The sequence below is a fragment of the Burkholderia sp. BCC0506 genome (assembly GCF_902833145.1).
In the GTDB taxonomy this organism is placed as follows: domain Bacteria; phylum Pseudomonadota; class Gammaproteobacteria; order Burkholderiales; family Burkholderiaceae; genus Burkholderia.
Map to the genome: position 1 here is coordinate 226,540 of NZ_CADFEN010000001.1, position 57,671 is coordinate 284,210.

At 67.4% G+C, this 57,671-nt stretch carries 38 protein-coding genes (2 of these 38 only partly in view); 21 read left to right on the forward strand and 17 right to left on the reverse strand.

Going from position 1 to position 57,671, the window contains the following annotated elements:
- Window positions 1-1,175 carry the 5' portion of a fatty acyl-AMP ligase gene (locus HWX62_RS00995; RefSeq protein WP_244135912.1) on the reverse strand. It extends 589 nt beyond the left edge of the window, so only the first 1,175 of its 1,764 coding nucleotides appear in the window; the start codon lies at window positions 1,173-1,175; its stop codon lies off the left edge, out of view.
- Window positions 1,176-1,592: 417 nt separating this feature from the next.
- Between HWX62_RS00995 and HWX62_RS01000 the strand changes: the two genes are divergently transcribed.
- From HWX62_RS01000 to HWX62_RS01015, 4 genes are all read left to right on the forward strand, one after another.
- On the forward strand, window positions 1,593-2,540 hold the full coding sequence (locus HWX62_RS01000; RefSeq protein WP_175931412.1) for a fatty acid desaturase: 948 nt from the start codon (window positions 1,593-1,595) through the stop codon (window positions 2,538-2,540).
- 29 nt (window positions 2,541-2,569) lie between these two features.
- Window positions 2,570-3,430 (forward strand): ferritin-like domain-containing protein, encoded by an 861-nt coding sequence (locus HWX62_RS01005; RefSeq protein WP_175985093.1) that lies wholly within the window; start codon window positions 2,570-2,572, stop codon window positions 3,428-3,430.
- Window positions 3,431-4,048: 618 nt separating this feature from the next.
- Window positions 4,049-5,041 carry a LysR substrate-binding domain-containing protein gene (locus HWX62_RS01010; RefSeq protein WP_175930855.1) on the forward strand — a complete coding sequence of 331 codons (993 nt, stop codon included), beginning with the start codon at window positions 4,049-4,051 and terminating at the stop codon, window positions 5,039-5,041.
- A 153-nt stretch (window positions 5,042-5,194) separates the two neighbouring features.
- On the forward strand, window positions 5,195-6,019 hold the full coding sequence (locus tag HWX62_RS01015) for an alpha/beta fold hydrolase (RefSeq protein WP_175930854.1): 825 nt from the start codon (window positions 5,195-5,197) through the stop codon (window positions 6,017-6,019).
- Window positions 6,020-6,073: 54 nt separating this feature from the next.
- On the opposite strand, the gene proP is transcribed toward HWX62_RS01015, so the two are convergent.
- Complete coding sequence (proP, locus tag HWX62_RS01020; protein WP_175930853.1) at window positions 6,074-7,543, reverse strand: glycine betaine/L-proline transporter ProP; 1,470 nt, start codon at window positions 7,541-7,543, stop codon at window positions 6,074-6,076.
- Between the two features lie 271 nt (window positions 7,544-7,814).
- Complete coding sequence (locus HWX62_RS01025) at window positions 7,815-8,843, reverse strand: DNA topoisomerase IB (protein ID WP_175930868.1); 1,029 nt, start codon at window positions 8,841-8,843, stop codon at window positions 7,815-7,817.
- A 375-nt stretch (window positions 8,844-9,218) separates the two neighbouring features.
- Here HWX62_RS01025 and HWX62_RS01030 point away from each other — a divergent pair, with 375 nt between their 5' ends.
- The 5 genes from HWX62_RS01030 to HWX62_RS01050 are packed head-to-tail and all read left to right on the forward strand — an operon-like array spanning window position 9,219 to window position 14,201.
- Complete coding sequence (locus HWX62_RS01030) at window positions 9,219-10,181, forward strand: ABC transporter substrate-binding protein (protein ID WP_175930852.1); 963 nt, start codon at window positions 9,219-9,221, stop codon at window positions 10,179-10,181.
- A 60-nt stretch (window positions 10,182-10,241) separates the two neighbouring features.
- Window positions 10,242-11,756 carry a sugar ABC transporter ATP-binding protein gene (locus tag HWX62_RS01035; protein WP_175930851.1) on the forward strand — a complete coding sequence of 505 codons (1,515 nt, stop codon included), beginning with the start codon at window positions 10,242-10,244 and terminating at the stop codon, window positions 11,754-11,756.
- Window positions 11,753-12,796 carry an ABC transporter permease gene (locus HWX62_RS01040; protein ID WP_175930850.1) on the forward strand — a complete coding sequence of 348 codons (1,044 nt, stop codon included), beginning with the start codon at window positions 11,753-11,755 and terminating at the stop codon, window positions 12,794-12,796. The genes HWX62_RS01035 and HWX62_RS01040 overlap by 4 nt, the downstream gene beginning before the upstream one ends.
- A complete protein-coding gene (yjfF, locus tag HWX62_RS01045; protein ID WP_175930849.1) occupies window positions 12,793-13,881 on the forward strand; it encodes a galactofuranose ABC transporter, permease protein YjfF in 1,089 nt (362 codons plus the stop codon). The genes HWX62_RS01040 and yjfF overlap by 4 nt, the downstream gene beginning before the upstream one ends.
- Window positions 13,882-13,913: 32 nt before the next feature.
- Window positions 13,914-14,201 (forward strand): hypothetical protein, encoded by a 288-nt coding sequence (locus HWX62_RS01050; protein ID WP_175930848.1) that lies wholly within the window; start codon window positions 13,914-13,916, stop codon window positions 14,199-14,201.
- 36 nt (window positions 14,202-14,237) lie between these two features.
- On the opposite strand, the gene HWX62_RS01055 is transcribed toward HWX62_RS01050, so the two are convergent.
- Both HWX62_RS01055 and HWX62_RS01060 read right to left on the reverse strand, forming a co-directional pair.
- Window positions 14,238-16,580, reverse strand: coding sequence for a sensor histidine kinase (locus tag HWX62_RS01055; protein ID WP_175930847.1), 2,343 nt, complete (start codon window positions 16,578-16,580; stop codon window positions 14,238-14,240).
- A complete protein-coding gene (locus HWX62_RS01060) occupies window positions 16,573-17,406 on the reverse strand; it encodes a response regulator (RefSeq protein WP_175930846.1) in 834 nt (277 codons plus the stop codon). The genes HWX62_RS01055 and HWX62_RS01060 overlap by 8 nt, the downstream gene beginning before the upstream one ends.
- A 1,463-nt stretch (window positions 17,407-18,869) precedes the next feature.
- Here HWX62_RS01060 and HWX62_RS01065 point away from each other — a divergent pair.
- Both HWX62_RS01065 and HWX62_RS01070 read left to right on the forward strand, forming a co-directional pair.
- Window positions 18,870-23,477: a YadA-like family protein gene (locus HWX62_RS01065; protein WP_175985064.1), complete on the forward strand. Its 4,608-nt coding sequence runs from the start codon at window positions 18,870-18,872 to the stop codon at window positions 23,475-23,477.
- Between the two features lie 115 nt (window positions 23,478-23,592).
- Entirely contained in the window at window positions 23,593-24,255 is a 663-nt protein-coding gene (locus tag HWX62_RS01070; protein ID WP_175930844.1) for an OmpA family protein, read from the forward strand.
- An 80-nt stretch (window positions 24,256-24,335) separates the two neighbouring features.
- Here the strand turns inward: HWX62_RS01070 and HWX62_RS01075 are convergent, their stop codons facing one another.
- Complete coding sequence (locus HWX62_RS01075) at window positions 24,336-24,524, reverse strand: hypothetical protein (RefSeq protein WP_175930843.1); 189 nt, start codon at window positions 24,522-24,524, stop codon at window positions 24,336-24,338.
- A 188-nt stretch (window positions 24,525-24,712) separates the two neighbouring features.
- On the opposite strand from HWX62_RS01075, the gene HWX62_RS01080 reads away from it, so the two are divergent.
- From HWX62_RS01080 to uvrA, 5 genes are all read left to right on the forward strand, one after another.
- A complete protein-coding gene (locus tag HWX62_RS01080; RefSeq protein ID WP_175930842.1) occupies window positions 24,713-24,928 on the forward strand; it encodes a DUF3820 family protein in 216 nt (71 codons plus the stop codon).
- Between the two features lie 84 nt (window positions 24,929-25,012).
- Window positions 25,013-25,927 carry a LysR substrate-binding domain-containing protein gene (locus HWX62_RS01085; RefSeq protein ID WP_175930841.1) on the forward strand — a complete coding sequence of 305 codons (915 nt, stop codon included), beginning with the start codon at window positions 25,013-25,015 and terminating at the stop codon, window positions 25,925-25,927.
- A 184-nt stretch (window positions 25,928-26,111) separates the two neighbouring features.
- Window positions 26,112-27,386 (forward strand): dicarboxylate/amino acid:cation symporter, encoded by a 1,275-nt coding sequence (locus HWX62_RS01090; protein ID WP_175930840.1) that lies wholly within the window; start codon window positions 26,112-26,114, stop codon window positions 27,384-27,386.
- Window positions 27,386-28,843, forward strand: coding sequence for an amino acid racemase (locus HWX62_RS01095; RefSeq protein WP_175930867.1), 1,458 nt, complete (start codon window positions 27,386-27,388; stop codon window positions 28,841-28,843). Before HWX62_RS01090 ends, HWX62_RS01095 begins: the two co-directional genes overlap by 1 nt.
- Before the next feature lie 166 nt (window positions 28,844-29,009).
- Window positions 29,010-34,904, forward strand: coding sequence for an excinuclease ABC subunit UvrA (gene uvrA, locus HWX62_RS01100; protein WP_175930839.1), 5,895 nt, complete (start codon window positions 29,010-29,012; stop codon window positions 34,902-34,904).
- Window positions 34,905-34,984: 80 nt separating this feature from the next.
- On the opposite strand, the gene HWX62_RS01105 is transcribed toward uvrA, so the two are convergent.
- The 7 genes from HWX62_RS01105 to HWX62_RS01135 form a co-directional block, all read right to left on the reverse strand.
- Window positions 34,985-35,926 (reverse strand): amino acid ABC transporter substrate-binding protein, encoded by a 942-nt coding sequence (locus tag HWX62_RS01105; protein ID WP_175930838.1) that lies wholly within the window; start codon window positions 35,924-35,926, stop codon window positions 34,985-34,987.
- A gap of 13 nt (window positions 35,927-35,939) precedes the next feature.
- Complete coding sequence (locus HWX62_RS01110; RefSeq protein ID WP_175930837.1) at window positions 35,940-37,247, reverse strand: dicarboxylate/amino acid:cation symporter; 1,308 nt, start codon at window positions 37,245-37,247, stop codon at window positions 35,940-35,942.
- Between the two features lie 418 nt (window positions 37,248-37,665).
- A complete protein-coding gene (locus HWX62_RS01115) occupies window positions 37,666-38,487 on the reverse strand; it encodes an OmpA family protein (protein ID WP_175930836.1) in 822 nt (273 codons plus the stop codon).
- A gap of 16 nt (window positions 38,488-38,503) precedes the next feature.
- Window positions 38,504-42,988 carry a YadA family autotransporter adhesin gene (locus HWX62_RS33180; RefSeq protein ID WP_244136165.1) on the reverse strand — a complete coding sequence of 1,495 codons (4,485 nt, stop codon included), beginning with the start codon at window positions 42,986-42,988 and terminating at the stop codon, window positions 38,504-38,506.
- 583 nt (window positions 42,989-43,571) lie between these two features.
- Window positions 43,572-45,935 (reverse strand): CHASE2 domain-containing protein, encoded by a 2,364-nt coding sequence (locus HWX62_RS01125; protein ID WP_175930866.1) that lies wholly within the window; start codon window positions 45,933-45,935, stop codon window positions 43,572-43,574.
- Between the two features lie 39 nt (window positions 45,936-45,974).
- Complete coding sequence (locus HWX62_RS01130; RefSeq protein WP_175930834.1) at window positions 45,975-46,757, reverse strand: response regulator transcription factor; 783 nt, start codon at window positions 46,755-46,757, stop codon at window positions 45,975-45,977.
- Window positions 46,758-47,410: 653 nt separating this feature from the next.
- Window positions 47,411-48,145 carry a transporter substrate-binding domain-containing protein gene (locus HWX62_RS01135; protein WP_175930833.1) on the reverse strand — a complete coding sequence of 245 codons (735 nt, stop codon included), beginning with the start codon at window positions 48,143-48,145 and terminating at the stop codon, window positions 47,411-47,413.
- A gap of 284 nt (window positions 48,146-48,429) precedes the next feature.
- Between HWX62_RS01135 and HWX62_RS01140 the strand changes: the two genes are divergently transcribed.
- The 3 genes from HWX62_RS01140 to HWX62_RS01150 are packed head-to-tail and all read left to right on the forward strand — an operon-like array spanning window position 48,430 to window position 51,060.
- Window positions 48,430-49,392: a chromate resistance protein ChrB domain-containing protein gene (locus tag HWX62_RS01140; protein WP_175930865.1), complete on the forward strand. Its 963-nt coding sequence runs from the start codon at window positions 48,430-48,432 to the stop codon at window positions 49,390-49,392.
- Window positions 49,393-49,411: 19 nt separating this feature from the next.
- Entirely contained in the window at window positions 49,412-50,584 is a 1,173-nt protein-coding gene (locus HWX62_RS01145; protein ID WP_175930832.1) for a chromate transporter, read from the forward strand.
- 14 nt (window positions 50,585-50,598) lie between these two features.
- Window positions 50,599-51,060: a chromate resistance protein ChrB domain-containing protein gene (locus HWX62_RS01150; RefSeq protein WP_175930831.1), complete on the forward strand. Its 462-nt coding sequence runs from the start codon at window positions 50,599-50,601 to the stop codon at window positions 51,058-51,060.
- Window positions 51,061-51,376: 316 nt separating this feature from the next.
- On the opposite strand, the gene HWX62_RS01155 is transcribed toward HWX62_RS01150, so the two are convergent.
- Window positions 51,377-52,534: a DUF4382 domain-containing protein gene (locus HWX62_RS01155; RefSeq protein WP_175930830.1), complete on the reverse strand. Its 1,158-nt coding sequence runs from the start codon at window positions 52,532-52,534 to the stop codon at window positions 51,377-51,379.
- Between the two features lie 396 nt (window positions 52,535-52,930).
- Between HWX62_RS01155 and HWX62_RS01160 the strand changes: the two genes are divergently transcribed.
- A complete protein-coding gene (locus HWX62_RS01160; protein WP_175930829.1) occupies window positions 52,931-53,530 on the forward strand; it encodes a DJ-1/PfpI family protein in 600 nt (199 codons plus the stop codon).
- A gap of 135 nt (window positions 53,531-53,665) precedes the next feature.
- On the opposite strand, the gene HWX62_RS01165 is transcribed toward HWX62_RS01160, so the two are convergent.
- Both HWX62_RS01165 and HWX62_RS01170 read right to left on the reverse strand, forming a co-directional pair.
- The gene (locus tag HWX62_RS01165; protein WP_175930828.1) at window positions 53,666-54,562 is read right to left on the reverse strand and encodes an oxidoreductase; all 897 of its coding nucleotides are present in this window, start codon (window positions 54,560-54,562) and stop codon (window positions 53,666-53,668) included.
- Window positions 54,563-54,567: 5 nt separating this feature from the next.
- On the reverse strand, window positions 54,568-55,779 hold the full coding sequence (locus tag HWX62_RS01170) for an MFS transporter (RefSeq protein WP_175930864.1): 1,212 nt from the start codon (window positions 55,777-55,779) through the stop codon (window positions 54,568-54,570).
- Window positions 55,780-55,917: 138 nt separating this feature from the next.
- Between HWX62_RS01170 and gcvA the strand changes: the two genes are divergently transcribed.
- Window positions 55,918-56,889 carry a transcriptional regulator GcvA gene (gene gcvA, locus HWX62_RS01175; RefSeq protein ID WP_175930827.1) on the forward strand — a complete coding sequence of 324 codons (972 nt, stop codon included), beginning with the start codon at window positions 55,918-55,920 and terminating at the stop codon, window positions 56,887-56,889.
- A 33-nt stretch (window positions 56,890-56,922) separates the two neighbouring features.
- Here gcvA and HWX62_RS01180 read toward each other — a convergent pair whose 3' ends face one another.
- Window positions 56,923-57,671: the 3' portion of a porin gene (locus HWX62_RS01180; protein ID WP_175930826.1), read on the reverse strand. The gene runs 418 nt beyond the window's last position; 749 of the gene's 1,167 nt are visible here — the last part of the coding sequence; its start codon lies beyond the right edge, outside the window; its stop codon occupies window positions 56,923-56,925.

Consider the following 57,671-nt stretch of genomic DNA (forward strand, 5'->3'; position numbering starts at 1 on the left):
ATCCCGTCGATCGGCGTGCCCATCGCGAGCACCGTCTCGGTCTCCGTATCGAGGCCGTCGTTCGCGGCGGCCGGCTGCGCGTCGCGGCGCTCGATCAGCGCGCGCCGGTCGAGCGTATCGGCGATCACGTACGGCGCGCCGTCGACCGTGCCTTCGTGCCACGCGCGATGCATCGATACCGCGAGCGTCGATTCGGCCATCCCGTAGCATGGCTGCAGCGCCGACGCCGCGAGGCCGTACGGCGCAAACGTCGCGGCGAAATCGCGCAGCGTCGCGTCGTCGACGCGTTCGCCGCCGATGAAGATGTTGCGGCACGCGGACAGATCGACGCCGTCCATCGCGGCGGCATTGAAGCGGCGCACGCAGTAACGCAGCGCGAAGGTCGGCACCGACGTCGTCGTCGCGCGTGCCGACGCGATGCGTTTCAGCCAGCCGAGCGGGTTACGGATGAAACTGTTCGGCTGCATCATCAGCAGCGGCGCGCGGTAATGCAGGTTCGACAGCAGCGTGAGCAGCCCCATGTCGTGATAGAGCGGTAGCCACGACGCGGTGCCGTCGCCGGCCGCGATATCGAAGCGCACCGACCCGCCGATGCCGAGTACGTTCGCGATCACGTTCTCGTGGCTGAGCACGGCAGCCTTCGGATGCGACGTCGACCCCGACGTGAGCTGCACGTGATGCGGATCGCGGCCGCTCTTCGCGCTGATCAGTGCGCGCGTGCCGGCATCCGCGGCGCTCGACAGCGTCGCGAGATCGACGACGCGCGTGGCGGCGGCGGGAAACGCGTCGTCGCGCCAGGTCGCGGCCTGCGCGTCCGCGGCGATGACGAGGCGCGGCCGGTACAACTCGCACGCGACGTCCGCCACCTGTCGCCCGGCCGCGGCACGCCGCGCGGGAACGGGCACGGTACACGGCAGCGCGCCGGTCATCACGCAGGCCATCATCGCGGCCGCATGCTCGACCGACGCGGGCAGCGCGAGCATCACCAGATCGTTCTCGCGCACCCCGAGCTCGCGCAATGCGCCGGCCTGGCGAAACACCTCTTCCGCGAAGTGCCGGTACGTGATGCCCGCTTCGCGGCCCGCGTCGTCGACGAACGTCATGCGATGCATGGCGCCCGCCACGTCTTCGAGCGATTCGATCAGGCGATGAATGGTGGATGCGCACTTCGTCACGAGGATTCTCCCCTTGAGGAACACGGCCGCTCGCGCCACGGTGCCGGCGGCGCCGTTCGTCGAGTGAGGAGGATTCTTGCCGGATCGATACGCGGCGACAAACGGAATCTATGCAGGCTATGCATGAGCGGAGCGCATCCACCCGGGCCTGCGCAAGCCGCTATTCATGTGACCGAGCGCCAGGTGACCGGTCGGTCTCATTCGACCGGTCGTCTAGTTCACGATGTGGTGCGCTCATGCGCGGGCGTCATGCAATGCGTTCGGAAAATTCGTTTGTCCGAAACATCGACTCACAGAAGAATTGCAACCCGGCAGCGCGCCAGCGTCGCCGCGTCATCGTGCCGGGCAGCCCGGCCCAAGGAGAGCGTCTTGTCCGTCACCTCATCGCTTGTCGCCCGCCCGAAACCCGTTACAGACATGAAGAGCCGCCCGAGCGGCGTGGTCTTCTCGCTGAAGCTGGTCGTATACGTCGCGCTCATCGCGCACGGGATGATGTTCGCGCTGTCGGCGCTCGTGATCCTGAAGGTGGCCGGCATCCTGCTGATCGGCGCGATGTATGCGCACGGCGTCGAGCTGCAGCACCAGGCGCTGCATTACCAGGGGTTCCGCAGCAAGCGCCTGAACATGGTGTTCGGCGTGCTGCTCGGCATGCCGATGCTCGTGTCGTTCCATGCGTACCAGGACAGCCACCTGCGTCATCACCGGCTGCTCGGCACACCGGAGAACAAGGAGTTCTTCGACTACGGCGACCAGTACGGCGCGAGCCCCGTCGTCCATGTCGGGCTGTGGGTGTGGCGCCTGTCGATGGCCGCGCACTATATCCAGTTCGCGAAGAACGTCGCGAAGCTCGTCGTGCCGGGCGCGCGCTTCGGCGACAACGCGCTCGTGTCGCGCGCGATCCGCCGCGACTACCTGCTGATGGCGGCGGCGATCGCGCTGCTGGCCGCGCTGTCGTTCGCGTTGCACACGTGGTTCGTCGTGTGGGTGTGGATCGTGCCGCTCGTGTTCGTCGCGGCGCCCGTGCATGCACTGGTCGAGATGCCCGAGCACTACCGTTGCGACCTGACGAGCACCGACCCGTTCCGCAACACGCGGACGATCGAGAGCAACGCGTTCATGACGTGGTTCACGAACGGCAACAACTATCACGTCGAGCATCACATGATGCCGAACCTGCCGATCGAGCGGCTGCACGACCTGCACGGCGCGATCGCCCCGCGCATCCGCTATTACCACCGCACGTATCGGCAGTTCTACTACGCGTTGCTGCGCGGCCGGCTGTCGCCGCGTTCGGTGGACGACGATCGGGACGACCGCGAGCCCGACGCCGAAGCGGCTGCGCCGGCGTCCACCCAGTCGGCGTGAGCGCCGATGCCGAATACCTTGCGACGACGGTGACGACGATGCTCTATCCGGAACTTTTCAGGTCGCTGGAAGCGGTTCGCTGGGACATGGAGAAGGACATTCCGTGGAACCGGTTCGATCCGACGTTGCTCACCGACGAGCAGGCCGAGACGATCAGGATGAACGCGATCACCGAATGGTCGGCGCTGCCCGCGACGGAAATGTTCCTGCGCGACAACCGGCACGACAGCGACTTTTCCGCGTTCATGAGCGTGTGGTTCTTCGAGGAGCAGAAGCACTCGCTGGTGCTGATGGAATACCTGCGCCGTTTCAGGCCGGAGAGGGTGCCGACCGAGGCGGAGCTGCATGCGGTGCGCTTCGAGTTCGATCCGGCGCCGCCGCTCGAGACGCTGATGCTGCACTTCTGCGGCGAGATCCGCCTGAACCACTGGTACCGCTGCGCGGCCGACTGGCATACCGAGCCCGTCATCAAGCAGATCTACGAAACGATTTCGCGCGACGAAGCGCGTCATGGCGGCGCGTACCTGCGCTACATGAAGAAGGCGCTGAACAACTGCGGCGACGTCGCGCGTGCCGCGTTCGCGAAGATCGGCGTGCTGATGGCGTCGGCGCGCCGTACCGAGAAGCCGCTGCACCCGACCAACCTGCACGTGAACCAGGCGCTGTTCCCGCGCGACACCGTGCAATCGCGTCTGCCGGATCCGGAATGGCTCGAGCGCTGGCTCGACGAGCAGATCCGTTTCGACGGCGAGTGGGAGAAGAAGGTGGTCGAGCGGATCCTGCACAACCTGTCGATCCTGTTCGGGCGCACGTTCGCGACCGCGCAGGAGCTGAACCGCTATCGCCGCGAAGTGACGGCGCGGGCGACCGGCGCGGCGGAGCGCCCCTAGCCGATCGACACGTATCGCTGCCGTGCGGCGCGGGCCGGATGGCGGCCGACACGCGAGTCCGATGCACGCCGACCGGCGCCGCCGGCCGGCGGATTATTCATTTCCGGACATAATCGGCTCATCCGTTCATTGAAATGACATGACAGGATTAATTTGTCATGTTTAGCAAGTGTTAATAAACGCTGAATTCCGGATTAAGCGATACTTTGGATGTCTGTTGCAGACTGTTTGTTTTTCGTGATCCGGAAAATAAAATGGAAAAGTCGGGTCATTGAAACCTGATTGTAGGAATCGGATGGTGCCTCTGCCAAGGCGGTGCATTCGTCGCAATAACGGCGGATTCGGCCTGAAATCGCCTGTTTTTGCGACGATTTATCGGTCATTTCGGGCACTGGAATCATTCATATATTAATTTACAAAATCACTACTCGATAATGTTGGTGAAAGCATATCGATGCGGTAAAAATTGATAGATAAATACAAGTGTCACGATTGAAAATAAGAATGATATGTATCCATGCTTCAATATAAAATCGTTTCCGAATCCAAATAGGAGAGACGACACAGGGAGACGAACGGCAACTTGTCTGTCGATGGGTGCAACTTTGAGGAGGCGGTATGGCTAATGTGAGATTGGCAAAGCGATTGAGGAGTCTGCCTTCGCTGGACTTCCTGAGAGGCTTCGAATGCGCGGCGCGCCATTTGAGCTTCACGCGTGCGGGGCAGGAACTGAACGTCACGCAGTCGGCCGTGAGCCGACAGGTCAAGGCGCTCGAGGAGCAACTGCGGATCGAGCTCTTTCATCGACATATTCGTTCGCTGACGCTGACCGACAAGGGGCGCGAGCTCTACGACGCGATCTCGTTCGCGTTGTCCGACCTCGAATCCGTGGTCGGCAAGCTGTCGTCGAGTGTCGGCCAGCGTGCCATCTCGTTGTCGACCACCGTCTCGTTCGCCGCGCTGTGGCTGATTCCGCGCCTCGGTTCGTTCCGCGCCAGCTATCCGGACATCGACGTGCGCGTATCGGCAACGAGCGAAATTGAAGATCTTAAGCGCAAACGTTTGCATTTGGCCGTGCGCTATGCCGGGCCGTACACGTCGACCGACGATACGGACGTGCTGTTTCGCGAGCGTGTCGTGGCCGTGTGCAGCCCGAGCCTGATGACGGCGACAGGCGACGCCGCGTCGATGAAGCCCGCCGATCTCGACAAGCACGTGCTGCTGCATCTCGACGACCCGCGCGGCGAATGGCCGTGGCACGGGTGGAGCCATCTGCTGAAGGAACTCGGCGTGCCGCGGCTGCGGCCGGCCGGCGCGCTGCACTTCAGCCAGTACGATCAGCTGGTCCAGGCTGCCGTCGACGGGCACGGCATCGCGATCGGCAGGCGGCCGCTGGTCGACGGGCTGTTGAAGCAGGGGCGGCTCGTCGAACTGTTCCCGCATTGCACCGTTGCATCGGGCAGCTACGTGCTCGTGCAGAACCCCGATGCGTGCAACGAATTCGATATCGCGGTGCTGACCAACTGGCTGCTCGAGCAAGCGTGCGATCCGCCCGCGTCGGAGCAGGGCGCGGCCGGCAGCAACGTGCTGCCGATGTATCGCGTCGGATAGCGCGGCGCGCGGCTAATGCATGGTGCGCGGTGTCATGCGCCGCATCGGCAAGCTGTGCTATGATGCACCGCTTCGCGTTCGTCGCGGAACGCCACCACCGACCGCGGCGCCCGTTCCCGGGCCGCCGCCGGGTCCTGACATCCCGGAGACAGCATGCCCGCACACAGTATTCACGGCAGTACCCTGCATTATCTCGATCGCGGCGCCGGTTTTCCGGTGCTGCTCGGGCACAGCTATCTGTGGGACGCGACGATGTGGGCGCCGCAGATCGACGCGCTGTCGCGCCGGTATCGCGTGATCGTGCCGGACCTGTGGGGGCACGGCGGATCGGGCGCGCTGCCGGACGGTACACACACGCTCGACGATCTCGCCGCGCACGCGAGCGCGCTGCTCGACGCACTGGAAATCGAACGGTGCGCGATCGTCGGGCTCAGCGTCGGCGGCATGTGGGGCGCGCGGCTCGCGTTGCGCGAGCCGCAGCGCGTGCGCTCGCTCGCGATCATGGACGCGTCGCTCGAAGCGGAGCCCGATGCGACGCGCACCCGCTATTTCGGAATGCTCGATGCGATCGAGGCCGCGGGCCGCATCGCACCGCCGCTGCTCGACGCGATCGTGCCGCTGTTCTTTCGGCCGAACGTCAATCTCGCGGACCCGGTGCCGACGGCGTTTCGCGATGCGCTCGCGAATCTGCCGGCCGACCGGCTGCGGCAATCGATCGCGCCGCTCGGCCGGCTGATCTTCGGCCGGCCCGACACGCTCGCGACCCTCGCCGGACTCGATGCCGAACGCACGCTGCTGATGTGCGGCGCGGGCGACATGGCGCGCCCGCCGTCGGAAACCGTGAAGATGGCGGGCGTGATCGGCTGCGCGCATGCGCTGGTGCCCGACGCCGGCCATATCTCGAACCTGGAGAATCCCGCGTTCGTCACGCGCACGCTGCTCGACTGGTTCGATGCGCAGCAATTGCCGGCGAACTGACGGGGATGCGAATGGCGACGCGCGCGCAGGCCGCGCGGCGTCGCATCGATCGGTTCACGCGCGCTCGCTGACCGGCGTGAACGTCCGGTCGCGCCCATGTGCTTCGCCGGCACCGCCGCGCACGAGGCTCAGCGCTTCCGCGCGGCTCGCCACGCACGGCCCGGAGCCGGGCAGCGGCTGGCGCGCCGTCTCGCGCAGCGCGAGCACCGACACGATGCCGATGAACGACGCGCCCATCAGGTAGTACGCGGGCATCATCAGGTCGCCGGTGCGATCGACCAGCCACGCGGTGACGAGCGGCGTCGTGCCGCCGAACAGCGACACCGACACGTTGAAGCCGATCGCGAGCGCGCCGTAGCGGATGCGCGTCGGGAAGAGGGCGGGCAGCGCCGACGGCATCACGCCCGTGAACGTCGACAGCAGGACGCCGTAGATCAGCATTCCGCCGAAGATCGGCAGCATGCCGCCGGTGCGGATCAGCATCAGCGCCGGCACCGACAGCGCCAGCAGGCCCACGCAGCCGGCCATCATCACCGGCTTGCGGCCGACCTTGTCCGACAGGTGCCCGGCGTACAGCGTCATCGGCATCATCAGCACCATCACGAGCAGCACCATGAAGAGCCCGTGCGATTCGCGCACGTGCAGCGTCGCCGACAGGTAGCTCGGCAGGTACGACAGCGCCATGTAGTCGGTCACGTTGAAGATCAGCACGAGGCCGACGCATTGCAGCAGCGGCTTCCACTGTTCGGCGAGCAGCGTCGCGAAGCGCTGCTTCGGACGTGCGCGCTCGTCCGCCTCGCGTGCTTCGGCCTCCTTCCTGAATGCCGGCGTTTCCTCGAGCTTGAGCCGCACGTAGAGACCGACGAGGCCGAGCGGGCCGGCGATGAAGAACGGCACGCGCCAGCCCCACGACAGCAGCGCGTCCTGCGACAGCGTGGCCGTCAGCAGCGCGACCGTGGCCGCGCCGAGCGTATAGCCGATCAGCGTGCCGAATTCGAGGAAGCTGCCCATGAAGCCGCGGCGCTTGTCGGTCGAGAACTCGGCGATGAAGGTGGCGGCGCCGCCGTATTCGCCGCCGGTCGAGAAGCCCTGCACGAGGCGGGCGACGAGCAGCAGGATCGGGGCCATGATGCCGATCGACGCATAGCTCGGGATCAGGCCGATCGCGAAGGTGCCGACGGCCATCATGATCATCGTCGCGGCGAGCACGCGCTGGCGGCCGATGCGGTCGCCGAGCGGGCCGAACACCATGCCGCCGAGCGGGCGCACGAGAAACGCGGCCGCGAACGTGCCGAAGGTGGCGAGCAGCTGCGCGGACGGGCTGCTGGACGGAAAGAACACCTTGCCGAGCGTGACGGCGATGTAGCTGTAGACGCCGAAGTCGAACCATTCCATCGCATTGCCGAACGCCATCGCGCCGACCGCGCGCTTGAGGACGGCAGGATCGACGATCGTGATGTCATCCAGCTTGACGGACGGGCGCGAAGGCCGGGCTTTCGCGGGGTGCGCTTGCGATGAACTCAATGAACGCTCCTGGAATTGCCTTGGCGGCCGGCCGGCGGGAATGCGGCGGGGTCGTGCGGACCGACGGACAGCGAAGGCGGATGTCTCGGGGATGTCTCGATGCCGGTGGCGTGACGCGCGCGACGGACGCCGCCGGGCAGGTGTGTTGTGCGAACCAGTTTAGAGAAACGGGCGCGAGCGGCTATCGGTCATGCGCCTGGAAAGCGGTGGTAAACGACACGCGGGGAGGGGCGCCGATCGCGTCCGTCGGGCGGCGGCGCGACGTCGACGATCATTTCGCCGCGCGCCGGCCCGCGGAGACGAGCAACGCCACGAACGCCGCCTCATCCGCGCGCAGGCCGCGCGGCGTACGCTGGACCGCGAGCGCGGCGAGCGCGCCCGACTCGAACGCGTCGAGCACGACCGGATGGATGTAGCAGCGCCGGCACACGGCCGGCGTGTTGCGCAGCAGGTCGGCCACCGCGCGCACGGTCTCGACGATCTGCTTCCTGGCATGCGTGACACCGCGGTGCTCGACGCGCCGCAACAACCCGAGTGCGTGCACGCTGCCGGCCCACGTCCGGTAATCCTTCGCGGTGAAATCGGCGCCGCCGGCCTCGCGCAGGTAGTCGTTCACGTCGGACGACCCGACCGGACGGCGTGCGCCGTCGTCGTCCACGTACTGGAACAGCTCGTGACCGGGCAGCTCCGCGCAGCGCCGGACGATCCGCGCGACCCGCGCGTCGTCGACCGTCACGTCGTGTTCGATCCCGCTCTTGCCGGCGAAGCGCAGCCGCACCTGGCCGGGCTGGATCTTCAAATGGCGCTTGCGCAGCGTCGTCAGCCCGTACGAACCGTTGTCGCGCGCGTATTCGGCGTTGCCGATCCGTGCGAGCGTCGTGTCGAGCAACCGGACGATCGTCGCGACGACCTTGTCGCGCGGCATGCCCGGCAACGCCAGATCGCGGGTGACGCGGGCGCGGATGCGCGGCAGCGCACGCGCGAATGCGGCCATCCGCGCGTACTTGTTCGCGTCGCGGGTCTCGCGCCACTGCGGGTGATAGCGGTATTGCTTGCGCCCGCGGGCATCGCGGCCCGTGGCCTGAAGATGGCCGCGCGGGTCCATGCAGATCCACACGTCGGTGTATGCGGGTGGAATCGCCAGCGCGTCGATCCGGGCGATTTCGTCGGCATCGCGCACCCGCACGCCGTCCGGCCCGTAATACGCGAAGCCGTTGCGCAGCCGCCGGCGCGTATAGCCGGGCTGACGGTCGTCGACATGGCGCAGCGCGACGCCGCCGCTCGAAGCGGGCTGCTTCATGTCGCGACGGGCCGGCCGGCGGCGGTCGGTGCGCGGCGACCCGCGTTCACGGGCGGCGATCATGCTTGTCTCCTTTGGGTTCGCGTGAAGGGCGGGTGCCTGGCATGGGGTGCGAACAGCCGTTGCGACGGAGCAAGAACCGTGCGCCGGGTCGCGCGGGCCGGTCTCAGCGTTTAGGTGTTTATACGTATGCCGATTCCGGCATCGCCCCAATCCAATATTTCATTGGAAGGTTATCGGACTTGTTCCTAGACTGATGCGGGGCCTGTATACCGCGCCGGCAGGACACGCCGGCCGGCGCAGCCCGATCCGCGCCAGCGCCATCCAGAAACACAACAGCGCCGCGGCACACAACGACATCATCGGAGACGGACCATGACATTCATCAGGAAGCTGGCGGCCGGCGCGATCGTCGCCGCGGCGACGGTGCTGGCAGGCGGCGCGCACGCGCAGCAAAAGCCGATCACGCTCGGGTTCTCGCAGGTCGGCGCGGAAAGCGCGTGGCGCACCGCGAACACCGTGTCGGTGAAGAGCGCGGCGAAGGAGGCCGGCATCAACCTGAAATTCTCGGACGCGCAGCAGAAGCAGGAGAACCAGATTCGCGCGATCCGCTCGTTCATCGCGCAGAAAGTCGACGTGATCGCATTCTCGCCGGTCGTCGAATCGGGCTGGGAGCCGGTGCTGAACGAAGCGAAGGCCGCGCATATCCCGGTGATCCTGACCGACCGCGGCGTCGACGTGAAGGATCCGTCGTTGTACGTGACGATGATCGGCTCCGACTTCCTCGAGGAAGGGCGGCGCGCCGGCCACTGGCTGGAAGAGCGCTACAAGAACGACGCAGGCCCGATCAACATCGTCGAATTGCAGGGCACGGTCGGCTCCGCACCGGCCAACGACCGCCGCGCGGGCCTGCTCGAGGTGATCAAGAACAATCCGAAATTCAAGGTGATCGCGTCGCAGAGCGGCGACTTCACGCTCGCCGGCGGCAAGCAGGTGATGGAAGCGTTCGCGAAGACCTACGGCAAGCAGATCAACGTCGTCTACGCGCACAACGACGACATGGCGCTCGGCGCGATCCAGGCGATGGAGGAAGCCGGGATCAAGCCCGGCAAGGACGTGAGCGTCGTGTCGTTCGACGCGACCAAGGGCGGCTTCCAGGCGATGGTCGCCGGCAAGATCAACGTCGACGTCGAATGCAGCCCGCTGCTCGGCCCGCAGCTGATGACCGCGGTGAAGGACGTGGTCGCCGGCAAGCAGTTGCCCAAGCGCATCGTGACCAACGAGACGGTGTTCCCGATGAACGTCGCGGCGCAGGTGCTGCCGACCCGCAAGTACTGACCTGTCCGCCCGGACGGCGGCCCTGGCGGCCCCGTCCGGCGACGCTTCGACGGAGGATGCATGGAGAGTGCGCCGGTGGTCGAGATGATCGGCATCGACAAGTCGTTTCCGGGCGTCAGCGCGCTGCAGCGCGTGGATTTCCGGCTGTTTCCGGGTGAGATCCACGCGCTGATGGGCCAGAACGGCGCGGGCAAGTCGACGCTGATCAACGTGCTCACCGGCGTGCATGCGCACGATGCGGGCGAGATTCGCGTCGGCGGCGCGCCGGTGAATTTCGCCGCGCCGCGCGAGGCCGAGGCGGCCGGCATCCAGACGCTGTACCAGGAAGTGAACCTGTGCGCGAACCTGTCGGTCGCGGAGAACATCTTCGCGGGCCGGCAGCCGATGCGGCGCGGCGCGATCGACTGGAACACGATCCATGCGCGCGCGCGGGCCGCGCTCGCCGAGCTCGACCTGTCGCTCGACGTCACGCGCTCGCTCGACGCGTATCCGATCGCGGTGCAGCAGATGGTCGCGATCGCGCGTGCGGTGTCGGTCGACGCGCGCGTGCTGATTCTCGACGAGCCGACCTCGAGCCTCGACGACGGCGAGGTCGCGCGGCTGTTCGACGTGCTGCGCCGGCTGAAGGCGTCGGGCATCGCGATCCTGTTCGTCACGCATTTTCTCGAGCAGACCTATGCGGTGTCCGACCGGATCACCGTGATGCGCAACGGCGAGCGCGAAGGCGAGTATCTCGCGCGCGACCTGCCGGTCGACCTGCTGGTCGCGAAGATGACCGGCCGCGAGCGCATGTCCGACACGCTGCAGGCGGGCGCCGCGGCGGTCGAGCGTGACGTGGCCACCACCGCGCCGTTCCTGTCGATGCAGCAGGTCGGCCGGCGCGGGATGATGAGCGCGCTCGATCTCGACGTGCGCCCCGGCGAGATCGTCGGGCTGGCCGGGCTGCTCGGCTCGGGCCGCACCGAAACCGCGCAACTCGCGTTCGCCGCGGCGCGCCCGGATACCGGCGCGATCGAGATCGACGGCGCGCGCAAGCGGCTCGCGTCGCCGCACGACGCGGTGCGCAACGGCATCGCGTATTGCCCGGAAGACCGCAAGAAGGAGGGCATCGTCGCGGCGCTGTCGATCCGCGAGAACATCGTGCTCGCGCTGCAGGCGCGGCGCGGCTGGTGGCGGCTGATCGGGCGGGCGCGCCAGCGCGAGATCGCCGATACGTACATCGGGCGGCTCGGCATCAAGGCGCGCGACGCGGAGCAGCCGATCGGGCTGCTGTCGGGCGGCAACCAGCAGAAGGTGCTGCTCGCGCGCTGGCTCGCGACGGACCCGAAGCTGCTGATTCTCGACGAGCCGACGCGCGGCATCGACGTCGCCGCGAAGTTCGACATCATGGAGCGCGTGCTGGCGCTGTGCGCGCAAGGGCTCGCGATCCTGTTCATCTCGTCGGAGATCGGCGAGGTCGTGCGCGTGAGCCACCGGATCGCGGTGCTGCGCGACCGGCGCAAGGTAGCGGAACTGACGGGCGCCGATGCGTCCGAGGAGCAGGTTTACCGGTTGATCGCGGGAGGCCAGTCATGACGGGTTTGCGCACGCTGTTTCGTCATCCGCTCGCGTGGCCGATGCTGACGCTCGCACTGCTGTTCGCGCTGGACGTCGCGCATCGGCCGGGCTTCCTGTCGATCGCGCTGCTCGACGGCCACCTGTTCGGCGCGCCGATCGACATCCTGAACCGCGCGGCGCCGCTCGTGATCGTGTCGCTCGGGATGACGCTCGTGATCGCGACGCGCGGGATCGACATCTCGGTCGGCGCGATCGTCGCGATCGCCGGCGCGGCGGCCGCGATCGTGCTCGAGGCGGATCCGTCGCGCGTGGGCGCGGCGCTGGCCGCCGCGCTCGGCGTCGGGCTGCTGGCCGGCGCATGGAACGGGCTGCTCGTCGCCTTCGTCGGGATGCAGCCGATCATCGCGACCCTGATCCTGATGGTGGCCGGCCGCGGCGTCGCGCAATTGCTGACGGGCGGCCAGATCATCCCGATCGGCGCGCCCGGCTACCTCGCGCTCGGCGGCGGCTATCTCGCGACCGTGCCGTGCGCGGTGTGGATCGCACTCGCGACGATCGGCGCGATCGCGCTGCTGGTGAACCGCACCGCGCTCGGGCTGTTCATTCGCGCGATCGGCGTGAACCCGGTCGCGACGCGGCTCGTCGGGCTGCGCTCGGGCGCGGTCGTGTTCGGCGTGTATCTGTGCTCGGGCGTGATGTCGGCGCTCGCGGGCATCCTCGCGAGCTCGAACGTGCGCAGCGCCGACGGCAACAATGCCGGGCTGCTGCTCGAACTCGACGCGATCCTCGCGGTGACGCTCGGCGGCACGTCGCTGCTCGGCGGCCGCTTCAGCCTCGCGGGCTCGGTGCTCGGCGCGCTGATCATCCAGACGCTCACCTACACGACCTATTCGATCGGCGTGCCGCCGGAGGCGACGCTCGTCGTCAAGGCGGTCGTCGTGATCGTCGTGACGCTGATCCAGTCGGACGCGGCGCGCGCACTGTTCGTGCGGCACGCGTCGCGGCTGCTGCCCTCCGCGCGATCGCGCGCCACCACCACCGGAGCGACGCCGCGATGACCCGTTTCCTTGGCCGCCTCGCCGATCCGCGCACGCTGCCGATCGTCGTGACGATCGTGCTGTTCGTCGCGCTGTTCGGCTTCGGGTCCGTGATGTACACGGGCTTTTTCTCGATGCAGGTGCTGACCGGGCTGCTCGTCGACAACGCGTTCCTGCTGATCGTCGTGATCGGGATGACGTTCGTGATCGTGTCGGGCGGCATCGACCTGTCGGTGGGCTCGGTCGTTGCGCTGACAACGATCTTCTGCGCGGTCGGCGCCGAGCGGCTGCACTGGCCCGTGTGGGCGATCGTGCCGCTGGTGCTCGCGTTCGGCGCGCTATATGGCGCGGCGATGGGTGCGCTGATCCATTATTTCCGGCTGCAGCCGTTCATCGTCACGCTCGCCGGGATGTTTCTCGCGCGGGGCGCGTGCTTCCTGATCACCACGCAGTCGATCACGATCAACGAGCCGGCGTTCCATGCGATTGCGGGCATCAGCGTGCCGGTCGGCGGCGGCACGCTGAGCGCCGGCGCGCTGATCGCGCTCGCGACGCTGGCCGTCGCGATCTACGTCGCGCATTTCACGCGCTTCGGCCGCAACGTGTACGCGGTCGGCGGCAACGAACGCTCGGCGTTGCTGATGGGCCTGCCGGTCGCGCGCACGAAGATCGGCGTCTATGCGCTGAGTGGCTTCTGTTCGGCGCTCGGCGGCGTGGTGTTCACGCTGTACGTGCTGTCGGGCTACGGGCTGCAGGCGCAGGGGATGGAGCTCGACGCGATCGCCGCGACCGTGATCGGCGGCACGCTGTTGACGGGCGGCGTGGGCTACGTGATCGGCTCGGTGTTCGGCGTCGGCATCCTCGGCACGATCCAGGTGCTGATCACGTTCGACGGCACGCTGAGTTCGTGGTGGACGCGGATCGTGATCGGCGCGCTGCTGTGCGTGTTCTGCGTGCTGCAGCGGGTCATCGAGCGGCACGCGACGCGACGCCGTACCGGCGGCACCGGGCTCGGCGCGCGGCGGCCGGCGCGCGATACCGCGGCCGCGCGGCCGGCGCCGCCCGAAGAGGACGCCGCGCTGGTATCGACGATGCGGCGGTTGTAGGCGACCGATCGCCTTTGCGCAAGGAGAACGGGATGAAGCGCGATGATCCGACGATGGACCTGGCCGATGCACCGGCCGTCGAGCATGGCCGCCGGCCGCTGCTCGACCTGGGCGACGCGCGCGACTGCCGGATCGTGGCCGATGCGCTGCGCGTGCTGCTGCGCGAGCGCTCGGAGGCGCTCGCGTTCGCGATGCGCGTGGCCGACGAGCATGGTCGCCCGCGTCCGGACGCCGGCGACTTCGGCCTGACCGACATCATTCGGCTGGCCCGCGTCGTCGAGCGGGCCGACCGGCAGCGCGAGCGAACCGCGGTGGAATGACCGGCGCGGCGGAACGCACAGCGCGTGCTCGCGCCGTCAGGCCGGCCCGGTCGCGTCCGCTTCGGTGTCGAACGACGTATCCGCCACGCGCGTGCGTTTCAGCGAGCCGGCCAGTTTTTCGATCGCGTGCAGGTCCAGCGCATCGAGGTGCGCGCGCATTTCGTGCACGAATGGCCCGTGGTCCGGCTCGTCCACATACTGGCCAAGCCATTCCTCGATATCGGTCAGCCGGCCTTCACTGGCGAGCACGGCCAGTTCGGCGAGCGCATCGGCGGGCGGGCTGCGCATCGCCGGCGCGGCGCTGGCCGGTTTCGCTTCGTCGGCGGGATCGAACCGTCTGACGAGCCCCGACACCGGCGCGAGCGCATGGCCGAGGGCCGGCGCGACGACCGCGAACGAGAACGTGGTGCCGACGCCCGGCCGGCTCGCGACGGCCAGCTCGCCGCCCATCGCGGCGACGATGCGCTGCGCGATGAACAGGCCGAGCCCGGTGCCGCCGTTGACGGCCTGCACCTGCTGGTACGCGCGGAAGATATCGGTGGTCGCGGTGATGTCGATGCCGATACCCGTATCGGCGACCTCGAACCGCAGGCGCCACGCGTCGCCTTCGCGCGACGCATGAACCGACAGCGTGACCGTGCCGTCGCGCGTGAATTTCGACGCATTGGACAGCAGGTTCAGCAGCACCTGTTGCAGCCGGATACCGTCGATCAGCACCGTGCGTGGCAGCGGCGTGACGGGTTGGTAGACGAAGCGGTTGTCCTGCTGCGCGCACAGCGCGAGCGCGTAGTGGCCGATGTCGTCCAGCAGCCCGGGCAGGTCGGTGCGGTCGGGCGCGATGCCGAGCGGCTGGAGTTCGGCCTTCGTGAACGCGAGCAATTCGTCGATCAGCGCGAGCTGATAGCGGATGCTGCGGTCGATCGACCGGATCAGCCGCGCCTGGCCGCGCGTCGCGCCTTGCAGCAGCAGCTTCGCATAGCCGTTGATCGTCGACAGCGGCGCGCGCAGGTCGTGGCTGACGTAGCCGAGCGTCTCGATCTTCTGCTGCAGGTGCGTCTTCGACTGCTGCAACGCATCGTTGAGCGCGACCGTGCGCCGCGCGACCTCGTCGCGCAGCCGATCCTGCTCGGTGAGCTGCCAGTGTTCGAGCCGCTTGCGCGCCTCGGTGCGTTGTTTGCCCACGTGGTTGATCCACGCGGCCAGCACCAGCAGATGTGTGGCGAGACCGATGATCGAGGTCACCGGGTTGGGATAGATGTCGGACTTGAGCCAGAACAACCAGGCCGGCAGCGCGTCCAGGCCGTCGAGCAGACGGATCAGGAAATTCAAGCTCCCGAACGCCACGGCGATCAGCATCACGCGGCCCGTTGGTGTTCTGCGGATCGCGAGCGTCAGCGCGATGCCGAGGTTGACGATCGAAAGCGCGGTGTTCAGCCACAGGCAGAACCCGGCGAAGATCACCAGATCGCCGAACGCCGCGCCGGCCATTCCCGCGCATTCGAGCGCGAGAAACGCCACGTACACCGCGCGCATCGGCAGCTTCGCCTTCTCGCGATGCGCGACCATCAGGATGAAGACGATGAAGCACACGATCGACAGGTACGCGAAGATCGTCTCGCCGCGCGTCGACCATTCGCGCGCGCCCGGCGCCAGGGCCATCGCGATGTAGCCACGGTACGCGGCCTCGAACAGCGCGGTGTTCAGGGTCAGCACGGCCAGCACGTGGAACATCCCGCTGCGCGAGAAAAAGCCGATCAGCAGCGCGCACCAGACGAGGGCGAGCAGTCCGCCGAAGAAGCCGAAGTTCCACATCGACGCGTGCAACTCCTGCGCGATCCACGCGTCGCGCGTGAACGCCACCGGCGCAAGCCGCATTCCCTTGCGCGACGTGATGCGGATCAGCACGGGGAGTTGTTCGCCCGCGCGCAGCGTGACGTCGAGCGTCGGGTAGCGCGACGACGCGTCGTGCGCGCCGCCGCGGTCGGCCGGGAAGCTGCGCTCGAGTCTCCATCGACCGTGCTGGCCGACATAGAAGTCGGCGCGGTCGACGCGCGCATCGCGAATCGCGAGCACCAGCGGGCGCGTGTCGCTGTCGCGATTGATCAGCGTCGCACGGACCCACCACGCCGAGCGCGAAAACGACACGTTGAACGACGGGCGGGCCGCCGTGGCCGCGTGGCGGGCTGGATCGTCGAGCCGGGCGGCCACGTCGTCGACGGACAGCGTCGTGCCGGCGTCTTCGAAAACCGATACGGCGTCGAGTTGCGCAGGATTCGGCGTCGTTGCGGCACGGGCCGTCGCGCACGTGACGGCCAGCGCCGCCAGAAGCAGGAGCAACACGCGACATCCCGCTGCCCATGCCGCGTATCGACTACGCATCGCCGTGGTGCCCCCCCGGTGCGGCCGGCGCGTCGACCGCGTGGCGCTGGCGCCGCCAGTCGGACGGCGTCGTGCCGAAGCGTTCGCGGAACGCCGTCGCGAAATTGCCGGGCGTGGAAAAGCCGATTTCCTCCGCGATGTCGCCGATGCCCATCGACGTTTCCGACAGGAAGTGCATCGCGGCGCGCAGGCGCGTGTCGCGCAGGTATTCGAATACGGTCTGGCCGAGATGGTCGCGAAACGCGCGCGACAGCCGCTTTTCGTGGGTGCCGACCTGCCTCGCGAGATCCTCGAGAGAGGGCGGATGGCGCAGGTCGCGCAGCAGTACGTCGCTTGCCGCGCGCACGAGGGCCGCGTCGCGATTGTCGGGCAATTCGGGCAGGTGCGCGAACGGCTGGCTGGGTCGCACGCGTTTCAGGTGATTGCGGATTCGCGCGATGACTTCCGCCGGTTCGAACGGCTTGACGATGTAGTCGATCGCACCCGTTTCGAGTCCCGCGATGCGATCCTCGAGATCGCCCGCGGCGGTCAGGATGATCACCGGAATGGATTGCGTCGACGGTGTGGACGCCAGCAGCCGGCTCGCGGCGAAACCGTCCATGCGCGGCATGCGGACGTCCATCAGGATCAGGTCGGGCGCGATGGCCTGCGCGCGGTGATAGGCCTGCAGCCCGTCGAACGCGACGCTGATCCGGCACTGCGCGGTGCGCAGGATTTCGGTCAGGAGCCGCAGGTCGTTCGGGCGGTCGTCGACGAGGAGGATATGTGCGCCGGCGAGTTCCGGCGTGGTGCGTGGCGACGCCGAACTGGGCAAGCGGGATGGCATGGTTGCGAACGCGTGGGAAGGGAGTGGCCTGTCAGGTCGGAGGCATCGCAATCTGTACGATTGTTGCAAAAAATTATATGCCGACAACAGTGTCGGTTGTGAGGATTCCGTGCGGCACGTGTGGGCTTGTCGGGCGCGCGTGGCGGCGCCGTCTGCACTGGAGAAAATGAATCGGAAAAATGTGCCGAGTCGATTTCCGGAATTCCGGTCTTTATTTCCGGCTAAATGAATTTTGTAATATGAATGGCCCGGATGATGAATTCATCCTTTCGATGTCGAAATCAGAGTGTGCCGGTGTAAATGGATTCCGATAATTCCTTGTTAGTCAGATTGAATCTCCATCGATGCCAGGCGGATATTCCTCTTTCCGGAAAATCTGATTTCCTGAAGGTATGTATGAATGTAAATGCCGTCCGCTACGGAAAAGAATTTGTCCGCTGCGGAAAAGGTTTGTTCGGGAGAATGCCGGCACACTAGCCCCGACGCGGCTGGAATCGGTTCGTTCACTGTCTCCGGTTACCGCGAAGATTGCTGTTTCCTTTGCTTTCATTACATTCGACATTCAATGTCACATTGGATGATGTCATTGTCGGACGATGGGCGGGCGGCAACAAGAAAATAACGGGCACGAGGGTAATGAAACCGTCATGATTCGCGAAATGGTTCGATATAAAAGATGAATCGAAAAATGACGGGATGGGGCTGGATGTAAGGCATCGAGCGAGAAGAAATCGTCAAGTAAATTCGATCGATTAATTCGATGCCGGGGCCGTTCGGCGACTGACCGGGTTTTCCGGAAATCCGGAAAACCCGGCCCGCGCGCCGGACGGAAAGGGGTGAGTGACTTCGCGTGGGTCTTCGGGCGGTTCGATCGATCCGGTTGCCGCGCGCGGCACTCTGTCGAATCAGGCGGATACGAAAAATATGAACACGACAAGCATGGCAGGTCAGGGCGTCGGGTCGATCGATCCGGGGCCGGCTGTCAGCGCCGGCGATCCGGCGGCGCGTGCTTCAGATCCGGGGACTGCACGGCGTCTTTCGCCGCCTGAATGAAACGTGACGGGCCGCCCGCGATGCGGGCCGGCATTCGCTCGTCCTGCGTCCGAGCGACGCTTTTCCGATGAGATTCGAGGTCGCCCTTCGGCGGGGGCGACGGTGTGCGCGCGTGCGGTTTCGCGGCGCGTCGTGCGCCGTGTCGTCGCCGGGCCGGCGATGTCGGCTTCCGTGAGCCGCTGACCGGCGATCGCCATCGCGCATCGTGCCGAACGGGCATGCGCGGCGACCGGCCGGGCCGTCGAGATGTGTATCGAGCATGTCGGGCAACGCTGTTCGTAGTCTTTATTAGTTATACGAAGTGAGAGGCGGGCGGCGCGAGGCAGGCGAACGCGGAGAGGGTCCGCGCTTCGTTCGGCGTCGCGCTCGCCGTCGCGTCATCCAGCACATGAGAACCGAGGGAACACGAGATGAACAAGTCGTTCAAGTCGATCTGGAACGAAGCACTGGGAGCCTGGGTTGCGGCTTCGGAACTCGATCGGGCACGCGGCAAGCGTGTGGCGTCGTCGAGAAGGGTGACCGAGCACGTCACGCATGCGGGTGCCGCCATGCGCCCGGCCGCGCATCCAGGGCTGTCGCCGCGGCGTATCGTGATGACGCTGGCGGCCGCGTATCTCGGGCTGTTTCAGGCCGGCGCGCACGCGCAGTATTCGGCGGGCGGCGGCTCCGCGACCGGCGGTGCCAGTTCGATCGCGGTCGGTAACGGTTCGGTGGCCACGCAGGTGAATTCCACTGCGTTCGGTAACCTGTCCACGGCGGCAGGCACATCAGCCACGGCACTGGGCCCGGGTGCGCACGCGATGGGTGACGGATCGACGGCCATCGGCATCAATGCGCAGGCGACCGGCGTCAACAGTGCATCGCTCGGCGTTCAGGCGATCGGTTCCGGGAACTACTCGGTCGCGATCGGCAACCTGTCGAGTGCGACCCAAAGCGGCGCGGTGGCGATGGGCAGCGGCGCGGCGGCGACCGGTGTTTCCGCGGTCGGGCTGGGCAACAACGCGCTGGCGTCCGGTCAGTATGCGGCCGCGCTGGGTCTCGGGGCGAGCGCGGCCGGGGCGCAAAGCGTCGCGCTCGGCTATGCGACGCATGCGACGGACACCGGCAACGTCGCGATCGGCAATCAGGCGACGAGTACGGGCACGGCAGGTGTCGCACTGGGCAGCGGCGCACTGGTAACCGGCAATTCCGGTCTCGCGATGGGCGTGAACAGCGGTGCGAAAGGCACCTCGTCGATTGCGATCGGCTGGGGCGGAACCGCCGGTGTGCCGGGCTCGGGCACGCAGTCGCTCGGCACGAGTTCGATCGCGATGGGCTCCAACGCGACGGCCGGTGCCAACAGTTCACAGGCATTCGGCCTGAACGCGAACGCGTCGGGCGTCAGCTCGATCGCGATGGGCGTGCAATCGACCGCGACGCAGCAGTTCGCGACCGCGCTCGGCAATCTGGCGCTGGCGACCGGCATTTCCTCCAGCGCACTGGGGCCGGGTGCGACGGCGTCGGCCGCGAATGCGACGGCCGTCGGCATCAACAGCGTCGCGGCAGCTACGTCGACCGTCGCGATCGGCGACAGCAACTCGGTCGCCGCCACCGCCGGCGCGGGTTCGATCGCCGGCGGCAACCTGTCGAAGGTGCTGGGCGGTACCGGCGCCGTCGCGCTCGGCTTCGGCCAGACCGTGAGCGGTGACGGCGCGGTGGCGATCGGCGATCCGAGCAGCGCGATCGGCACCGGCGCGGTCACGATGGGTTCGAACAACACCGCGAACGGCAACGGCGCGGTGGCGATCGGCAATACGAACAATGCGCAGGGCACGGGTTCGCTCGCACTCGGCAACACGTCCACCGCCGCAGCGGCGGGCGCGGTCGCGTTCGGCGCGTCGGCCATCGCGAACAATGCAAACGATGTCGCGCTCGGCTCCGGTTCGGTGACGGACGTGCCGCATCCGACGGCGACCGGCACGCTCGGCGGCGTCACGTACAACTACAACGGTACGAATCCGACGAGCGTCGTCAGCGTCGGCGCGGCGGGCACCGAGCGCCAGATCACCAACGTCGCGGCCGGGCGCGTCAATTCGGCGAGCACGGATGCGATCAACGGCTCGCAACTTGCCGCGACGAACACGGCGCTCGATTCGCTGTCGACATCGACGGCGTCGAGCATCACGTCGTTGTCGACCGGGGTTTCGTCGTTGTCGACAGGGCTGAGTTCGACCAACAGCGCGGTGACGTCGCTGTCCACGTCGACGTCGACGGGCATCGGCTCGTTGTCGACGGGGCTGAGTTCGACCAACAGTGCGGTGACGTCGCTGTCCACGTCGACGTCGACGGGCATCGGCTCGCTGTCGACGGGCTTGAGCTCGACCGACAGCACGGTCGCGTCGCTGTCGACGTCCACATCGACGGGGCTGTCGTCGGCCAATAGCTCGATCACGTCGTTGTCCACGTCGACCTCGACGGGTATCAATTCGTTGTCCACCGGGTTGAGTTCGACCGACAGCGCGGTCACGTCGCTGTCGACTTCCACGTCGACGGGGCTGTCGTCGGCCAATAGCGCGATCACGTCGTTGTCGACATCGACGTCGACGGGCATCAGCTCGCTGTCCACAGGTCTGAGCTCGACGAACAGCGCGGTCACGTCGCTGTCGACGTCCACGTCGACGGGCCTGTCGTCGGCCAATAGTTCGATCACGTCGTTGTCCACGTCGACGTCGACGGTCGTCGGTTCGCTGTCCACCGGCCTGAGTTCGACGAACAGCGCAGTGACGTCATTGTCCACGTCGACTTCGACGGGCATCGGTTCGCTGTCCACCGGCCTGAGCTCGACCAACAGCACGGTGACGTCACTGTCGACGTCGACGTCGACGGGCATCAGCTCGCTGTCCACCGGCCTGAGCTCGACCAACAGCACGGTGACGTCACTGTCGACGTCGACGTCGACGGGCATCAGCTCGCTGTCCACCGGCCTGAGCTCGACCAACAGCACGGTGACGTCACTGTCGACGTCCACGTCGACGGGCATCGGCTCGCTGTCCACTGGCCTGAGTTCGACCAACAGCACGGTGACGTCGCTGTCGACGTCCACGTCGACGGGCATCGGCTCGCTGTCCACCGGGCTGAGTTCGACCAACAGCACGATCACGTCGCTGTCCACGTCGACCTCGACGGTCGTCGGCTCGCTGTCCACCGGCCTGAGCTCGACGAACAGCAGCCTGACGTCGCTGTCGACCGCCACATCGACCGGGATCGGTTCGCTGTCGACGGGCCTGAGCTCGATCGCGAACAACAACACGAACCTCGGTAACAGCACGGCCGGCGCGATCGGCGGCGGCGCGACCTACGATCCGACCACCGGCACGATCTCGGCGCCGTCGTACGTGACCTACAACAGCGACGGCTCCACGACGATCAACAACAACGTCGGCTCCGCGATCGACAACATCAACGCGCACGGCATCAAGTATTTCCACGCGAACTCGACCGCGCCGGACAGCCAGGCGGTGGGCGTCGACAGCGTCGCGATCGGCCCGAACGCGATCTCCAGGGTCGACGGCAGCATCGCGCTCGGCTCGGGCTCGGTGGCCGACCGCGCCGTGGTGCCGTCGTCGGGCATCCTGCGCAACGGCAGCGCGTCGATCCCGTTCGACACGACCGACCAGACGCTGCTCGGCGCGGTCTCGGTGGGCGATGCGACGAACAAGACCTACCGCCAGATCACCAACGTCGCAGACGGCACCGGCCAGCAGGACGCGGTGACGGTGCGGCAGTTGACCGGCGCGCTGCAGTCGTTCGCGGTCACGGCGCAGAAGTACTTCCACGCGAACTCGACGGCGGCGGATTCGCTCGCGGTCGGCGCGGAATCGGTCGCGGTCGGGCCGACGACGGTCGTCAACGGCGACAACGGCGTGGGCATCGGCAACGGCGCGATCGTCGACCAGACCGCGCCGGGCGGGGTCGCGATCGGCCAGGCGGCCAGCTCTGCGCAGGCCGACGCGATCGCGCTGGGCAGCGGCGCGACGGCGACCGGCGCGCAGTCGGTCGCACAGGGCGCGAACGCGGTGGCGGTCAGCGTGGGCAGCGTCGCGCTCGGCTCGGGTGCACGCGGCACGGCGACCGACGCGCTCGCGCTCGGCGCCGGTGCGTCGGCGACGTTCGCGAACAGCGTCGCGCTGGGCGCCGGATCGCTGACCACGGTCGGCGCGCTGACGAACTACGTCGCGTACGGGCTGAGCAGCCCGCAGTCGTCGGCCGGCGAAGTGAACGTCGGCAACCGGCAGATCACGGGTCTCGCGGCCGGCAAGAACGGCACCGACGCGGTGAACGTGTCGCAGCTCGATTCGGTCGCCAACCAGCTGACGACGCTGATTAACCAACGCGGCGGGCAGTACACGACGAACCCGAGCGGCGGCAACGTGCCGCCGGGAGCGAGCGGTTCGAATTCGTCGGCGGGCGGTTCGGGGGCGGTCGCATCGGGCTCGAACAGTACGGCGGTCGGCAACAGTTCGCTCGCATCGGGCAACGGTTCTTCCGCGATCGGGGTGGGCGCGACCGCATCGGGCAACAACTCGACGGCGATCGGCGCGGGCAGCAACGACGGCGGACGCTCGAACGTGGTCGCGGTCGGCTCGGCGGATTCGGCGCGGCAAGTCGTGAACGTCGCGGCCGGCACGCAGGGCACCGACGCGGTGAACGTGAACCAGCTCAATGCGGTATCGAACCAGTTCACGCAGTCGCTGAACACGGTCAACAACCAGCTCACGCAGATGCAGCAGCAGATCCAGCAGACCGATTCGATGGCCCGCGAGGGGATCGCCGCGACCGCCGCGATGGCGTCGATCCCGCACATGGACCGCGATTCGAACTTCGCGATGGGGGTCGGCACGGCGACGTTCCAGGGCCAGAAGGCCATGGCGGTCGGCGTGCAGGCGCGCGTCACGGAGAACCTGAAGGCGACGCTGAACGGCGGTTTCGCCGGCAGCCAGCGCGTCGTCGGCGCGGGCGTGCTGTATCAGTGGAAGTGATCGCGCGCAGCGGTTCGTTCCGGCACGCGTTGCCGGAGCGGGCCGCGCCGAACGCAAACGCATGCGCGTGCGGCCGCGCCGCACGCTGCGCCCATCGCATTCTCGGAGTCATCAAGTGAAAAACATCCATCTTGCCCTGCTGGCGTCCGTCGTTTCCCTCGCGGCCTGTTCGAGTGCGTCGGGGCCGACGTACAACGCGTACGAACTGCAGCCGCGCGACGGCATCCGCACGTTCCGGGTCGACTGCCACGGCATCCTGTCGACCGCGAAAACCTGCATGAAGGTCGCGACGCGCATGTGCGGCAACGAGCCGGTGCGCCTCGTCGACACCACCACGCCGTACCGCGACGGCGCCGATCCGCATTCGATCCTGTTCCAGTGCGGCGCGGCGCCCGCGCCGGCCGCCGCGGCCGTCGCGCCGGCGCCCGTGCCGGTCGAGAAAGTGAACCTGACCGGCGACGCGTATTTCGCGACCGACTCGGCCGTGCTGACGCCCGCGGCCACCGCGGCGCTCGACAAGCTGCTGAACCAGCAGGCCGACCGGCATTTCGCGCGCGTGGAAGTGGACGGCTATACCGACGCGACCGGCTCGGATGCGCACAATCAGGCGCTGTCGAAACGCCGGGCGGACGCCGTTGCCGGGTATTTGCGCGAGCACGGGCTGAAGGCGGATGCGTTCGCCGCGACCGGCCACGGAGAAGCCAATCCGGCGGCGTCGAACGATACGGCCGAAGGGCGTGCGCGCAATCGCCGCGTGGAAATCTCGCTGCAGAAGTAGGACGCTGCGACCGGATTGCCGCAAGCGCGGCCGTCGAAGCCGGACGGCTCGCTTGCGGCGATGATGACGCCCCGGTGCGCTCAGTGCCTGATCATGCAGACGGCCACGATCTCGTACCCCGGGTCGGCATGCGCGCTCGCGGCTTTCTCCGCTTCGTCATACGAACCGAAGGAGGCGGCATCCTCGATGGCCGGCGCCATGCCGATATCGCCGTCCTCGGCGGTGCACAGGAACTGCTCGCCGGTCTTCACGACGTAGACGGACATCATGATTCCCTCCATGGTTGGCAGGGGAAATTCCAGTCTAGCAGGCACGAACGAAGTCGGCGGCGACGCGATACGCGGCCCTCGACCGCCGGTTCGTCGATCCGGCCATTCCGTGAAGGGCCGGATGCGCGGCCGCGGGCCGGTGTGGGCCGGCGAGCGCGCGGCGGCGCAAAGCCGTGCACAATACGCGCATGCGCGCCCCCGATCTCGAATGCCTTGTCGCCGTCACCATGCCCTTCGGAAAATACCAGGGCCGACTCGTCGCCGACCTGCCCGGACCTTACCTCAACTGGCTGGCCCGCGAAGGGTTCCCGCGCGGCGAACTCGGCCGACAGCTCGCGCTCATGCACGAGATCGACCATAACGGCTTGCGGCACCTGCTGGAGCCGCTGCGCAAACCCGCATAGCACGGCACACGCCCGGTCGATCGCGCCACCCCGATCCGCGTGCCGCGCGCAGACCGACTCCTCCCGCGTACCTCGAGGGCCGACATGGAAATCAAATGGATCGAGGACTTCCTCGCCCTCGCCCAATATCAAAGCTTTTCCCGGGCCGCTGAATTTCGCAACGTCACGCAGTCGGGTTTCAGCCGCCGCATCCAGTCGCTCGAACAATGGATCGGCGCGGAGCTGATCGATCGCAGCAGCTTTCCGCCGGTGCTGACGCCGGCCGGCCGCCTGTTTCGCGAGACGGCCGAGGACGTGCTCAGCCGCCTGTTCGACACCCGCGCGATCATCCGCACCGAGCAGCGGATCGCCGGCAAGAGCCTGCAGATCGCCGCGGGCCACACGATCGCACTGAGTTTCCTGCCCGGATGGCTCAAGGCGCTCGCACCGCATTTCGGCGAAGTGCGGGCGCGCGTCATTCCGACCAATGTCCACGATTCGATCCTGATGCTCGTCAACGGCAATTGCGAGCTGATGTTTGCGTACCACCATCCGGAACTGCCGCTTCATCTCGATCCGGCGAAGTACGCGCACCTGACCGTCGGGCTCGACACGTTGATGCCGGCGTGCCGGCCGAACCGTCGATCCGCGCCTGCATTCCGCCTGCCCGGCACGAAGCAGAACCCGCTGCCGCTGATTTCGTATACGGAGACCAGCTACTTCGGGCGCTGCCTCGCGCTGCTGCTCGGCCGCGCACCGGATGCGCCGGCATTGCAACTGCACTACGAGTCCGACATGGCCGAAGTGCTGAAGAAACTCGTGATGGAAGGCGAGGGCGTCGCGTGGCTGCCCCGCAGCGCGATCGCCGCGGAACTGTCGGCCGGCGAACTCGTGCCGGCCGGGCCGGCGGCGTGGAACCTGGAAGTCGAGCTCCGCGTGTATCGCGACGTGTCCAACCGCAGCGAATTCCTCGACACGCTGTGGCAGCACCTGCGTGCGACGCCTCCCCGGCTCGGCTGAGTCGGGGTTTTCCCGCGTTATGCGGGGCGCGCATACCGCCATGTTGCTCCGGCATCACCGTTTTTTTGACCGTCCCTACCATTCGTTCCAACGGCAAATGTGACGCATGACAAGCGTCACGCGGCCTTCTTCGCCGCGCTCGTCCGCCTTCCGGCGGCCGGGCGCCACCCAGGGACGAATGGACATGAAAAATCGCCTTACCTTGAGCATCGCGGTCGGCATGATCGCCGGTGTCGTCGCCGGCTATGCGTGCCACGCGAATATCGCGGACCCGGCCACGCTCAAAGCGGTCGCCGGCTATTTCTCGATCGTCACCGACATTTTCCTGCGGCTGATCAAGATGATCATCGCGCCGCTGGTGTTCGTGACGCTCGTGTCCGGGCTGGCCGGCATGGACAGCGGCGACGACGTCGGGCGCATCGGCTTGCGCTCGATCGGGTGGTTCATCTGCGCGTCGCTGATTTCGTTGAGTCTCGGCCTCGCGATGGCGAATGCGCTGCAGCCGGGCGCCGGCCTGAACCTCACGCCAACCGCGGGCGAGGTCGGCACCGGACTGAACACTGCCGCGCTGAACGCGCGGGACGTGATCACGCACGCGTTCCCGACCAGCCTGCTCGACGCGATGGCACGCAACGACATCCTGCAGATCCTGGTGTTCTCGGTGTTTCTCGGCATTGCATTGAGTGCGCTGAAGCACGACAAGCGCGTGAGCGTCGTGATCCGGTCGATCGACGGGATGGTGCCGGTGATGCTGCGCCTGACGAACGTCGTGATGCGCGCGGCGCCGCTCGGCGTGTTCGGGGCGATCGCGTCGTCGGTCACGCTGCGCGGGCTCGACGTGATCTATACGTACGGGAAGCTGATCGGCGCGTTCTATCTCGGGCTGCTCGTCCTCTGGGCGATCCTGATCGGCGTCGGCTACCTGTTTCTCGGACGACGCATCGGGAGCCTGCTGAAGGCCGTCCGCGAACCCGCGCTGATCGCGTTTTCCACCGCGAGCAGCGAGGCCGCGTATCCGCGGCTGACCGAGCAGCTCGAGCAGTTCGGCGTCGACAAGAAGGTGGTGGGCTTCACGCTGCCGCTCGGTTACGCGTTCAACCTCGACGGCTCGATGATGTATCAGGCGTTTGCCGCCCTCTTCATCGCGCAGGCGTTCGGCGTCCACATGCCGTTGTCGGAGCAGGTGTTCATGCTGCTGGTGCTGATGTTGAGCAGCAAGGGCATGGCCAGCGTGCCGCGCGGGTCGGTGGTCGTGGTCGCGGCGGTCGCGCCGATGTTTCATCTGCCGGTGGCCGGCGTCGCGCTGGTCCTCGCGATCGACCAGATCCTCGACATGGGCCGCACGATGACGAACGTGATCGGCAACAGCGTGGCGACGGCGGTGATCGCGAAATGGGAGAGCCGGCGCGCCGCGAAGCCGCGGGAGGCCGTATTCGACCGGCCGGAGCTGAACGCATGATGCGCACGGACAACGTGACCGCGCGGCGGACATTCGGCGTGGTCGGCGGCCTCGGGCCGCTGGGCAGTGCCGATGTGTTGTTCAAGATGGTGAAGGCGACGCCTGCGCCGTCGGACGAAGCGCACCCCGAAGTGATCTTCGAACAATACCCGTTCAAGGGCTCGGGGTCCGGCAGTGCGGCGACCTTCGAGCGCAAGCTGTATGTGTTCGACATGATCCGGCAGTTCGAGAAGCGCGGCGTGACGACGGTCGTGCTGCCGTGCTTCCTGAGCCATACGTTCATCGACGAGCTGAAGGCGAATACTTGCCTGCCGATCGTGGATATCGTCGAAGCCGTTCGCAGCCACGTGCGGCACACGTATCCGGACGCGACGCGTATCGGCGTGCTGGCTTCCGACTACGTGCGGGACAAGCGGCTCTTCGATACGTATTTCCCGGCGCCACGGTTCGAAGTCGTCCATCCGCGGCCGCACGACGGGATCGACCTCGTGACCGAAGCCGTCTACGGCGCCGGCGGCATCAAGCGCGGCAATCTTCGGGGGCGTCCGGTCGAGTTGTTGCGCCGCGCGTGCGACGACCTGATCGATCAGGGCGTGCACGTGATCGTCCCCGGCCTGACCGAGATCGCGCTGGTCGCCGATGAAATCCGTCCGCCGCGGGTGCCGCTCGTGGATTCGAATCAGGCCTATGCGCAGTACGCGCTGACCGAACAGCCGGCTTTGCGTGCGGCGGCGTTCAAGATCGGCGTGGTCGGCGGCGTCGGCCCGGCCGCGACGGTCGATTTTCTCGACAAGATCGTACGCAACACGCCGGCGTCGCGCGATCAGGACCATGTCAAGCTGCTGGTCGAACAGAATCCGCAGATTCCCGATCGAACGGAGAACCTGGTGGGCGCCGGCGCGGACCCGACGATCTCGCTGTACGCAACCTGCAAGCGGCTCGAGGAAGGCGGGGCGGACGTCATCGCGATTCCGTGCAACACCGCGCACGCGTTCGTCGAACGGATTCAGCCGCACCTCGGCATTCCGATCGTCAACATGCTGACCGTGACGGTCGCTCACTTGCGCGATACGTGGCCGGCGCTGCGCGAGGTCGGCGTGCTGGCGACGTCCGGCACGATCGAAAGCGGCGTCTATCAAAAGGCGCTCGAATCGCACGGGCTCCGGCAAGTCGCGCCGACGGCGGCGCTGCAGGCGCGTGTGATGGAGGCGATCTACGGGAAGCACGGCGTGAAGGCTGGCTTCACGACCGGACAGTGCAACGAGGATATCGGCGCGGCGGTCGACGCGCTGATCGCCGACGGCGTGAGCGTGATCGTGCTCGGCTGCACCGAACTGCCGATCCTGCTGCCGGGCGGCGAATACGTCGCGCGAAATGGGGCGCGTGCAACGCTCGTCGACCCGACGGACGTGCTCGCACGGACGTGCATTGCCTATGCGGGGGCGGGCGGCGGGTGAGCTGCGGTCTGCCCGTGGAAAACTGTATGAATATACAGTATAGTATCTGCCGAACTCGAGCCGCGCGGGCATCCCTTGTCGCGGCGCGTGCGCCGCGCCTGCGGGCATCCGCCGCAGCGTTCCGGCACCGTGAATTCCGGCTAACTCAATCAGACGGGCAGGCAAATTGTCATCCAGCAATCTGATCCGCATACGCGGAGCACGTCAGCACAACCTCAAGAATCTCGATCTCGACCTGCGCACCGGTGAAATGACGGTCGTGACCGGCCCGTCGGGCTCCGGCAAGTCGAGTCTCGTGTTCGACACGCTGTACGCGGAAGGCCAGCGGCGCTACGTCGAAACCTTCAGCGCGTACGCGCGGCAGTTCCTCGACCGGATGGATCGTCCGCAGGTCGAGCGCGTCGACGGCGTGCCGCCCGCGATCGCGATCGACCAGACCAACCCGGTGCGCAGTTCGCGGTCGACCGTCGGCACGATGACCGAACTGAACGATCACCTGAAGCTGCTGTACGCGCGCGCGGCCGAGCTGTTCGACCGCAAGACCGCGCGGCAGGTGCGGCACGACACGCCTGAAACAATCTACGCGGAGCTCGTCGAGCGCACGCGCGCCGACGATCCGCGCGTCGTCGTCACGTTCCCGGTCGAATTGCCGGAGAGCGCGTCCGACGAAGAGGTCGCGCAGTGGCTGTCGGCGAGCGGCTACACGCGCGTGCAGGCGCAGCGCGAAGTCGCGTCGCCCACCGGGCCGCGCAAGATGCTCGACGTGGTGGCCGACCGCTTCCGCGTGCAGCAGGCCGACAAGGTACGCGTGGTCGAGGCGATCGAGGCGTCGCTGAAGCGCGGCGGTGGCCGCGTGAACGTGTACGTGCTCGCGGCGGAAGCGGAAAACGCGGTGGCCGAGCCGTTGATCTGGCGTTTCTCCACCGGGCTCCACGATCCCGACAGCGACCTGCGCTACGCGGAGCCGCAGGCGGCGCTGTTCTCGTTCAACTCGGCGTACGGCGCGTGCGAAACCTGCCGCGGCTTCGGCCGCGTGATCGGCGTCGATCTCGGCCTCGTGATTCCCGATGCGCGCAAGACGCTGCGCGGCGGCGCGATCAAGCCGATGCAGACGCCCGCGTGGAAAGAGTGCCAGGACGACCTGATGCGCTACGCGGCGAAGGCCGGCATCCGGCGCGACGTGCCGTGGTCCGAGCTGACCGACGCCGAGCGCGACTGGGTCGTCAACGGCTCGCCCGACTGGAACGGCAAGTGGCAGAGCCAGTGGTACGGCGTGAAGCGCTTCTTCGGCTACCTCGAATCGAAGGCGTACAAGATGCACATCCGCGTGCTGCTGTCGAAATACCGCAGCTACACGCCGTGCGACGTGTGCGGCGGCGCGCGCCTGAAGACCGAATCGCTGCAATGGCGGCTCGGCTCGAAGGAGAATGCCGACAGCGTGCTCGCGCCGGCCGATCGCTTCATGCCGCGCGGCGTCGACTGGAGCCGCGCGCAGCTCGAAGCGCTGCCGGGCCTGACCGTGCACGACCTGATGCTGCTGCCGATCGAGCGCATCCGCCGCTTCTTCGACGATATCGTGTTGCCGAGCGCACTGCTCGACGATGCATTGAAACTGCTGCTCGCCGAGGTGCGCACGCGCCTGAAATACCTGTGCGACGTCGGGCTCGGCTACCTGACGCTCGACCGGCAAAGCCGCACGCTGTCGGGCGGCGAGGTGCAGCGGATCAACCTGACGACCGCGCTCGGCACGTCGCTCACGAAAACCCTGTTCGTGCTCGACGAACCGAGCATCGGGCTGCATCCGCGCGATCTCACGCGGATCGTCGAGGCGATGCAGCGGTTGCGCGACGCGGGCAATACGCTGGTCGTCGTCGAGCACGATCCGTCGGTGATGCTCGCGGCCGATCGCTTGATCGACATGGGCCCCGGCCCGGGCGAGCGCGGCGGCACGATCGTGTACGACGGCACGCCGGGCGACATCCGGTCGGCCCCCACGCTGACGGGCGAGTATCTCGGCGGCCGCAAGCAGGTCGCGCATGCGTCGAACTGGGCGCGCCGCGTGGTTGACGCCAACACGCCGCGCATCGTGCTCGAAGGCGCGACCGAGCACAACCTGCGCGACGTCACGGTGGAGATTCCGCTGCAACGGCTCGTGTGCGTGACGGGCGTGTCCGGCTCCGGCAAATCCACGCTGTTGCAGGACGTGCTGTATCCGGCGATGGCGCGGCACCACGGCAAGGCGACCGAATCGCCGGGCGCGTACCGCAGCCTCACGGGCGCCGATCGGGTGGGCGACGTCGTGTTCGTCGACCAGTCGCCGATCGGCAAGACCACGCGCTCGAACCCGGCGAGCTACGTCGGCGCGTTCGACGAAATCCGCAAGCTGTTCGCGAAGGCGCCGCTCGCGCTGCAGCGCGGCTACGGCGCCGGCACGTTCAGCTTCAACTCGGGCGACGGCCGTTGCCCGACGTGCGGCGGCTCCGGTTTCGAACACATCGAAATGCAGTTCCTGAGCGACGTCTACCTGCGTTGCCCGGATTGCGACGGCAGCCGCTACCGCGCCGAGATTCTCGAAGTGCGCATCGAGCGCGACGGCCGCGCGCTGAACATCGCCGACGTGCTCGACCTGACCGTCAGCGAAGCGGCCGCGTTCTTCGCGACCGATGCCGAGGTGCTGCGCGTGCTGCAGCCGATCGTCGACGTCGGCCTCGAATACGTGAAGCTCGGCCAGCCGGTGCCGACACTGTCGGGCGGCGAGGCGCAGCGGCTGAAGCTGGCCGGTTTCCTCGCCGAGTCGGCGGCGGCGGCCAACGGGCGCCGGGTCGCGACGGAAGAGGCGCGCATCGCCCGCGCGAAGCTGTTCATGTTCGACGAGCCGACCACCGGGCTGCATTTCGACGACATCGCGAAGCTGATGCAGGCGTTCGGCAAGCTGCTCGCGGCCGGCCATTCGCTGATCGTGATCGAGCACAACCTCGACGTGATCCGCGCGGCCGACTGGCTGATCGATCTCGGCCCGGAAGGCGGCGACGGCGGCGGCCTCGTGCTGTGCGCGGGTACGCCCGACGACGTGAAGGCCTGCGCCGAATCGCATACCGGCGTGGCGCTGCTGCAGTACGACCGCGAGATGGATGGCGAAGCGGCGCGCGCCGACGAAGGCGTGCCGCTGCAGGCCGTGCTGAACGCGGCGCGCGCGCGCCGCGCGATCGAAGGCGAGGACGTCGTGCGCATCGTCAACGCGCGCGAGCACAACCTGAAGGCGCTCGACGTCGACATCCCGCACGGCAAGTTCAACGTGATCACCGGCGTGTCGGGTTCCGGCAAGTCGACGCTCGCGTTCGACATCCTGTTCCACGAAGGCCAGCGCCGCTATCTGGAATCGCTGAACGCATATGCGCGCTCGATCGTGCAGCCGGCCGGCCGCCCCGAGGTCGACGCGGTGTACGGCATTCCGCCGACCGTCGCGATCGAGCAGCGGCTGTCGCGCGGCGGGCGCAAGAGCACGGTCGCGACCACGTCCGAGGTGTGGCACTTCCTGCGGCTGTTGTATGTGAAGCTCGGCCTGCAGCATTGCATCCACGACGGCACGCCGGTCACGTCGCAATCCGTCGAATCGATCGCCGCGCAACTGCTGCGCGATCACCGCGGCGAACACGTCGGGCTGCTCGCGCCGCTCGTCGTCAACCGCAAGGGCGTGTATACGGATCTCGCGAAGTGGGCGAAGGCGCGCGGCAGCACGCATCTGCGTGTGGACGGCGAGTTCGTGCCGGTCGATCCGTGGCCGAAGCTCGACCGTTTCCGCGAGCACACGATCGAATTGCCGGTCGCCGATCTCGTCGTGTCGCCGGACAACGAAGCCGAGTTGCGGCGCAGGCTCGACGAGACGCTCGAGCTCGGCAAGGGCGTGATGCACCTGCTCGCGCCGCTCGACGGGCTGCACGATGCGATGCGCAACGATCATTCGACCGCCGAGGTCGGCTCGGTCAAGGTGCTGTCGGTCAAGCGCGCGTGCCCGGTATGCGGCACGAGCTACCCGGAGCTCGACCCGCGGATGTTCTCGTACAACAGCAAGCACGGCTGGTGCACGACCTGCGTCGGCACCGGCGTCACGCTCACGCGCGAACAGCGCGCCGCATACGACGACACGGTGCTCGCCGGCGACGATCGCGGCCGCGAACAGACACTGCCGTCGGACGAGCAGGAACCGGAAGGCGTCGGCAACGAGCCGTGCCCGGATTGCCACGGCACGCGGCTGAACCCGTCCGCACGTGCGGTGACGTTCGACGCGCATCCGATCGTCGAGGTCGCGCAGTGGACGGTGTCGGACACGCGCCGCTGGATCGACGCGCTGGAACTCGCCGGGCGCGACGCGCAGATCGCGCGCGACATCGTCAGCGAGATCGGCAGCCGCCTCGCGTTTCTGGAGGAAGTCGGGCTCGGCTACCTGAGCCTCGACCGCGCGGCGCCGAGCCTGTCGGGCGGCGAAGCGCAGCGCATCCGGCTCGCCGCGCAGCTCGGCAGCAACCTGCAGGGCGTGTGCTACGTGCTCGACGAGCCGACGATCGGCCTGCATCCGCGCGACAACCAGATCCTGCTCGACGCATTGCGCAAGCTCGGCGACAAGGGCAATACGCTCGTCGTCGTCGAGCATGACGAGGACACGATCCGCCGCGCCGATCACATCATCGACGTCGGCCCCGGCGCCGGCAAGCGCGGCGGCACGCTGGTCGCGCAAGGCGCGGTCGCCGATCTCGCCGCGCAGGCCGATTCGGTGACGGGGCGCCTGCTCGCGCAGCCGATGACGCACCCGCTGCAGCCGCGCCGCAGCGTGAGCCTGCCGGGCAAGAAGGGCGGGGCCGCCGTGCCGGAAGCCTGGCTGACCGTGCATGGCGCCCGGCTGCACAACCTGCGCGACGTTACGGTCGGCATTCCGCTTGCGCGGCTCGTCGCGGTGACGGGCGTCAGCGGGTCGGGCAAATCGACGCTCGCGCGCGACGTGCTGATGACGAACCTGCTCGATGCGGTCGGCCGCTCGGTGCTGTCGTCGCCGGCCACGCGGCGTGCGCGCAAGGCCGCGCAGCAGGACGCGCCGGCCGCCAACCGCCGTTCGAGCGTCCTCGCGCGCAGCGCACCGCGGCCGTCGCTGAACGTCACGCACGCGTGGCAGGGTTGCGAATCGCTGAGCGGCTGGGAGCAGATCGATCGCGTGCTCGAAGTCGACCAGACGCCGATCGGCAAGACGCCGCGTTCATGCCCGGCTACCTACATCGGTGTATGGGACACGATTCGCAAGCTGTTCGCCGATACGCTCGAAGCACGCGCGCGCGGCTATACGGCGTCGCGCTTCTCGTTCAATACCGGCGACGGGCGGTGCCCGGCGTGCGAAGGGCAAGGCGTGCGCACGATCGGCATGAGCTTCCTGCCCGACGTGAAGGTGCCGTGCGACGTGTGTCACGGGCAGCGCTTCAATCCTGAGACGCTCGCCGTCACGTGGCGCGGCCGGAACATCGGCGACGTGTTGACGATGGAGATCGACGAGGCGGTGGAATTCTTCGCGCCGATCTCGAACATCGCGCATCCGCTGCAGTTGATGAAGGATGTGGGGCTCGGCTACCTGACGCTCGGCCAGCCGTCGCCGACGCTGTCCGGCGGCGAGGCGCAGCGCATCAAGCTCGTCACCGAACTGACGAAGGTGCGCGACGACGTCACGCGGCGCGGCCAGAAGGCGCCGCACACGCTGTACGTGCTCGACGAGCCGACGGTCGGCCTGCACATGGCCGACGTCGCGAAGCTGATCCGCGTGCTGCACCGGTTGGTGGACGCGGGGCATAGCGTCGTCGTGATCGAGCACGACCTCGACGTGATCGCGGAAGCCGACTGGATCATCGATCTCGGCCCGGAAGGCGGCGTGGGCGGCGGCACGATCGTCGGGGCGGCGCCGCCGGAAGGGCTCGTGCAGGTGAAGGCAAGCCATACCGGGCAGGCGCTGAAGCCGGTGCTGGCGCGAACGGCCGGCGAAGGCGCCGAAACGGAGCGGCAGGGCGCGGCGCGGGTCGGCTGAACGCGTTGCATCCGGCGAGCGGCCGCGGTGCCCGACGAGGCATCGCGGCCGCTCTCGTTTCGTCATTCAGGTCGCCGCACTCATTCTCCCTTCACGCCGATCGTCTCGATGATGGTCTCCAGTTGCGGGCTCATCGGCAGGTTCAGACTCAAGCCCGACGGCAGCGGGCGCAGGAACCAGCGCTTGTACTGGCGCGCGATCTCGCCGTCGGCGGCCAGCTCCTGGAACGTGCTTTTCACGATCTGCGCGAGCGGCGGATCGTCCTTGCGGAACATGATGCCGTACGGATCGTAGGACAGGAAATCGCCCACCACGTCGTATTGGCCACCCTTGCTCGCGTTCTCGGCAATCAGCCCGTACAGCAGCACGTCGTCCGTCGCGAACGCGTCGGCGCCGCCGTTCGCGACGAGCGCGAAGCCCTGCGCGTGGTCGGGCACCACCTGTAGCTGAATCCCGAGCCGGAACCGTTCGTTCAGGTCGCGCAGCGCCTTCTCGTTGGTCGTACCGGCCGTCACCGCGACTTTCCTGCCCGCGAGATCGCGGAACGAGCGGATCGGCGCGCCGCGCTTCACCATCACCTTCGTGCCGGCCACGAAGATGATCGGCGAGAACGCCACGCGTTTCTGGCGCTCGAGGTTGCTGGTCGTGGAGCCGCATTCCAGGTCGACCTTCCCGCTGACCACCGCGTCAATGCGGTTGTCGGACGTGACCGGCACCCAGCGGATCGTCAGGTTCCGGTTGATCGCGTCCTCGATCGACGATACGAGGGCCTTACACAGCTCGATCGAATAGCCGATCGGCTGGTTGCGCGCGTTCAGGTACGAGAACGGTATCGACGCGTCGCGATAGCCGAGCGCGATCGTCCCGCTGCCGCGCACCTTCGCGAGCGTGCCGGTCAGTTGGGCCGGCGCGAACGGCTCGACGCGCGGCGGCGTCGACGGCGCATCGTCCGCGCGCGCGATCGCACCCGTGGCAAGCAGGCCCGCGAGCGCGAGCGCCCGCCAGAATCGCTGCATCTTCATCGCCGGGCCTCCGTCAGACTTCGGTCGGATGGGCGAGCGTCGCTTCCTGTTCCGCTTCGATGCGCGCCGCGTTGGCTTCGGCTTCCGCTTCCGACAGGAGCTGACCTTCCCATTTCGCGACCACCGCGCTCGCGATCGAATTGCCGACCGCGTTGGTGGCCGAGCGGCCCATGTCGAGGAACGTGTCGACGCCGAGAATCAGCAGCAGCCCGGCCTCCGGCAGCCCGAACTGGTGCAGCGTCGCCGCGATCACGACGAGCGATGCGCGCGGCACGCCGGCCATCCCCTTCGACGTGAGCATCAGCACGAGCAGCATCGTGACCTGCGTGCCGAGCGACAGATGCATGTTGTACGCCTGCGCGATGAACAGCGACGCGAACGTGCAGTACATCATCGAGCCGTCGAGGTTGAACGAATAGCCCATCGGCATCACGAAGCTCGAGATCTTGCGCTTCACGCCGAACCGGTCGAGCGCGTCGAGGATCTTCGGGTACGCGGCTTCGGAGCTGGCCGTCGCGAACGACAGCATGAACGCTTCCTTGATCAGCACCAGCAGCTTGAACACCCGCGGCCCGAGGAACAGCAGCCCCGCACAGACGAGCAGTGCCCAGAGCAGGAACAGGCTCACGTAGAAGTCGCCCATGAACACCGCGAACTTCAGCAACACCGACAGCCCGTTGACCGCGACGGTCGCGGCCATCGCGGCCATCACCGCGAGCGGCGCGAGCTTCATCACGTAGCCGGTGATCTTCAGCATCACGTGCGACAACTGGTCGATCGCGGCGATCAGGATCTTGCCGCGGTCGCCGAGCGCGGCGAGCGCGACGCCGAAGAACATCGAGAACACGACGATCTGCAGGATTTCGTTGTTCGCCATCGCCTCGGCGAACGACTTCGGCACCATGTGGCCGACGAAATCCTTCAGCGTGAACTTGGAGGTCGCAAGGTTCGCCGATGCGCCGATGTCCGGCAGCGGCAAGCCGAGATTGTCGCCGGGCCGCAGCAGGTTCGCCATCAGCAGCCCGAGCAGCAGCGAAACCAGCGACGCGGTGACGAACCAGGCGATCGATTTCGCGAACACGCGCCCGACCGACGCCGCGTCGCCCATGTGCGCGATGCCGACGACCAGCGTGGAGAACACGAGCGGCCCGATCACCATCTTGATCAGGCGCAGGAACACGTCGGACACGAGCGAGATGTACCCGGCGATTTCGGCGGCGGCCTTCTTGTCCGGAAAGCTCGTGAAGACCATGTAGCCGATCGCGATGCCTGCCACCATCGCGATCAGGATCCAGACGGCTGCAGCATTCTTTTTTCGCATCGTGAGCCTCCCATGCAGCGGTTTCGCAATCGGGGATGGAGGGACGATACAGGACCAGAATGGCGATGAATAGTGCAACCGGATCGGGGTTTGCGCTAGCGCCGGATGACGGCCGAGCCGGGCGACGGCGATGGCACGGGTGGCGCTTCGTGCCCGGAGCCGGCGCAACCCGATGCCGGTTTGTGCGGAGCAGCACATCGCCTGTTCGACAGGCCGGCGGATGGCGGCGACGGGGCGCGTCATTCGCGCATGTCTCGCCCCCGTCGACCGACGATGTTGCGTTGCCGCAGCCGGGTGCGAACAGGCCGCGTTCATGCGCGGACCCGGCAGGCTCGTGCCGAAATCGCACGCTTGCGCCGCGGGCCGGACGTTCCTCGCGGCCCGCGAATGGGCGCGTTCGGCCCGCTGACGCGGCAACTCAGCGCTGCCCGTACACCGTAATCGTCACCCGCCGGTCTTTCTGCAGGCACGCGATGACCGCCGGTGTTTCTCCGGGCGGACAATGCGACACCGGTTGCGACGATCCGACGCCGTCGGCCCGAATGCGAGCGGCGTCGATTCCGTGCGTCACCAGATAGCGCTTCACCGTTTCAGCTCGCGCCAGCGAAAGCGCGCGATTGCTTTCTTCCGAGCCGATGCGATCGGCGTGGCCGACCACGTCGATGCTCGTCATGCCGGCTTCGTTGCGGATTTTCGCAATCGCGGCGTCGAGCTCCGCGCGACCGCCCGGCAGCATCGAATCGAGGCTCGACTTCGCGAACGGAAACAGGGCCTCGCCTTCGATCGCGAACTGTTCGAGCGGCGCGGGCTTCGCGACGGCCGCCGCCGGTGTCGTGACGCGTACGAAGTCCGCGCATTGCGGATCGCGCCAGTACGTCGCGCTCACGCGCATGTCCTTGTCGAACTGCACCTGGTACTGGCAGGACACTACCTGGTCGCCGCGACGGAAATCGAACAGGTAGTTCCACACATGGTTGCCCACGAACCACTCGTGAAAGTGCGGCGGCCCGATCAGATCGTAGAGCTGATCCTTGTTGAGGCCCGTACTGACGTTGCGCAGGTTCGCGACGTTCACGAACGTGCCGCCCGCGGGCGACGCGGACGCCGCGTCCGGAAACCGGGGCGGCGTGTGGGGCACCACACATCCCGTGATTGAGACCGCAGTCGCGACGCACGCCGCGAGCAGCACAGCCTGTCGAGTTTTCATGGTTCGTCTGTTGTTCCGTTTCATGTTTCGCATCGAATCGCTCGTCCGCTTACCACTGGTAGCCGGCGCCGACCACCGCGCCGTACGTGCCGCGCGTGTTGGTCGACACGGCCGCCTTGTAGATCCAGTGGTTGTTCTCGGAAATGGTCGAGATGCCGAGCGCCTGCCCCGACTGGCCGCGGTACACGCTGCCCGCGATCGCGACCATGCTCTTGCCCGGGCCGGACGGCTGCGGCAGGCCGGCCACGGCCATTGCCGTCGCGGTGCCGCCGTCCGCGTCGCGGCGATAGCTGTCGAGGCTGTTGCGCAGGCTCGCGACCTGGCCGTCCGTGTAGCTGTTCGCCTGCGACAGCGCGGTGCCCACGCTCGCGTTCAGCTGGTTCACGTTCACCGCGTCGGTGCCCTGTGTGCCGGCCGCGACGTTCACGACCTGCCGCGCCGAATCCGCCGAGCCGACCGCGACCACGTTCGAGCGCCCGCCGTCGTTGCTGCCCGCGCCGATCGCCGTCGAGTTGTTGCCCGATGCGGTCGAGCCGACACCGATCGCCGTCGAGCCGTTGCCGGACGCCGTCGAGCTATTGCCGACCGCGGTGCTGTTCGAGCCCGACGCGACCGCCCCCGAACCGCCCGCCGACGAATTCGAACCCGTCGAGCCCGGCGGCACGTTGCCGCCGCTCGGGTTCGTCGTGTACTGCCCGCCGAGGTTGGTCGTGCGCTGGTCGATCAGCGTCGTCAGCTGGTTGGCGACCGAATCGAGCTGCGACACGTTCACCGCGTCGGTGCCGTTCTTGCCGGCTGCGAGCCCCGTGATCTGCCGGTTGCCGACGTTCACTTCGCCGGCCGACGACTGCGGGCTGCTCAGCCCGTATGCGACGTAGTTCGTCAGCGCGCCGACCGTGGTCAGCGAACCGGCGCCCAGCGCGACGCTGTTCGCGAACGTCGCCGACGCACCGGCGCCGAGCGCGAGCGCGTCGGTCGCCGTGCCGCGTGCACCCGAGCCGAGCGCGACGCTGCCCACGCTGACCGCCACCGCGTTCGCGCCCTGTGCGACCGACTGCGCGCCGGTCGCCGTCGCGCCGCTGCCCAGCGCGATCGCGTCGGCCTGCGCAGAGCTGGCCGCCTGGCCGATCGCGACCCCGCCCGGTGCGGTCTGATCGACGATCGCGCCGTTGCCGATGCCCACGCCGTTGTCGCCGTTGACGACCGTCGTCGGCCCGACCGCGACCGATTCCGCGCCGACCGCGAGCGAATCCGCCGCCGTCGAGTTCGCGTGGAAGTACTTCTGCGCCGTGACCGCGAACGACTGCAGCGCGCCGGTCAACTGCCGCACCGTCACCGCGTCCTGCTGGCCGGTGCCGTCTGCGACGTTGGTGATCTGGCGGTAGGTCTTGTTCGTCGCATCGCCCACCGAGACCGCGCCGAGCAGCGTCTGGTCGGTCGTGTCGAACGGGATCGACGCGCTGCCGTTGCGCAGGATGCCCGACGACGGCACCACGGCGCGGTCGGCCACCGAGCCCGAGCCGAGCGCGATGCTGCCGTCGACCCTGGAGATCGCGTTCGGGCCGATCGCGACGCTGTCGACGCCCACCGCCTGGCTGTCCGGCGCGGTCGAGTTCGCGTGGAAATACTTGATGCCGTGCGCGTTGATGTTGTCGATCGCGGAGCCGACGTTGTTGTTGATCGTGGTCGACCCGTCGCTGTTGTAGGTCACATACGACGGCGCCGAGATCGTGCCGGTGGTCGGATCGTAGGTCGCGCCGCCGCCGATCGCGCCGGCCGTGCTGTTACCGAGGTTCGTGTTGTTGTTCGCGATCGAGCTGAGGCCCGTCGACAGCGAACCCAGGCCCGTCGACGTGGCCGTCGACAGCGACGTCAGGTTGCTGTCCGTGCTCGACAAGCCGGTGGACAGCGACGTGACCGAGCTGTTCGTCGAACTCAGGCCGGTCGACAACGAACCGATGCTGGTCGACGTGGCGGTCGACAGCGACGTCACGTTGCTGTTGGTCGTGCTCAGCCCCGTCGACAGCGAGCCGATGCCGGTGGACAGTGAACCGATACCGGTAGACAGCGAGCCGACGATCGTCGACGTCGACGTGGATAGCGACGTGATCGTGCTGTTGGTCGAGCTCAGGCCGGTGGACAGGGAGCTGATGCCCGTCGACGTGGACGTCGACAGCGACGTCACCGTGCTGTTGGTCGAACTCAGGCCGGTGGACAACGAACCGACGATTGTCGACGTCGACGTGGACAACGACGTGACCGTGCTGTTGGTCGAACTCAGGCCGGTGGACAACGAGCCGACGACCGTCGAGGTCGACGTGGACAGCGACGTGATCGAGCTGTTGGTTGTACTCAGGCCGGTCGACAACGAGCCGATGCCCGTCGACGTGGACGTCGACAGTGAGACGATCGAGCTGGTGGCCGACGACAGACCGGTGGACGTCGACGTCGACAGCGACGTGACTGAGCTGTTGGTCGAGCTCAGGCCGGTGGACAACGAGCCGATGCCGGTCGACGTGGAAGTGGACAGCGACGTCACCGAGCTATTGGTCGAACTGAGTCCGGTGGACAACGAGCCGATGCCGGTCGACGTGGAAGTGGACAGCGACGTCACCGAGCTATTGGTCGAACTGAGTCCGGTGGACAACGAGCCGATGCCCGTCGACGTGGACGTCGACAACGACGTGATGCTCGATGCGGTCGACGTCGACAGCGAATCGAGCGCCGTATTCGTCGCGGCGAGCTGCGAGCCGTTGATCGCGTCCGTGCTCGACGAACTGATCTGCCCGGCCGCGACGTGCGTGATCTGACGCTCGCGGCCCGCGGCCCCGACGCTGACGACGTCGCCGGCGGCAGGCGCGCCGCCCGCGAACGTGTAGGTCGTTCCGCCGATGACGGCACTCGGCGTCTGCACGGCGGCCGACACCGTCGATGCGTTGCCGAGCACGACCGCGCCGTCGAGGCCGGTCGGCACGGACACGCCGTTGCCGACCACGAACGCGTTGTTCGAATTGATCGTGTTGTTGTTGCCGAGCGAATACGAGCCCGAGCCCGTGACGGTGCTCGGATCGCCGATCGCGGCGGAATTCGCGCCGCTGACGACGTTGCCCGTGCCGATGCTCAGGCTGTTCGCGCCGCTGGCCTGCGCGCCCGCGCCCATCGCGATCGCGTTCGTGCCCGATGCCTTGGCATTCAGGCCGACCGACGTGGTTCCGCTTGCGGTGACACCGATCCCCGCATTGGTGCCGATCGCGACGTTGTCGTTGCCGGATACGAGGCTGCCCGCGGAAGCGGCCAGCGTGCCGTCGTACGTGACGGTACCGTCGCCGCTGCCCATCGCGACGTTGCGCGTACCCGTGACGCCCGACCCGGCACCGCGCATCGCGCTTGCGATGCCGCCGCCGATTGCGGTGTTCTGCGCGCCTTTCACGAGCGTGCCGGTCGCGAGACCGACCGCGACCGAGCCGGTGTTGGCGGTCGTCGAGCCTGCGCCGGCGCCCTGGCCCGCCGCAACGGTGCCGTCGCCGATCGCGAGCGCCTGGCCGCCGATCGCGAGCGACGTGTTGCCGCTCGCCTTCGCGCCGTTACCGACTGCGGTGGCAGCCGCGTTGGTTGCCTGCGCGTTCGGGCCGAGGGCAACGGTATTGGCTGCCGTCGCCTGCGAGCCGATGCCCATCGCAACACCGTAAAACCCGGTCGCGACGGACTGCCAACCGAGCGCGATCGCGTACTGGTCGCCCGCGCTCGCCGCCGTGCCCAGCGCGATCGCGCCTTGCTGGGCAGCCGTCGCGCCTGCGCCGGCCGCGAAGGTGTCCTGTGCCGAAGCCATCGCGTTCCCGCCCAATGCGATCGCCTGCAGCGCGGTGGCGGACGACGAGTCACCGATCGCGATCGCCTGCCCCGAGCCGTGCGTGGCGGCCCCCGTGCCGCCTGTCGCAAAGGCACTCGGGCCGATCGCGATGTTGTTTGTGTCGCTGGCCGCGGTCGAGCCGGCGGTCGCCGTGCCGACGGCGACCGAGCCGGCGCTCACCGAGTTCGCGAAACTGCCGAGCGCGCTACTGGCGGAACCCTGTGCCTTCGCGCCGGGTCCGATCGCCGCGGAATTGAGGCCGCTCGCGTTCGCCGACGTCCCGAACGCCGATGCACCTTGAGCGGATGCCTGCGAAAAGATGCCGACGGCCGTGCCGTTGACGCCGCTCGCCGTGACGTTCGCGCCGATGGCGATCGCGCCGCTCGTCGCCGCGGCATTCGCATTACAGCCGATCGCAATGCCGTTGTTCGTGTTCGCGGTCGCCGTCCCCGGGCAATTCGTGCCGGAAACCGCCACCTGAGCCGCCGCGCCGCCCGACCACATCGCCATGCTGCCGAGCACGGCGAGCGTCACGGATTTCAGCGCGGCCGACGTGCCGGTGCCGCGCGCGACGGCTCGGGCCCCGGCACCGGCTTTGCCCTTGCCGTTGGCCCGATCGAGTTCGGATACCGCGACGATTGCGCCGCGTGCCGCGTTCCACACAGTGCGGTAAGTCTTGTTCATGGATTTCTGCCGGTAAGCGGCGCGCGCCATCCGCGCACCGGGCCAGCCAGGAATGCCGGGCGCGCTGAATGTCTGTCGAGCCGTGTGAAAACTGTATTTATCGGGAAACGAGTCTTGCGATAAGGCGATTTCGATCAATCGATTGCTCGCGTCAGGCCGAAAATAATCACTTCAGCCCATCGAATTGTTTATGCCTTTTTTGCGGGCAAATTCGATTAATCGAAACGGGCAAGAACCCGTTGGTCCATAGAATAAGGGAAAGGTATTCCGGGACGAGAGCGGGCAAATCTGAATAATTGTGAGCGAAATGTGAACAAAGAAAACGGGTGTGCGGAGACGACCGACGGGCGAAGCTTCCCGGCAGATCGGCCGGCGGTCGAGTGACGGTTTTCGGTCGTTCGAGATGGTTTTTCGCAACAAAATGAATGCAGTTTGCGGCGAATTTGGATAACGGCTGGAAGGCGCGAAAAAACGTAAGTTCTTTAAATCGATGCAATGGAAATGCCGCGGCGTTATGCGGCGATTCGGCGGCGGCTTTCGAGCCGGCGACGGAATCGGGAAAAACGGCGCCGCGCGCCGGGTTTCAACGATCGCGCGGCGCGGCGCTTCGAGGCAGAAGCAGCGTGAAGACCGACCCGCGTCCGACGGCGCTGTCGACGCGGATTTCTCCGCCGAGCGCGTCGATCACCTGCTTGACGAACGCGAGCCCGAGGCCATGGCCGGCACTCGCGCCGCTCGCGTCGATGCGGAAAAACTCGGTGAAGAGGTTCGGCAATTGATGTTGCGGTATGCCGACACCGGTATCGGCGACCGTCACGCGCCAGCGGTCCCCGCTTTCGTCGGCCGCGACGGCGACGGTTGCGCCCTCGGGGCTGAACCGGATCGCATTGTCGATCAGATTCGCGAATGCGCGCCGCAGCAGCAACGCATCGGCGACGACGAGCATCCCCGGCTCCGCGTTCAACCGGATCGTGATCCGCTTCGCGCTCGCATGCGCCCACAGATCGTCGGCCGCGTCGCCGAGCAGCGGCACGAGATCGACTTCCGTCGCTTTCGGCGAGCGCGCCTGCGCGCGTGCGAGCAGCAGGAACTGGTCGGCGAGCGTGAGCGTCTTGCGCGCGTAATGGGCGACGAGATCGACGAACAGCGCTTCGGGCAATGCGCGCGGCGCTTCGCGACGCTGTTCGATCAGCGTGAGTATCGCGGCCTGCGGGGAGCGCATGTCGTGCGACAGAAAGCGCAGCGCGGTATCGCGCTGGCGTTCGGCGGCGCGCAACGGGGTGACGTCGGCAACGTGAAAGATCAGCATCCCGTCGCTCGTTTCGCGTGCGGGCACGATCGCGCATTTCACCAGCAACGACCGTTGCTTCGCATTGACGATCTCGAGGCCGTCCATCGGCGCGGGCGTTTCGCTGGCGTGCGCGGCGCCGTTGCGCTCGGCCAGCGTTCGCAGCGCGCGGTGCACGTATCGGTCCACGTCGTCCGATGCGGTCATCGCGCGCAGCACGTGGGCCGCATGGCGGCCGGTAGCCGGCGGCAGCGCACCGCGCTGCGCCGCATTTGTCCCGTACAGGTCGAGCGCCAGGCGGTTCGCGAGCATCACGGCACCCGAAGCCGAAGCGAGGAGCGTGGCTTCCGGCAGGCTGTTCATCCATTCGGAAATCAGATGCGCGGAGCGCCGCAGGCGCGCGATCATCGCGCTCATCACGATCACCCGCCGGCGGAACGGATCGATCGCGTTCGTGTGAGCGGGGGTGTCGCCCGGCAGACACGGGTCCGCGATCGCGCGCTCGGCTTCGCGGGTCAGATAGCGCAGCAACGTTTCCTGCCGCCGCCATGCGCTGAGCGCATACGCCAGCACGCACGCGGCTACCGCCGTGGCCGGAAAGCAGAACAGATGCGCGGTCTTCAGCAACAGCAGCGACGTGGCGCACAGCGCGAGCGCGATGACCGTGGAAGCGAGCAGGGCGGCGCGCGGGCCGAGCGCGCACAGTGCCGCGCAAAGCCACGGCAGCACGGCGAGGCTGAACAGCAACTGGGCGGGCCACGATGCGCTGCGCACGAGCGATCCGCTTGCGAGCGCGTAAGTGGCTTGCGCGACGAACTCGACGCCGGCGCGCGACGGCGGCGCGTGGCCCGGCGTGACGAAGTGCGTGTCCGCGATGCCCGCGGTCGGCCCGACGAGCACGATCGCATCCTTGAGCAAGCCTGGATCGATGCGACCTTCGAGCGCGTCGACGAAGGGCACCGTGCGATACGGAGGGGAGGAACCGAGCGGCACGTAGCGGCGGCACGCCGTGGTCCAGCGAATCGCGCGACGGGCCGGCGGCTCGTCGCATTCCGCGAACGGCACGCCGCTTGCACGGAGCAGCGATGCGCTCATGTGCTCGTAGTCGAGATTCGGCGGCCCTTCCCGCAGATAGAAGCTGCGCAACACGTCGTCCGCGTTCGGTGCGGCGTTGACCTGCGCGATCGCGAATGCGCCGCGCGCGATCGGCTCGAGCGGCGGCACCACGTTCGGCAACCCGTCCCCATCGTCGTCGGCCACCACGGCCGGCAGGACCACACGGCCGTTGCGCTCGATCGCGCTGGCCAGCCACGCGTCGCCCGCGGGCAGGATTCTGCCCGGATGCGTCATCGCGACGTCGAGCCCGATGGCGGCCACGCCCGCCGCGCTCAGCCGGTCGATCAGCGTCGCATAGTCGGCGCGCTTGACCGGCCATCCGCCCAGTGCCTTCGCGCTCGCGCCGTCGATCGCGATCAGCACGACCTTTTGCGGCGACGGCCGCTGCAGCAGCGGCTGCACGATGTCGAAGAAGAACAGGTCGGCGCGACGCAGCACGCCGGAGCTCGTCAGCACCACGCACAGCAACAGCACGAACGCACCCATCACGATGCATTCGCGCACGAAACCGTCGGGAATACGCAGCGCGTCGCCACGCATCAGATGTGACTCATTGCACGCACGCATGCGTCGACGGCGCCCTTACTCACACTCGAGTCCGGCAGCCGCCAGCGGAGGCGGCGACACAGGCCGCGCGAGCGGACTGCGTTGGGCTGACGCGTTGTCGCGATCGCGGCCCGACGGCACGGCTTCGAGGCGATAGCCGTGCGTGTAGACGGAGCTCAGGCGCAACCCGTTCTCGGGCCCGAGCGCGAGCTTTTGCCGTATCCGGTAAATGTGGGTGTCGAGCGTGCGGGACTCCGGATCGAGCTCGCGCCCCCACGTGCTCATGCACACCAGCTTGCGCGACAGCAGCTTGCCGAGGTTGCCGAAGAAGAGTTCGGCAAGGTCGAATTCCTTCGGCGTGAGCCTGATCGGCGCGCCGCGCAACAGGATCGTGCGCTCGCGCGGGTTCAGCACGTAGTCGCCGGCGCGGATCAGGCCGGGGCGGTCGGTATCGCGCGCCGAGCGCTTCAGCAGCGCGTTCACGCGGCTCGCGAGTTCGCCGGCGCGAAACGGCTTCGTCACGTAGTCGTCGGCGCCGGCATCCATCGCCAGCACGATGTCGTCTTCGAGCGCCTTGCTCGTCACGAACAGCACGGCGGGCGACGTGCCGAGCGTGCGGCGAATCCAGTACAGCACTTCGAAGCCGCTCATCGCGGGCAGCAGCCAGTCCAGGATCACGAGGTCGAACGGCTGCGCGCGCAACAGTCCTTGCGCCGACGCGCCGTCATGCACTTCCACCACCTCGTGTCCAAGCGGTGCCACGACGCGCGCCGCGGCGCTCGCATGAACGGGATCATCTTCGACTATCAGCACACGCATCGGGGCGTCATCCTTGTCACAAGCACGTGGGCGGCACCGCACACGTCGTCATTTCGTCCTTGGTCGCGGCCGCGCGCGTGCCGGCGCCAGACCGATGGACGCACGCCGGCCGGGGCCGGGCGAGGCAGGGGAACGGGCGCGCCATGGGTTCTGCGCACCCGGGGAGAAAACATCGAACCGCGCGATCCGCGCGCGCCCTGCTGCGGCGAGCGCGCTACGCAGTCATGGCCATCTGCGGTGAGCCTTCGCGTTCGGGATCCGATGTCGAACGGCGCCGGAGCAGGGCGCGCGTGGAAGGGCTAATTGAGGTAAATGTCGAGCATGTTTAAGGGCGTTCTGCCGGGCTCTCAGCATCAGGATGCTCATGGTTGCCATGCCCTCGTCAGGCTGCGGGTGTTTCGATCGTGCTTGGGTCGGCCGCGTGGCGCGGTGCGTGTCGCGCAGCGAATATCGGTGCGCTCCTCGGTCATGCCGTGCGCAATTTTTTCCGATTCGGCGATACGGTCGCTGCTGGCGTGACAATGGGCGGGAACCCAAGTGTCGGCGGATTTTCGCACAAGGGTCAGGGTTTGTCATGCGACGACAGACGTTGAATCGTCGTCGCGGCAACGCGCTCGCCGATCACCTGCCCGTGACCGGCGGCAACGGGCCGATCAGGCGGCCGGCGCGACCGATGCGCCCGCGATGCCGTGCCGGCGCAGCGAATCGGCGACGAAGCCCGACGCCTTCATGTCCTCGACGAATGCGGCCAGTGTCGCCGCGGCCGCGGCGCCGCGGCTCTTCGGCACGCCCATCGCCTGCCGGATCACCATGAAGCGCGCGTCGAGCAGGCGCAGGCCGGGCGTTTTCGCGGCGTCGGCTTCGAGCTGCTGCTTCACGCCGGCCGCCACTTCGAGCCGCTGTTCGACGAACGTCGGTACGACCGCCTGCGACGTCGGTGCGCGCACGATCTGCGCGGCCTTCAGTTCGCGGGTGAGAAACAGGTCGTAGGCGCTGCCCTTGCCGACGGCCACGCGGTTGTGCGGCTGGTCGACGTCCGCGTTGGTGCGGATCGACGATGCGTCCGGCACGAGATAGAAGCCTTCGATCAGCACGTACGGCGCGGTGAACGCGACCGTTTCGCCGCGCAGCGGATCGACCGCGAAGAAGCCGAAATCGGCGCGCTCGTCGGTCAGCGCCTGCACCGATTGGCCGGCGGTGTCGAACACCACGAGTTCGAGGTCGGCCGACAGGCGCTCGGCGAACGCACGGGCGAGGTCGATCGATACGCCGAACGGTTCGCCCGTTGCCGGGTCGCGGTTCGCGAGGATCGGATTGCCGAGGTTGATCGAGGCGCGGAGCTTGCCGGTGGGCGTGAAGGCGGAGACGACAGCGGGAGCGATGGGCATGAGCGGACTCGCGGGAGGCGTAGGGTCGGTCGGGTGACGGGATGCGCGACGGTGCGTCGATGTCGAGCTTATCACCCGAACGCCGGGCGTAGCGTATCGCGGCGCGCACGGCGCGCGATGGAGACGGAGCGGGTCGGCGAACGCCGACGGCGCGGTTGCATCGACGATCGCCCGCGACGCTGGAGCGAAAGCATGCCGGCGCACGGCATTTCAGGGATCAGACACGAGTTCGTAGCGATCTCTACAGAATTGCAGCTTTCGCGACGGCCCATTATGCTGCCGTCATGAATCCCGTCCCGACTTCGTGGCTCCTGTTGATCGTCAGTCTGCCGACTGCCGGCGCGACCGCGCGCATGCGCATCTGGCGTACCGTCAAGGCGCTTGGCTGCGGCGCACTGCGGGACGGCGCCTACCTGTTGCCCGCGCATGCCGAGCAGGCGGCGCAGTTGCGTGAGCTCGCCGACGAGGCCCGTAACGGCGAGGGGCAGGCGTGGTTGCTGGATGTCCGTGCGGACGACCCCGCGGACGAAGACGCGTACAAGGCGCTGTTCGATCGCGCGGCCGATTACACGGGCTGGCTTGCCGAGCTTTCGGAGGCTCGCAAGACGCTGCCCGAACTGGCGGCAGCCGATCTCAATCGCGTGCAACGCCGCCACGCTCGCACGTACGAGGCGATTCGGAGCATCGACTTCTTTCCCGGCGAAACGTCGCTGCGCGCACATGCGCAATGGCGGGATTTCACCGCCGCGATCGAAGCGTTGCGCTCTCCCGGCGAGCCGCATGCCGCCCAGCGCGGCATCCCGCGCCGCGACCCTGCGCAATATCAGGGAAGGCTGTGGGCGACGCGCCGTCACCTGTGGGTGGATCGCGTCGCCAGCGCATGGCTGATTCGGCGTTTCATCGATCCGCATGCGCGCTTCGTGTGGCTGGACAACCTCGCCGATTGTCCGGCCGACGCACTGGGCTTCGATTTCGACGGCGCTCCGTTCACGCATGTGGGCGATCGCGTGTCGTTCGAGGTGCTGGTCGCGAGCTTCGGCCTCGGCGACAACGAAGGGCTCGTCCGGCTGGGGGCCATGGTGCATGCACTGGATGTCGGCGGCGCCACCCTGCCGGAAGCCGGCGGATTCGAGGCCATTCTCGCGGGCGCCCGAAAGCGCGTGGCCGACGACGACGCGCTGCTGGCCGAGATCGGCGCGGTACTCGATTCGTTGTACGTACATTTCCGTGGCAATCGAAAACCCTGACCTTTCTGCGCGCCTCGACATGACTACACATCGCGACCGCCCGGCCTATACGCTGTGGCAACTGACCAGATACTTCGCGTGGCTCGGCGCGACGGGTTTCGGCGGGCCGGTCGCGCTCGCCGGCTACATGCACCGGGACCTCGTGGACACGCGCCGATGGATCGCGGACGCGGACTACAAGGAAGGCCTGGCGCTCGCGCAACTCGCACCGGGCCCGCTTGCCGCGCAACTGGCGATCTATCTCGGCTACGTGCACTACCGCATCGTCGGCGCCACGATGGTCGGGATCGCGTTCGTGCTGCCGTCGTTCCTGATGGTGGTGCTGCTCGGCTACGCATACATGCGGTTCGGCGGCCTGACGTGGATGCAGTCGGTGTTCTACGGTGTCGGCGCGGCGGTGATCGGCATCATCGCGATCAGCGCGCGCAAGCTGACCGCGAAAAGCATCGGTCGCGACAAGCTGCTGTGGGCGATCTATCTCGTGCTGGTGGCCGTGACGGTGATCACCGAATCGGAAGTGGCGTGGCTGTTTCTCGCGGCCGGCCTGCTCGTCTGGTTCACGCGCGCGCCGCCCAGGTGGCTACGCCAGCGCCGCGTCAATGCGGCGGTGGCGTTGCCCGTGTCCGCGACCGGCGCCTGGCTCGGTATCGTCGACTGGCCGCAGCTCGCGCAACTCGCCGTTTTCTTCGCGAAGGCCGGCGCGTTCGTGTTCGGCTCGGGGCTCGCCATCGTGCCGTTCCTGTATGGCGGCGTGGTCACCGAGCACCAGTGGCTCAACGAGAAGCAGTTCGTCGACGCCGTCGCCGTCGCGATGATCACGCCCGGCCCGGTCGTCATCACGGTGGGCTTCATCGGCTATCTGGTGGCGGGGCTGCCCGGCGCGTGCGTGGCGGCGGCCGGCACGTTCCTGCCGTGCTATCTGTTTACCGTGTTGCCGGCGCCGTACTTCAAGAAGTACGGCCGGCTGCCGGCGATTCTGGCATTCGTCGATGGCGTGACGGCCGCGGCCGTCGGCGCGATCACGGGGTCGGTGATCGTGCTGGCCCGACGTTCGATCGTCGATGTGCCCACCGCGTTGATGGCGCTCGCGACGATCGTGCTGCTGGTCAGGTTCAAGAAGCTGTCGGAGCCGGTGATCGTGGGCGGCGCCGCGGTGATGGGCCTGATCGTGTATCCGCTGCTGCATCATTGACCACGGAGGCCGCCATGCAATGGATTACGCGACAACGTCCGAAGATCGACCGGGTGGCGTGCCCCTGGCTCATTGCCCGTTTCATCGACGAGACGCCCGAGTTTCTGTACGTCCCGCCGGGCGACGTGCTGCGGATCGCGAACGAGACCGGTGCGATTCCGTACGACATTCCGGACGTGGAGCTGACGCACGTCGGCGAGCATTGCAGCTTCGATGCGTTTCTCGACAAATACGGTCTGGCCGACGATCACGCGTTGCAGCACATGGCCCGCATCATCCGCGGCGCGGATACGTCGCGGCTCGACCTGACGCCGCAGTCGAGCGGGCTGTATGCGATTTCGCTTGGACTGTCGGACATGTTTTCCGACGATCGCGAGATGCTCGAGCATGGTCTGGTCATGTACGACGCGCTGTATGCGTGGTGCAGGCATTGTCAGGCCGAAGGCCATGCGTGGCCGCCGAGAATGGCGCAGTGACGAGCCGCGGAGCGCGGTTCATGCGGACGTCCGGCGCGGCCGCCGGTTTGCCCGCTCGATGGATGAAAAAAAGCCCGCGATGCGCGGGCGTTGCCTCAACAGTTGCCTTTCTTGGCCTGCCCCGGCGGACAGAATCCATTGCCCGGCCCGCCCTGCGGTGCGACCACGACCGGCGCGCCAGGGACATAGGCGACGCACCCGCCGAGCGCACCCACCAAGCTCGCCGCTGCGAGCAATGCGATAACCCCTTTTTTCACTTCGTTCTCCCGTTGGAAGGAAAGGGCCGAACGGCCCTTTCGATGATGCCGTCAGTTCGTCAGAAACTGAAGTTGACGTTGGACTGACTGGTCGTTGCGTTGACGTTCGCCGATTGGGTCGCGCCCGACGCCGCGTCGGCCTCGATCGTATATTGGCCCGCGGCAGCCGGCGCCGCGGCCAGCGCGACCGGCAGCGAACCCGAGTAGGTGCCGACGATCGGTGCGGCAGTGGGCACCGACAGCGAATAGGCGCCGGTGTCCATGTTCGCGTTGATCGACGTGATCTCGTAGGCGTTCGCATCGATCGTCTGCAGCGCACGCACGAAGGCGTTCGCGCTCGCCGTCACCGTACCGCCGACGGTGCTCATCGTCGAGGCCGGCAGCGTGATCGGCGCGTTCGACGCCGACACCGCCGTGGTCGTGTTCACGACGACCGGAACCGAGCGGACGATGCCCGATGCGAAGTTGTTCTGCACGATCACGACATCGTAATTGCCCTGCGTCGAACTCTGGATCAGCGGCGACAGCACGAACTTGCCGGAACTGTCGGCCACCGTGCCGCGGACGACCTTGCCGCCTTGTTCGGCATAGACGGTCGCGCCGGCTTCGGCGGATGCGACGTAACCGGAGATCGCGCCGCTCACGACGGTCGGGACCGCGGTGACGACGGGTTTCAGCGCATACGAGCCGTTGCCGCGCTGGACGATCGACTTGCATGCGTTGAAGTCGAGCACGAGATCGACGAGCGTGTTGGGCTGGACCGTGAACGGCTGGATGATCTTGTAGCCGCTTTGCGTCGCGCTCGGCGTGGCGAGCGCCTGTTCGGTGCCGCCGGTCGGGACGACCGAGTTCGCGAGGGTGTTGCCTTGATTCTGCGCGAGCACCAGGCGGACTTGCTGATACTGGCCGGCGGGCAGCGCGGTCTGGCCGAGATCGGCGAGCACGCCGTTGGTCAGCGACAGCAGGTCGATCTTCTGCGGCGTCGCGAGGGAAACGGTCGACCAGCCGGCATCGTTGTCGGCGGCGTTCGCGTTTGCATTGACGCGGACTTGCGAGACGGTGACGTACACATGATCGAAACCGCAGGATGGCGCATCCGTCATCGCGACGTGCAGCGTACCGGTTTGCGTGCCGCCGCCGTCGTCGCCGCCGCCGCAACCGGCGAGGACGAATGGGACGAAGGCCGCGCACAGGGCGCTCTTGATGAGATTGTTCATATGTCACCCCCCAATTGGGATCGTTATCGTGGGTGACGGGAGAATAGCTCGACCGCGGCTCACTATCTGGGCATCTTTGAAACGAACCGTAACATTCTGTTAGATCGGTCGGTTTTTACCGGGATGAGTCTCGCGTCGGAGCATGCCGGGCGGGTGGCGAAGGCGAGTGCTTCGTGCGGCGCGGCAGCAAGCGCTTTTGTCATACGTTTAGCGCCGCTTTGGGCGCAGGGTTGCATCTCGACGTCTTCCGCCCGCGGGTATGCCTGCATGATCGGCATGACGTTGACCATGAAAGCAGGAGGCTTGCCGGCTGTAACACTGAGTTGTCGGCAAAGTAGAGCCGCTCGTGACGGCAATCTGGCAAGATGCCCCGACTGACCGGAGACAGGTATCCCCATGCACATCGCAATCGTGACCTTCCAGGGCTTCAACGAGCTCGACTCCCTCATTGCGCTCGGCGTGCTCAATCGAATCAGGAAGCCCGGCTGGCGGGTCACCCTCTGTTGCCCGACGCCCTCCGTCACCTCGATGAACGGGGTAACCGTGCAGGCGCAGTCGACGTTGGCGGACGCGTGCACGGCCGATGCCGTCATCGTCGGGAGCGGCACGCAAACGCGGGAGGTCGTCAACGACGCGGCGCTGATGGCGCAGCTCCAGTTCGATCCTGCCCGGCAGCTCATCGGCGCGCAATGTTCGGGCACGCTGGTCCTGGCGAAGCTCGGCTTGCTCGGCACCATCCCGGCCTGCACCGATCTCACGACGAAGCCCTGGGTGATCGAGGCCGGCGTCGACGTCCTGGATCAGCCCTTCTTCGCTCGAGGCAACGTCGCCACCGCGGGGGGCTGCTTTGCTTCGCAGTATCTGGCCGCATGGCTCATCGCGCGCCTCGAAGGCGAGGACGCCGCGCGCAGCGCGCTGCACTACGTCGCGCCGGTCGGCGAGAAGGACGAGTATGTTTCCCGCGCGCTGACGAACATCAAGCCGTACATGCCGTAGTCCGACGGGAAACGGCGCAGCTCTCGTCGCAGCGGGCCGGGATCGGCGAGCGGGCCGGCTTCGGTGGCATTGCTCGCCGGCGTCGCCTCCAGCGCGGATTCACACTCATCGGGCGGAATGGCGCATGCGTCGCTGTCAGCCCGGCCCATCGCTCGCCGCCGCGAGAAGCGGCACGACCAGATCGCTGATCGGCGTCGGAATGCCGTGCGTTCGTCCGTATCGCTGCACGACGCCATTCCGGCAGTCCCATTCGAGCGGACGGTTGTCCTGCCGGTCGGCAAGAATCGACGTACCCAGATCGGGCGGAAAGCCATGGAATCCATCGATGATTTCCTGCGGCACTTCATCGCCCAGCTTCGCGCCCTCCGCACGCGCGACCGCCAGACATTCCCGCAGGTACGCGAGCGACAGTTCGGTGATATCGCGTCGCGAGAACATGCCGGCGCGGCGACCGGTCAGCACCATGAGCCCGGCAACCGCGTTCTGCAACAGCTTGCGCCACGCGAGCGAGATGAAATCGTCCGCCACCTCGGGCGCGCAGCGCGTGCCGCGCAAAGCCGACACCACCACGTGGCTCGCCGGCGTATCGGGCAGGGTGAGCCGAGGCTTGCCCCGCAGCCACACCGACGCGCCCGATTCGCGTTGCGCGGGAAACCAGACGACCGACGGCACGACCGTGGCGCCGGCCGCATACGGCGCGAACGCGGCTTGCTGCTCGACGCCGTTTTGCAGCACGCAGACGACGGTATGCGCATCGCACAGCGCGGCGACCCAGGGTGCCGCGCTCGCCGTCTGCGTCGACTTGACCGCAACGAACACGAGATCGACCTTTTCGCTGACCGCTTGCGGATCGGTCAGCACGGGCCCGGGCACGACGATCTCGCCGCCGTCGAAGCGCAGCTTCAGTTGCGCGTGCGCCGAGCGGCCGCACATCGCCGGCGTGCGGCCGGCTTCATGAAGGGCCGCGGCGACGGTCGTGCCGATCGCGCCGGGACCGACGAGGGCGACGCTCGGGTAGTCGGATTTCGTCATGGTGTTCATCCAGTGGAGTCGTCTGCCAGATGCGGGCGCAGTGCGAGGGCGAGCGGAAAAATCGCGAGGGCGGTCAAGGCGGTCGCATACGTGGCGCCATGCACACCGATCCTGTCGCCGAGGAAACCGTAGAGAACGGGCGATATCGCGCCCGATGCGATCGTCCCCGTGTAGAAGATCGCGAACGCGCGCTCGGTGCGCTCGGGCGCGGACATCTCCGGCACGGTTCCGTACAGCACCGACGACGTGCCGTTGAGCATCATGCCCAGGATCGGCAGCAGCACCATCGTCAGCGACAACGGGAGATACATTACCGCGATGATGCACGCGGCGGTACCCCCTTCCGTGAGCAGCACCGTCCGGACCATACCCATGCGCGCGCCGAGCCAGCCGCACAGGAATTTGCCGGCCGCACCGCCAATGAAAACGAGCGCAAGGGCCGTTCCCAGCAATTGCGGCGAGACGCCCTTCGCCTTCAGCAGGAAAGGCAGAAAGGTCAGCAGTCCCATGCGGACGGCCGTATCGAGCACGCCGATGGAAAACAGCGCGGGGAATCCGCCTGCTCCGGCGCCACGGTGGGCGCACGCGTGCGCGTTTGCCGTCGTCTTGCCGGCGGCGGCGCGTGGCACCACGGGAAACCACAGCGCGATGGCGGCGGCCACGACGCAGCCCAGTCCGGCGACGACCCACAGCGCGTGACGCCACGGCATCATCGTGACGAGCAGCGAGATGGCGGCCGGCAGCGCGGATTTCCCGAGATCGCCGGAAAAGTTGTAGATGCTCAGCGGGCCTCGCGCGTCGCGCCCGTAGAGGCGGGAGACGGCGCCCGATGCGATCGGATGCTGCGTGCTGGATCCGCCGCCTGAAATCGCCAGCGCGACGCCCAGGCCGAGCAGGCCACCCGACACGCCCGCGAGCGCATAGCCGAGCGCGGCGAGCAGCGTGCCGACCGCGAGGGTCGCGCGGCTGCCCAGGCGTTGGGCGAGACGCCCCGCCGACAGCTGCAGCGTCGCCATCGTGCCGGCATAGACGCCGCGCAGGATGGCGAGGGCCGCAAAGTCGAGCCCGAATTCCGCCTGCCACACGGGTAGCAGCGCGTAGATCATGTCCGTATAGCCGTCGTGCATGGCGTGCGCAAGGCAGGACAGCCACAGCACGCGCTGTCGGCGCGGCGCAGTCTCCTGCATGGCGGAAGGGGAAAAAACCGGCAGGCGCATCGTCATTCGCTCCGTGCGAGCGGTGCATGAAAACCGCTCGTGGTATCGCTTTCAGGCTCGATGTGCAAATTTTATGGCCGGCAGGATCGCCATTTCAATTGAGCTAAAATCGCGTCAACGGAGAGAAAAAGTCACGTCATGAGCGAAAGCCCGGAGGTTGCGAAGCATCGAGGCGAGTTGCCCCCGCTCAATGCGCTGCGCGCTTTCGATGCGGTCGCGCGGCACGGCAGTTTCGCCGGAGCCGCGGCGGAACTGCACGTCACCCACTGGGCCGTCGGAAAACAGATCAGGTTGCTGGAGGACTGGTTCGGCCTGCCGTTGTTCGACCGCCGGCCGCGCGGCGTTGCGTTGACCGACGAAGGGGCCGCGTTGCTGAATGACGTCAGCCACGCGTTCGAGCGGCTCGGTACCGCGGTGGTGCGACTGCGCCACAACACGTTCACGCACCGGATATCCGGCGTCGTGCGGGTGAACGTGCCGATGAGCTTTGCATTTTGCTGGCTGCTGCCGCGGCTCGCCGATTTCCATTCGCGATACCCGGACATCGACGTCAGGGTATCGACGACCTCGCGCAAGCTGCGCTATGTCGCCGACGCTTTCGATATCGGCGTGCGCTCCGGTCCCGAACACGGCGCGGGCGTCGTATCGCGCCCGTTGATGCCCGACCTGCGCGTGCCGGCCTGCAGTCCCGCCGTGCTGCGCCAGCATCCGATCCAGAGCGTGACCGACCTGCGCCATCACACGCTGCTGCATTCGGCCACGACGCGCGCCGCCTGGTCGCACTGGTTGAAGGAAGCCGGTGCGTCCGATCTGCGGGCCGCGCGCCACGTCGAATTCGATCACGTGAATCTTCAGCTCGGCGCGGCCGTCGAGGGGCTCGGCGTGGCGCTGGCATCGCTGCCGCTGATCGGACGCGATCTCGCCGAAGGGCGCCTCGTGTGTCCCGTCGCATCGCCCGTATGGCGTGCCGACGACTACATGCTGGTGACGAACGCCGATCGTGCCGACGATGCCGCGGTGTCCGCGTTCGAACGATGGATGGAAGGCATGGCGAGCCGGGAGGGCGCACCGGGCTCGCCGATCAGGCCGGCCGGCGCGGCGCCGGCGTAGCGCGGTCGCTACGCCGGGCCGGCGAGTCGACGATCAGAAGCCGTGGAACATGCCGATGTTGACCTGCACCTGGTTGCCGCCCGACGAGGTGTTGCCGAAGTCGGCGGCCGACGCCTGGGCGCCCTTCGCATGGACGTACGCGCCCATCGCATACAGCGCGGTACTCTTCGACAGCGAGTACGTCGCGCCCAGCGACACCTGGTTGATCGAGGCCATCGTGCGCCCTTCGGCCGCCTGCTTGGGCGTGGCCGCGGAACCGTAGACGTACGTGTAACCGGTCGCAAGGGACAGCGCCGGCGTGACGCGGTACTGCAGGAGCGCGCCGAGCACGTTGAAGTGGATCGACGGCTGGCCATCGTTGCCCTTGTACTGGGCGTTCGAGTAGCGCAGGCCAGCGGTGTACGGCCCCACCTGGTATTGCGCTGCGACTTGCGCGATGCCCGCGCTCTTGAACGCATTGCCGCCGTTGTAGCCCGAACTCGGATAACCCAGCGCGCCACCGAAGCTCGGTTGTGCCGTTGCGTTCAACCATCCGTTCTCGCCCTGGTTGGCCGCACGAAAGTAGCCGCCGGCGACCGTCAGGCCGCCTTGCGCATAGGTCGCGGCCGCCGACCACGATTGACCGGAGCCCGTTGAACCCGCAACGCCGCCGAACGAGTACGCGCCTTCGGCCTGAAAGCCGTTGATGATCGGCGAAATGTACTTCACGGCATTGTTCTGGTTCGTCGTGTTGTCGTTGTTGTCGACGTCGCCCGGCGTCGAGAAGGTCGACGCCGAAATGG

Bases quoted from the DNA above. Each gene is read 5' to 3' on its own strand.
- HWX62_RS01000 (WP_175931412.1), top strand. From the start codon at position 1,593: ATGAAGAGCCGCCCGAGCGGCGTGGTCTTCTCGCTGAAGCTGGTCGTA.
- HWX62_RS01010 (WP_175930855.1), top strand. From the start codon at position 4,049: ATGGCTAATGTGAGATTGGCAAAGCGATTGAGGAGTCTGCCTTCGCTG.
- HWX62_RS01015 (WP_175930854.1), top strand. From the start codon at position 5,195: ATGCCCGCACACAGTATTCACGGCAGTACCCTGCATTATCTCGATCGC.
- HWX62_RS01025 (WP_175930868.1), bottom strand. From the start codon at position 8,843: ATGAAGCAGCCCGCTTCGAGCGGCGGCGTCGCGCTGCGCCATGTCGAC.
- HWX62_RS01030 (WP_175930852.1), top strand. From the start codon at position 9,219: ATGACATTCATCAGGAAGCTGGCGGCCGGCGCGATCGTCGCCGCGGCG.
- HWX62_RS01035 (WP_175930851.1), top strand. From the start codon at position 10,242: ATGGAGAGTGCGCCGGTGGTCGAGATGATCGGCATCGACAAGTCGTTT.
- HWX62_RS01040 (WP_175930850.1), top strand. From the start codon at position 11,753: ATGACGGGTTTGCGCACGCTGTTTCGTCATCCGCTCGCGTGGCCGATG.
- yjfF (WP_175930849.1), top strand. From the start codon at position 12,793: ATGACCCGTTTCCTTGGCCGCCTCGCCGATCCGCGCACGCTGCCGATC.
- HWX62_RS01050 (WP_175930848.1), top strand. From the start codon at position 13,914: ATGAAGCGCGATGATCCGACGATGGACCTGGCCGATGCACCGGCCGTC.
- HWX62_RS01055 (WP_175930847.1), bottom strand. From the start codon at position 16,580: ATGCGTAGTCGATACGCGGCATGGGCAGCGGGATGTCGCGTGTTGCTC.
- HWX62_RS01060 (WP_175930846.1), bottom strand. From the start codon at position 17,406: ATGCCATCCCGCTTGCCCAGTTCGGCGTCGCCACGCACCACGCCGGAA.
- HWX62_RS01065 (WP_175985064.1), top strand. From the start codon at position 18,870: ATGAACAAGTCGTTCAAGTCGATCTGGAACGAAGCACTGGGAGCCTGG.
- HWX62_RS01075 (WP_175930843.1), bottom strand. From the start codon at position 24,524: ATGATGTCCGTCTACGTCGTGAAGACCGGCGAGCAGTTCCTGTGCACC.
- HWX62_RS01080 (WP_175930842.1), top strand. From the start codon at position 24,713: ATGCGCGCCCCCGATCTCGAATGCCTTGTCGCCGTCACCATGCCCTTC.
- HWX62_RS01085 (WP_175930841.1), top strand. From the start codon at position 25,013: ATGGAAATCAAATGGATCGAGGACTTCCTCGCCCTCGCCCAATATCAA.
- HWX62_RS01090 (WP_175930840.1), top strand. From the start codon at position 26,112: ATGAAAAATCGCCTTACCTTGAGCATCGCGGTCGGCATGATCGCCGGT.
- HWX62_RS01095 (WP_175930867.1), top strand. From the start codon at position 27,386: ATGCGCACGGACAACGTGACCGCGCGGCGGACATTCGGCGTGGTCGGC.
- HWX62_RS01105 (WP_175930838.1), bottom strand. From the start codon at position 35,926: ATGAAGATGCAGCGATTCTGGCGGGCGCTCGCGCTCGCGGGCCTGCTT.
- HWX62_RS01110 (WP_175930837.1), bottom strand. From the start codon at position 37,247: ATGCGAAAAAAGAATGCTGCAGCCGTCTGGATCCTGATCGCGATGGTG.
- HWX62_RS01115 (WP_175930836.1), bottom strand. From the start codon at position 38,487: ATGCGAAACATGAAACGGAACAACAGACGAACCATGAAAACTCGACAG.
- HWX62_RS33180 (WP_244136165.1), bottom strand. From the start codon at position 42,988: ATGAACAAGACTTACCGCACTGTGTGGAACGCGGCACGCGGCGCAATC.
- HWX62_RS01130 (WP_175930834.1), bottom strand. From the start codon at position 46,757: ATGCGTGTGCTGATAGTCGAAGATGATCCCGTTCATGCGAGCGCCGCG.
- HWX62_RS01135 (WP_175930833.1), bottom strand. From the start codon at position 48,145: ATGCCCATCGCTCCCGCTGTCGTCTCCGCCTTCACGCCCACCGGCAAG.
- HWX62_RS01140 (WP_175930865.1), top strand. From the start codon at position 48,430: ATGAATCCCGTCCCGACTTCGTGGCTCCTGTTGATCGTCAGTCTGCCG.
- HWX62_RS01145 (WP_175930832.1), top strand. From the start codon at position 49,412: ATGACTACACATCGCGACCGCCCGGCCTATACGCTGTGGCAACTGACC.
- HWX62_RS01150 (WP_175930831.1), top strand. From the start codon at position 50,599: ATGCAATGGATTACGCGACAACGTCCGAAGATCGACCGGGTGGCGTGC.
- HWX62_RS01155 (WP_175930830.1), bottom strand. From the start codon at position 52,534: ATGAACAATCTCATCAAGAGCGCCCTGTGCGCGGCCTTCGTCCCATTC.
- HWX62_RS01160 (WP_175930829.1), top strand. From the start codon at position 52,931: ATGCACATCGCAATCGTGACCTTCCAGGGCTTCAACGAGCTCGACTCC.
- HWX62_RS01165 (WP_175930828.1), bottom strand. From the start codon at position 54,562: ATGACGAAATCCGACTACCCGAGCGTCGCCCTCGTCGGTCCCGGCGCG.
- HWX62_RS01170 (WP_175930864.1), bottom strand. From the start codon at position 55,779: ATGCGCCTGCCGGTTTTTTCCCCTTCCGCCATGCAGGAGACTGCGCCG.
- gcvA (WP_175930827.1), top strand. From the start codon at position 55,918: ATGAGCGAAAGCCCGGAGGTTGCGAAGCATCGAGGCGAGTTGCCCCCG.